Source organism: Paractinoplanes aksuensis (assembly GCF_024137025.1).
Lineage (GTDB): Bacteria > Actinomycetota > Actinomycetes > Mycobacteriales > Micromonosporaceae > Actinoplanes > Actinoplanes aksuensis.
This window is the reverse complement of sequence record NZ_JAMYJR010000027.1, coordinates 1-57,671: the sequence shown is the minus strand read 5'-3', so window position 1 is coordinate 57,671 and position 57,671 is coordinate 1. Positions and strand designations below refer to the sequence as shown.

At 72.7% G+C, this 57,671-nt stretch carries 46 protein-coding genes and 1 pseudogene (1 of these 47 running past the window's edge); 30 read left to right on the top strand and 17 right to left on the bottom strand.

Translation table 11 applies throughout. The features are described 5' to 3' along the window. The 6 genes from M1L60_RS24030 to M1L60_RS24005 form a co-directional block, all read left to right on the top strand. On the top strand, window positions 1-2,286 hold the 3' portion of the coding sequence (locus M1L60_RS24030) for a ThuA domain-containing protein (protein ID WP_253239748.1). The gene continues 1,587 nt to the left of window position 1, outside the view; only the last 2,286 of its 3,873 coding nucleotides appear in the window; its start codon lies beyond the left edge, outside the window; the stop codon is at window positions 2,284-2,286. A gap of 145 nt (window positions 2,287-2,431) precedes the next feature. Further along, window positions 2,432-3,046: a hypothetical protein gene (locus M1L60_RS24025; RefSeq protein WP_253239747.1), complete on the top strand. Its 615-nt coding sequence runs from the start codon at window positions 2,432-2,434 to the stop codon at window positions 3,044-3,046. Between the two features lie 623 nt (window positions 3,047-3,669). Beyond that, on the top strand, window positions 3,670-4,848 hold the full coding sequence (locus tag M1L60_RS24020; RefSeq protein WP_253239746.1) for a sensor histidine kinase: 1,179 nt from the start codon (window positions 3,670-3,672) through the stop codon (window positions 4,846-4,848). After that, window positions 4,845-5,486, top strand: a complete 642-nt coding sequence (locus M1L60_RS24015) for a response regulator transcription factor (protein WP_253239745.1) — start codon at window positions 4,845-4,847, stop codon at window positions 5,484-5,486. The genes M1L60_RS24020 and M1L60_RS24015 overlap by 4 nt, the downstream gene beginning before the upstream one ends. 72 nt (window positions 5,487-5,558) lie before the next feature. Continuing rightward, the gene (locus M1L60_RS24010) at window positions 5,559-5,969 is read left to right on the top strand and encodes a peptidase inhibitor family I36 protein (RefSeq protein ID WP_253239744.1); all 411 of its coding nucleotides are present in this window, start codon (window positions 5,559-5,561) and stop codon (window positions 5,967-5,969) included. A 111-nt stretch (window positions 5,970-6,080) separates the two neighbouring features. Beyond that, on the top strand, window positions 6,081-6,575 hold the full coding sequence (locus tag M1L60_RS24005) for a dihydrofolate reductase family protein (protein WP_253239743.1): 495 nt from the start codon (window positions 6,081-6,083) through the stop codon (window positions 6,573-6,575). Window positions 6,576-6,589: 14 nt separating this feature from the next. On the opposite strand, the gene M1L60_RS24000 is transcribed toward M1L60_RS24005, so the two are convergent. Continuing rightward, a complete protein-coding gene (locus M1L60_RS24000; protein WP_253239742.1) occupies window positions 6,590-7,354 on the bottom strand; it encodes an SDR family NAD(P)-dependent oxidoreductase in 765 nt (254 codons plus the stop codon). After that, window positions 7,354-8,145 (bottom strand): alpha/beta hydrolase, encoded by a 792-nt coding sequence (locus M1L60_RS23995; protein WP_253239741.1) that lies wholly within the window; start codon window positions 8,143-8,145, stop codon window positions 7,354-7,356. Before M1L60_RS23995 ends, M1L60_RS24000 begins: the two co-directional genes overlap by 1 nt. Before the next feature lie 101 nt (window positions 8,146-8,246). Between M1L60_RS23995 and M1L60_RS23990 the strand changes: the two genes are divergently transcribed. Both M1L60_RS23990 and M1L60_RS23985 read left to right on the top strand, forming a co-directional pair. Next, window positions 8,247-11,000 carry an ATP-binding protein gene (locus M1L60_RS23990; RefSeq protein ID WP_253239740.1) on the top strand — a complete coding sequence of 918 codons (2,754 nt, stop codon included), beginning with the start codon at window positions 8,247-8,249 and terminating at the stop codon, window positions 10,998-11,000. 77 nt (window positions 11,001-11,077) lie between these two features. After that, window positions 11,078-13,774: an ATP-binding protein gene (locus M1L60_RS23985; protein ID WP_253239739.1), complete on the top strand. Its 2,697-nt coding sequence runs from the start codon at window positions 11,078-11,080 to the stop codon at window positions 13,772-13,774. Here the strand turns inward: M1L60_RS23985 and M1L60_RS23980 are convergent. Next, the gene (locus M1L60_RS23980; RefSeq protein ID WP_253239738.1) at window positions 13,716-14,465 is read right to left on the bottom strand and encodes an FtsX-like permease family protein; all 750 of its coding nucleotides are present in this window, start codon (window positions 14,463-14,465) and stop codon (window positions 13,716-13,718) included. The genes M1L60_RS23985 and M1L60_RS23980 overlap by 59 nt on opposite strands. Between M1L60_RS23980 and M1L60_RS23975 the strand changes: the two genes are divergently transcribed. After that, the gene (locus M1L60_RS23975; protein ID WP_253239737.1) at window positions 14,421-14,975 is read left to right on the top strand and encodes a response regulator transcription factor; all 555 of its coding nucleotides are present in this window, start codon (window positions 14,421-14,423) and stop codon (window positions 14,973-14,975) included. The genes M1L60_RS23980 and M1L60_RS23975 overlap by 45 nt on opposite strands. Here M1L60_RS23975 and M1L60_RS23970 read toward each other — a convergent pair. From M1L60_RS23970 to M1L60_RS23955, 4 genes are all read right to left on the bottom strand, one after another. Then, a complete protein-coding gene (locus M1L60_RS23970; protein WP_253239736.1) occupies window positions 14,972-17,320 on the bottom strand; it encodes a glycoside hydrolase family 65 protein in 2,349 nt (782 codons plus the stop codon). The genes M1L60_RS23975 and M1L60_RS23970 overlap by 4 nt on opposite strands. 30 nt (window positions 17,321-17,350) lie before the next feature. Further along, complete coding sequence (locus M1L60_RS23965; protein ID WP_253239735.1) at window positions 17,351-20,008, bottom strand: AAA family ATPase; 2,658 nt, start codon at window positions 20,006-20,008, stop codon at window positions 17,351-17,353. Between the two features lie 10 nt (window positions 20,009-20,018). Continuing rightward, complete coding sequence (locus M1L60_RS23960) at window positions 20,019-21,038, bottom strand: medium chain dehydrogenase/reductase family protein (protein ID WP_253239734.1); 1,020 nt, start codon at window positions 21,036-21,038, stop codon at window positions 20,019-20,021. Between the two features lie 75 nt (window positions 21,039-21,113). Next, window positions 21,114-22,925: a multicopper oxidase family protein gene (locus M1L60_RS23955; RefSeq protein WP_253239733.1), complete on the bottom strand. Its 1,812-nt coding sequence runs from the start codon at window positions 22,923-22,925 to the stop codon at window positions 21,114-21,116. Window positions 22,926-22,999: 74 nt separating this feature from the next. Between M1L60_RS23955 and M1L60_RS23950 the strand changes: the two genes are divergently transcribed. The 5 genes and pseudogenes from M1L60_RS23950 to M1L60_RS48315 all read left to right on the top strand — a co-directional run bounded on the left by M1L60_RS23950 (window position 23,000) and on the right by M1L60_RS48315 (window position 25,910). Continuing rightward, entirely contained in the window at window positions 23,000-23,506 is a 507-nt protein-coding gene (locus tag M1L60_RS23950) for a MarR family winged helix-turn-helix transcriptional regulator (protein ID WP_253239732.1), read from the top strand. Window positions 23,507-23,694: 188 nt separating this feature from the next. Then, window positions 23,695-24,627, top strand: coding sequence for an NADP-dependent oxidoreductase (locus M1L60_RS23945; protein ID WP_253239731.1), 933 nt, complete (start codon window positions 23,695-23,697; stop codon window positions 24,625-24,627). 28 nt (window positions 24,628-24,655) lie between these two features. Next, window positions 24,656-24,865: pseudogene (locus tag M1L60_RS48320) on the top strand (oxidoreductase); the annotation flags it as partial. 91 nt (window positions 24,866-24,956) lie between these two features. Then, entirely contained in the window at window positions 24,957-25,100 is a 144-nt protein-coding gene (locus M1L60_RS23940; protein ID WP_253239730.1) for a hypothetical protein, read from the top strand. Window positions 25,101-25,223: 123 nt separating this feature from the next. Continuing rightward, window positions 25,224-25,910 carry an FAD-binding protein gene (locus M1L60_RS48315; protein WP_369077252.1) on the top strand — a complete coding sequence of 229 codons (687 nt, stop codon included), beginning with the start codon at window positions 25,224-25,226 and terminating at the stop codon, window positions 25,908-25,910. On the opposite strand, the gene M1L60_RS23935 is transcribed toward M1L60_RS48315, so the two are convergent. Continuing rightward, entirely contained in the window at window positions 25,826-26,905 is a 1,080-nt protein-coding gene (locus M1L60_RS23935) for an AF_0692 family protein (RefSeq protein WP_253239729.1), read from the bottom strand. The two genes, M1L60_RS48315 and M1L60_RS23935, sit on opposite strands and share 85 nt — an antisense overlap. Before the next feature lie 222 nt (window positions 26,906-27,127). Then, window positions 27,128-28,873: a DUF6055 domain-containing protein gene (locus tag M1L60_RS23930; protein WP_253239728.1), complete on the bottom strand. Its 1,746-nt coding sequence runs from the start codon at window positions 28,871-28,873 to the stop codon at window positions 27,128-27,130. 296 nt (window positions 28,874-29,169) lie between these two features. Here M1L60_RS23930 and M1L60_RS23925 point away from each other — a divergent pair, with 296 nt between their 5' ends. The 3 genes from M1L60_RS23925 (at window position 29,170) to M1L60_RS23915 (ending at window position 36,736) form a co-directional block, all read left to right on the top strand. Beyond that, window positions 29,170-31,953, top strand: a complete 2,784-nt coding sequence (locus M1L60_RS23925; RefSeq protein ID WP_253239727.1) for an AfsR/SARP family transcriptional regulator — start codon at window positions 29,170-29,172, stop codon at window positions 31,951-31,953. 81 nt (window positions 31,954-32,034) lie between these two features. Continuing rightward, window positions 32,035-33,237, top strand: a complete 1,203-nt coding sequence (locus tag M1L60_RS23920; RefSeq protein WP_253239726.1) for an MFS transporter — start codon at window positions 32,035-32,037, stop codon at window positions 33,235-33,237. 493 nt (window positions 33,238-33,730) lie between these two features. After that, the gene (locus M1L60_RS23915) at window positions 33,731-36,736 is read left to right on the top strand and encodes an AfsR/SARP family transcriptional regulator (protein ID WP_253239725.1); all 3,006 of its coding nucleotides are present in this window, start codon (window positions 33,731-33,733) and stop codon (window positions 36,734-36,736) included. Between the two features lie 151 nt (window positions 36,737-36,887). Here M1L60_RS23915 and M1L60_RS23910 read toward each other — a convergent pair whose 3' ends face one another. Both M1L60_RS23910 and M1L60_RS23905 read right to left on the bottom strand, forming a co-directional pair. Further along, window positions 36,888-38,327, bottom strand: a complete 1,440-nt coding sequence (locus tag M1L60_RS23910) for a glycoside hydrolase family 76 protein (RefSeq protein ID WP_253239724.1) — start codon at window positions 38,325-38,327, stop codon at window positions 36,888-36,890. Between the two features lie 59 nt (window positions 38,328-38,386). After that, complete coding sequence (locus tag M1L60_RS23905) at window positions 38,387-38,578, bottom strand: alpha/beta fold hydrolase (protein ID WP_253239723.1); 192 nt, start codon at window positions 38,576-38,578, stop codon at window positions 38,387-38,389. Between the two features lie 162 nt (window positions 38,579-38,740). Between M1L60_RS23905 and M1L60_RS23900 the strand changes: the two genes are divergently transcribed. From M1L60_RS23900 to M1L60_RS23875, 6 genes are read left to right on the top strand one after another with little or no spacing between them, the layout of a single operon-like run. Further along, on the top strand, window positions 38,741-40,108 hold the full coding sequence (locus M1L60_RS23900) for an ABC transporter substrate-binding protein (protein WP_253239722.1): 1,368 nt from the start codon (window positions 38,741-38,743) through the stop codon (window positions 40,106-40,108). Beyond that, window positions 40,105-40,989 carry a carbohydrate ABC transporter permease gene (locus tag M1L60_RS23895; protein ID WP_253239721.1) on the top strand — a complete coding sequence of 295 codons (885 nt, stop codon included), beginning with the start codon at window positions 40,105-40,107 and terminating at the stop codon, window positions 40,987-40,989. The genes M1L60_RS23900 and M1L60_RS23895 overlap by 4 nt, the downstream gene beginning before the upstream one ends. 3 nt (window positions 40,990-40,992) lie before the next feature. Beyond that, window positions 40,993-41,874: a carbohydrate ABC transporter permease gene (locus M1L60_RS23890; protein ID WP_253239720.1), complete on the top strand. Its 882-nt coding sequence runs from the start codon at window positions 40,993-40,995 to the stop codon at window positions 41,872-41,874. Window positions 41,875-41,876: 2 nt separating this feature from the next. Then, window positions 41,877-43,031 (top strand): mandelate racemase/muconate lactonizing enzyme family protein, encoded by a 1,155-nt coding sequence (locus M1L60_RS23885; RefSeq protein WP_253239719.1) that lies wholly within the window; start codon window positions 41,877-41,879, stop codon window positions 43,029-43,031. After that, on the top strand, window positions 43,028-43,846 hold the full coding sequence (locus M1L60_RS23880; RefSeq protein WP_253239718.1) for an amidohydrolase family protein: 819 nt from the start codon (window positions 43,028-43,030) through the stop codon (window positions 43,844-43,846). Before M1L60_RS23885 ends, M1L60_RS23880 begins: the two co-directional genes overlap by 4 nt. A gap of 8 nt (window positions 43,847-43,854) precedes the next feature. Further along, window positions 43,855-44,835: an aldo/keto reductase gene (locus M1L60_RS23875; RefSeq protein WP_253239717.1), complete on the top strand. Its 981-nt coding sequence runs from the start codon at window positions 43,855-43,857 to the stop codon at window positions 44,833-44,835. On the opposite strand, the gene M1L60_RS23870 is transcribed toward M1L60_RS23875, so the two are convergent. The 3 genes from M1L60_RS23870 to M1L60_RS23860 are packed head-to-tail and all read right to left on the bottom strand — an operon-like array spanning window position 44,825 to window position 49,096. Continuing rightward, complete coding sequence (locus tag M1L60_RS23870; protein WP_253239716.1) at window positions 44,825-45,571, bottom strand: FadR/GntR family transcriptional regulator; 747 nt, start codon at window positions 45,569-45,571, stop codon at window positions 44,825-44,827. The two genes, M1L60_RS23875 and M1L60_RS23870, sit on opposite strands and share 11 nt — an antisense overlap. Window positions 45,572-45,596: 25 nt before the next feature. Further along, on the bottom strand, window positions 45,597-46,355 hold the full coding sequence (locus M1L60_RS23865; protein WP_253239715.1) for a FadR/GntR family transcriptional regulator: 759 nt from the start codon (window positions 46,353-46,355) through the stop codon (window positions 45,597-45,599). Window positions 46,356-46,396: 41 nt separating this feature from the next. Further along, window positions 46,397-49,096, bottom strand: a complete 2,700-nt coding sequence (locus tag M1L60_RS23860) for a hypothetical protein (protein WP_253239714.1) — start codon at window positions 49,094-49,096, stop codon at window positions 46,397-46,399. A 181-nt stretch (window positions 49,097-49,277) separates the two neighbouring features. On the opposite strand from M1L60_RS23860, the gene M1L60_RS23855 reads away from it, so the two are divergent. From M1L60_RS23855 to M1L60_RS23825, 7 genes are all read left to right on the top strand, one after another. Then, window positions 49,278-50,270, top strand: a complete 993-nt coding sequence (locus M1L60_RS23855) for a LacI family DNA-binding transcriptional regulator (RefSeq protein ID WP_253239713.1) — start codon at window positions 49,278-49,280, stop codon at window positions 50,268-50,270. Window positions 50,271-50,397: 127 nt separating this feature from the next. Continuing rightward, window positions 50,398-51,339, top strand: coding sequence for an alpha/beta hydrolase (locus M1L60_RS23850; protein ID WP_253239712.1), 942 nt, complete (start codon window positions 50,398-50,400; stop codon window positions 51,337-51,339). 32 nt (window positions 51,340-51,371) lie between these two features. After that, a complete protein-coding gene (locus M1L60_RS23845) occupies window positions 51,372-52,727 on the top strand; it encodes an ABC transporter substrate-binding protein (RefSeq protein ID WP_253239711.1) in 1,356 nt (451 codons plus the stop codon). Then, complete coding sequence (locus M1L60_RS23840) at window positions 52,727-53,638, top strand: carbohydrate ABC transporter permease (protein WP_253239710.1); 912 nt, start codon at window positions 52,727-52,729, stop codon at window positions 53,636-53,638. Before M1L60_RS23845 ends, M1L60_RS23840 begins: the two co-directional genes overlap by 1 nt. Then, window positions 53,635-54,459 carry a carbohydrate ABC transporter permease gene (locus M1L60_RS23835; RefSeq protein ID WP_253239709.1) on the top strand — a complete coding sequence of 275 codons (825 nt, stop codon included), beginning with the start codon at window positions 53,635-53,637 and terminating at the stop codon, window positions 54,457-54,459. The genes M1L60_RS23840 and M1L60_RS23835 overlap by 4 nt, the downstream gene beginning before the upstream one ends. Next, on the top strand, window positions 54,459-55,304 hold the full coding sequence (locus tag M1L60_RS23830) for an SGNH/GDSL hydrolase family protein (RefSeq protein ID WP_253239708.1): 846 nt from the start codon (window positions 54,459-54,461) through the stop codon (window positions 55,302-55,304). Before M1L60_RS23835 ends, M1L60_RS23830 begins: the two co-directional genes overlap by 1 nt. A gap of 44 nt (window positions 55,305-55,348) precedes the next feature. Further along, the gene (locus tag M1L60_RS23825; protein WP_253239707.1) at window positions 55,349-56,749 is read left to right on the top strand and encodes an alpha/beta hydrolase family protein; all 1,401 of its coding nucleotides are present in this window, start codon (window positions 55,349-55,351) and stop codon (window positions 56,747-56,749) included. Here the strand turns inward: M1L60_RS23825 and M1L60_RS47125 are convergent. From M1L60_RS47125 to M1L60_RS23815, 3 genes are all read right to left on the bottom strand, one after another. Continuing rightward, complete coding sequence (locus tag M1L60_RS47125) at window positions 56,733-56,861, bottom strand: hypothetical protein (RefSeq protein ID WP_256517000.1); 129 nt, start codon at window positions 56,859-56,861, stop codon at window positions 56,733-56,735. The genes M1L60_RS23825 and M1L60_RS47125 overlap by 17 nt on opposite strands. A gap of 31 nt (window positions 56,862-56,892) precedes the next feature. Beyond that, window positions 56,893-57,261 (bottom strand): hypothetical protein, encoded by a 369-nt coding sequence (locus M1L60_RS23820; protein ID WP_253239706.1) that lies wholly within the window; start codon window positions 57,259-57,261, stop codon window positions 56,893-56,895. Further along, window positions 57,261-57,671, bottom strand: a 411-nt coding sequence (locus M1L60_RS23815) for a hypothetical protein (protein WP_253239705.1), incomplete at its 5' end; no start/stop codon positions are given. The genes M1L60_RS23815 and M1L60_RS23820, both read right to left, overlap by 1 nt.

Genomic DNA, 57,671 nt, shown 5'->3' with positions numbered 1-57,671 from the left:
ATCACCCGTCCGGGCTTCTTCGGCTGGCCGTACTGCTCGAACTACAACACCCCCTACCAGGAGTACGCGTTCCCGACCGGGCCGTCGTCCGGTGCTTACAACTGTGCCGGTGGGCCGACGAACAACTCGCGCAACAACACCGGTGTCACGGCGCTGCCGGCGTCGCAGGCGGCGTGGCTGCCCTACGGCGGGCAGGGTCCCTGGCGGCCCGAACTGGGCGGGGGCGGGCCCATGGGCGGCCCGGTCTACAACTTCAACCCGTCGCTGGCCTCCGATGTGAAGTTCCCGGCGTCGTACGACAAAAAGGTCTTGCTCGGGGAATTCACGAGTCGCTGGATCAAGGCGGTCACCCTGAACGGCGACGGCACGGCCGGCGCGATCGAGCCGATCCCGTGGACCGGGACGGCGATCATGGACATGGAGTTCGGGCCGGACGGTGCCCTGTACGTGCTCGACTACGGCACGACCTGGTTCGGCGGGGACGAGAACTCGGCGCTCTATCGGATCGAGTACAACAGTGGCGGCAACCGGGCCCCGATCGCCCAGGCCAGTGCGACCCCGTCCTCGGGCGCGGCGCCGCTGACCGTGCAGTTCAGCTCGGCCGGCAGCAACGACCCGGACGGCGACCCGATCACGTACGCCTGGGACTTCACCAGCAACGGCAGCACCGACTCGACGGCGGCCAACCCGACGTTCACCTACCCGGCGAACGGCGAATACACCGCGACGCTGACCGTCCGGGATTCCGGCGGCAAGACCTCGACGGCCAGCACGGTCGTCGGAGTCGGGCGGCCCTCCATCCAGCTGATCGCACCGCCCGACGGATCGGTGTTCCAGTTCGGCGACCTGGTGCCGTACGAGATCAGAGTCACCGACCCGAACGCGAGCACCATCGACTGCAACCGGGTCGTGCTCAACTACGTGCTCGGCCACGACAGCCACGGTCACCCGATCACCAGCAAGAACGGGTGCAGCGGCTCGATCCAGACCACCGTGGACGGTGAGCACGACGCGAGCGCGAACATCTTCGGGGTGCTCGCCGCGGAGTACACCCCCGTCACCGGGGTCGCCGTCCAGGCTCAGCACCTGCTGCAACCGCGAACCCGGCAGGCCGAGCACTTCGGCACCATGAACGGTGTCCAGGTCGCGGCCAAGGCCAACGCGCACGGCGGCAACGCCGTCGGGTACATCGAGAACGGCGACTGGATCTCGTTCCCCCGGTACAACCTGGCCGGCGTCACCGGCATCAAGGCGCGGGTCGCCTCGGCCGGCGTCGGTGGCACGCTGACCGTACGCACCGGTTCGCCGACCGGACCGGTGGCCGGCACGGTGCCGGTCGCCCCGACCGGGGGCTGGGAGACGTGGGCCGACGTCACCGGGACGATCAGCCCACCGACCGGCACGCAGCAGTTGTACCTGGTGTTCACCGGCGGCGCGGGATCGCTGTTCGACATCGACGACTTCACGTTCACCTCCGGCGGCCCCACCCCGCCGCAGTCGGGCAACCTGGCGTTGAACAAGCCGGTGACGGCGTCGAGCACGGAGTCCGTCGCCTACCCGGCGTCGGCCGCGGTGGACGGTTCGCTGACCACCCGATGGGCGAGCACGTTCAGCGATCCGCAGTGGATCCAGGTCGACCTCGGCCAGTCGACCGCCATCGACCGGGTCAAACTGACCTGGGAATCGGCCTACGGCTCCGGCTACCAGATCCAGACGTCGGCCGACGGGACGACCTGGACCACAGCCCGGACGATCACCGGCGGCGACGGTGGGGTGGACGACAACACGGCGCTGGGCGCCACGGGTCGCTACGTGCGGATCAACGGCACGGCCCGCGGCACCGCCTGGGGCTACTCGCTGTTCGAGTTCGAGGTGTACGGCGGCGCTGTCGTGCCGCCCGCGGGCAACCTGGCCTTGAACAAGCCGGCGACGGCGTCCAGCACCGAGGCGGCCGCCTACCCGGCCTCCGCGGCGGTGGACGGTTCACCGACCAGCCGGTGGGCGAGCGCCTTCGCCGACCCGCAGTGGATCCAGGTCGACCTCGGCCAGTCCTACCCCGTCAACCGGGTCAAGTTGACCTGGGAGGGGGCGTACGGGTCCGGTTACCAGATCCAGACGTCGGCCAACGGGACGACCTGGACCACGGTACGGACGATCGCCGGCGCCGACGGTGGGATCGACGATCACACCGCGCTGGCCGCCACCGGCCGGTACGTGCGGATCAACGGCACGGCCCGGGCCACCGCCTGGGGCTACTCACTGTTCGAGTTCGAGGTCTACAGCTGATCGGACAGACCGCGTACGACAGGGTGCGGGGGCCTTCGAGGGTCCCCGCACCCTGCTGGAGCTCGGGAAGGGTCTTCCCTGACGTCCCGGGAATCCGGTGCGACAGGTTGAGGCCCTCGATTCCTTGAGCGCCGGAGGTCGCGCGATGTCCATCTCCCCTTATCGGACGGCCGGGGTGGCCGCACTGGTCGCCGCGGCGGCCTATCTTGTTCAGCCGGTGCTGGTGGCGCTGGGGGCCGGCGAGGAGTCCCGGATGGGCACCGCCGCCTATCTGGCCGAGCGGACCTGGCAGGGCGCACTGGGCGGGGTCGTCTTCGCCGCGGTGGGCATCGCCCTGGCCGTCACGGTCCGCGCGGTCGCGGCGGCCACCGGGTACGACGGCATCGGCTCCTGGCTGGGCCGGCTCTCGGCCGGCGCGTGGGTGGCGGTCGGCGGGCTCTCCCTCGCCCCGTACAGCTCGGTCGGTGTCGGTATCGACGAGCTGACCACTGATCCGACTCTGCAGCGGGTGGTCGCGCACACCGTCGATGTGGTGAACACCGGCTTCATCGCGGTGGCCGCGATCGGTTTCGCCGGGTGGGTGGCTCTGCTGGGGGCCGGGAAAGTGCTGAGCCGGGTGGGGGTGGTGGCCGCGCTCGTCGTGGTCGTGCCGATCCTGGTCTGGTCGCAGCCCTGGGGTGTCCTGGTGATGATCCCGTACCTGCTGGTTCTCGGCGTGGTCTGCCTGCGTCGGGCGCGGCGGCCGGTCGAGGTGCGATGATCCGGTGGTCATGACCGGAGGAGCGCTCGTCACCGGCAGCCAGGTCGCATGGCAGGTCGCGGCATGGCCGGTCATCGTGCTGCTGATCGGGTCGGCGGTGCGCCGCCGGGTGCCGCCGGTGCCGGCGCTGGCCGTCGCGCTGCTCACCGCGGGCCTCGCGGCGAGCGCGCTGTGGCCGGACTCGGCGATTCCGGACACCGCCTGGTTCGTGACGTTCCCACTGCTCTGCGCCACGTACCCGGACGGCCGGTTCACCCCACCCTGGTTGCTCGGGCCGGTGCTGCTGCTGATCGCCGTCTCGGTCGCCGACCCGATCCTGGGCGGGTCGCTCTCCGCCGGCGCGTGGTGGCTGGTCGTGCCGGCCGCCCAGCTCGCGCTGCTCGGCGCCCAGGTGTATCGCTATCGTCGCCGGGCGACCACCGCGGAGCGGGAACGGGTGCGCTGGGCCCTGCTCGGCTCGCTGGTGTGCGTGGAACTGTTCGCGGTGCTGTTCGTCGCCGAGGGGCGGCACGATCGGGTCGGACGGCCCGTGGTCGGTCGCCGCCGCGAACCTGGCCGGCCTGCCCGCGGCGGCCGGGTTCGCGATCGGTCTGCTCCGGCCGGGGCTGGCGGCGGTGGACGTGATGTTGCGGGCGGTTCTGCGGGTCACGTTCGCGGTGCTGGTTCTCGCGCCCGTGTTCGGTGTGGTCACCGGGCTCGCCGCCCGGGCCGGCGCGGGCCCGGGCGCGGCCTGGTGGGGAGCCGCGGGGCTCGGCGCGATCACCGTCCCGGCGGTGCGGCTGTCCGGTTCGCTGGCCGACTGGGTCGTCTATCGCGGCCGCGCCGATCCGGCGCTCGCTGTCGTCCGGCTCGGCGCGGCTCTCGACGCGCAACCGGACGCCGCGGCGGTGCCGGCCACCGTGCTCCAGGTGATCGTGGACGCCACCTATCTCGATTCGGCGGAACTGCGCGGCGGGGCGCACCTGTCCGCCGTGGTCGGCCGGCCCGGCCCGGACGCTGTCGTCTTCCCGGTCGTCTATCAGGGCGAGGAGCTGGCCACCCTGAGCGTTGCTCCGCGCCGCGGTGAATCCGATCTGACCGCCCGCGACCGCACGGTTATCACCCAGCTGGCCGTGCACGCCGCGCCCGCGCTGCACGGCGCTCGCGCCCGGGCCGACCTCACCGAGGCGCACGCCCGGCTCGTCCATTCCCGGGAGGAGGAACGTCGCCGCCTGCGCCGGGACCTGCACGACGACCTCTCGCCCAGCCTGGCCGGGCTGGCCCTGTCGGCAGCGGCGGTGGCCCGGCGAGCTGCCGGTGTGGACGAGGGCCTGGTCAGGCTGGCCGATGACCTGTACCGCGACATCAAGGCCGCGGTGTCGCAGACCCGCGAGATCGCGTACGGCCTGCGGCCGCCGATCCTTGACGACCGAGGGTTGGTGGCGGCGATCCGGCATCGCACGGCCGGCGTCCAGGCCGACCGGCTGGAGGTGTCCGTCCGGGCACCGGAGCACCGGCTCGTCCTGCCGGCCGCAGTCGACCTGGCCGCGCTGCGGATCGTGCAGGAGGCGGTCACCAACGTTCGCCGTCACGCCGGGGCCCGGGCCTGCGTGATCAGCCTGGCCCTGGCGGCCGACCATCTGGAGGTCATCGTGGGTGACGACGGACAGGGCTTTCCGGAGCGACTCGCACCGGGCCTGGGCCTGGCCTCGATCCGGGAACGAGCGGCCGAGCTCGGCGGCACGGTCCGGTTCGGCCGGGCGCCGCAGGGCGGGGGCGAGGTCGCCGTCCGGCTCCCGTTGCCGCCGGGGGCGCCCGCATGATCCGCGTGGTGGTGGTCGACGACCATCCCGTGTTCCGCAAGGGCCTGGTCGCCCTGTTGCGGGCCAGTGAGATCGAGGTGGTGGCCGAGGCGGCCTCCGGCCGGGAGGCGATCGAGGTGGTCGGCCGCGAGCGCCCGGATGTGGTGCTCATGGATCTGGGCCTGCCGGAGCTGGGCGGGGTGGCGGCCACCGAGCACATCGTCGCGGCGTACGGCCCGATTTCCGTCGTCGCCATCACCATGTACGACGACGAGCAGTCGGTGGCGGCCGCGCTGGCGGCCGGCGCCTCCGGATACGTGGTCAAGGACTCCGAGCCGGACCAGATCGTCGCGGCCATCCGGGCGACGTTGTCCGGCGCCCTGTGGCTGGGCGCCGGCGTTCCCCGCCCCGGGTTCGCCCCGGCGTCGGAAGCCGTCCGAGCCCTCGGCGGCGGGCCCTGGCGGTTCACACCCCGTGAGGACGCGATCGCCCGGCTGCTCGCCAAGGGGCTGGCCAACCCGGTGATCGCGGAGCGGCTGGGACTGTCGGCGAAAACCGTCGCCAACTACGTCTCCGGCATCATCACCAAGGTCGGCGCAGCCGACCGGGCCGAGGCGACTCGCCTGATCCGCGACCCGCCCGGCCCTGAACCTGTGTGAAAGCGCGGTCAAGAGTTCTTCCACAGGTGGTCATTAGCGTCGGTGGCGAACCTACTTGCAGGGAGAACTCGAGTGAAGAAGCGCACTGCGATCACGGGTGCCGTGGTGACGGCACTGACGGTTGGCACCTCGATGGCGGTTCTGCCGTCGGCGGCGCAGGCCGCGTACGCCTGCCGGGCGTCGGAGGTGTGCCTCTACCAGGACTGGGGGCTGAAGGGCTCGACCAGGGTGTTCCGGGATCTGGCGCCGGGCAACGGGATCGCCGACTTCCGGTTCTACACGTACACCAACGGCGCCAACCTCAACGACTCGGTGTCGTCGATCTACAACCGGGCTCCGTACCCGGTTTATGTGTACGAGGACGGGGGCTTCAGCACGGGGCGGAAGCTGATGAAGATCAATGCTGGGCAGATCGTGGACTTCAACATCCACACCGCGCTGCCGAACGATGTGGCGAGCTCGATGGGCATGGTCTCCCGCTGATCCTGCCCCCTGTGCCGAGCGGGCATAGGGGGCATGACCAGGCAGTACGTTCCATGGCGGCGGCGATCCGGGCAGAGTGAGGGCCGACGCGAAACGGAAGGAAGCCATCCCATGCGCAAGGTCATCGCCACCATGTACGTGTCGCTAGACGGAGTTCAGGAGAACCCGGAGAAATGGTCGCTGCCGTACTTCGACGATGCGGCCGCGAAATACCGGACCGCGTTGCTCGCCGGCAGTGACCTGCTGCTGCAGGGGCGCGCGACCTACGACGGGTTCGCGCCGTTCTGGAACGAGCCGTCCGAGGACGCCTACAACAACCGCATGTACGAGATCGAGAAGATTCTGGTCTCGCGGTCGGGCGCGCCGGGGGAGTGGCACAACACGGTGTCGGTGACCGCTGACCCGGTGGCCACGGTGCGCGAGCAGGCGCGCAGGATGGCCGCCGTGTGCGGGCCGGCGGCCGACCAGGCGTGCCCGAGCCGCAGCGGCCGGCCCTGGGGCCGTTCGTACCAGATAGCTGTGGGCCACGCCGCGGGGTCCGTGGGCGGCCTGGCCGGGCACGAGGACTTTGACCTGGCCGCCCAGGAACCAGGAAGGCAGATCTGACACGAGAGAACCCCCTAGATGGTGCTGACGAGGCCGCCGTCGATGGCGAAGTTCGAGCCGGTGATGTTCGCGGCCTTGTCGCCGGCCAGGTAGACGACGAGGTCGGCGACCTCCTCGGGGCGGGTGAAGCGGCCGGTCACCGACTGGCTCGCGGCTTGGGCGGCGACAGCCTTCGGGTCGGCGCCCGTGGCCTTCGCGACCGAGTCGGCGACCCCGCCCCCGCCCAGCCACAACGCCGTGGCGACCGGGCCCGGGCTGACCGTGTTGACCCGGATGCCCGACGGCCCGTACTCCTTGGACAGTGACTTGCACAGGCTGGCCAGCGCCGCCTTGGCCGCGCTGTAGTCGATCACCAGCGGGTCCGGCAGGACGGCGTTGACCGAGCCGACGGTGACGATGCTGCCCGCGCCGCGCTCGACCATCCGGGGCAGCACGGCCCGGGTCATGCGGACGGTGGTCAGCAGGTTGATGTCGAGTGTCGCCGCCCAGTCGGCGTCGGTCACCGACAGGAACCCGCCGGTGCGCGGCCGCACCGCGCCGACGTTGTTGACCAGCACGTCCACCTGGTCCAGGGCGGCGAGGATCTCGTCGGGGGCCTGCGGATCGGTGAGGTCGGCCAGCACCGGGAGCACCCGGCCGGTGTCCTCGAGGGCCTTCAGCTCGGGTGATCCGCCCTTCGACACCGCCGTCACCGTGAAACCGTCGGCGGCCAGGGCAGCCGTGACAGCGAGCCCGATACCGCGGCTGGCGCCTGTGACGATCGCCGTGCGGGACGCCATCAGAGGCCCTGCTGCCGCAGCCAGGTCAGCGCGGTGCCGGCGACCTCGCGCCAGCCGCTGTCGATGGTCAGCGAGTGGCCGCGGTCGGGGAACTCGGTGATGTCGGTGACGGCCTCGGAGTGCCGGTACTGCTTGAGCGTGGCCCGGGTGACCGACTCCGGCACCGTGTGGTCCTTGCCCCCGGTCATCAGCAGCAGCGGGCCGCGGGACTGGTTGGCCGTGTCGACCTTGGCCGGGGAGTGCGGGTCGAAGTTGGCCGCGGCCGCCTCGAACAGCGGCTTGCCGGGGGCCGGGATCGTCCACTGCTCGAACAGCGCGTCCGACTCGGCCTGGGGGATCGCGTTGCCGAACGCGAACCGGAACTGCTCGGCGGTCAGCGACACCGCGCGGTGCTTGTTGGCCGGGTTCTTGAACACCGGCAGGGTGGCCCGCAGCGCGGACAGCGGCAGCGGCAGCACGCCCTTGATCTGGGCGGCGTCGATGGCGACGGCGGCCCGGGCCAGGTCCTGCCCGAGCAGCTTCTGGGCGATCATGCCGCCGAACGAGTGGCCGATGAGGATCGGGGCCTCGTCCAGGGTGCGGATGATCTTCGCGAAGTGCTCGACCACGTCGTCGATGCCGTGGTCGGCGATGCTCTCGGGGGTCTCGCGGGCCTCGGCCACCGTGTCGGGGTCGCCGGGCCAGCCGGGGGCGATCGGTGCGTACCCCTCGGCCCGGAACAACTCGATCCAGGGTTCCCAGGAGGTGGCGTGCAGCCACAGACCGTGGATGAAGACAACCGGTGTAGTCATGGGGGCAGAACACCAGCCGTACGGGCAGATCGCATCAGGGAAAGACCACAGTCTGGGAGCGCTCCTTGCGCCGGTGAACCGGGGGTTCCTAAGGTCGACCGGTGACCAGCGGGGAGGCCACGCCGCTGTTCGTCGGCCGCGCGGGCGAGGCGGAGCGCCTGCGGGCCTGCGCCGACGAGGTGCGGGCCGGCGGCTCCCGGTTGGCTGTCGTCGAGGGTGAGGCCGGCATCGGCAAGAGCGCCCTGTTACGCCATTTTTCGGCGTCGCTCGACGATTTCACCATCCTGTGGGCGACGGCCGACGCGTCCGAGACCGATTTCCCGTACGGCGTGATCGGCCAACTGACCCGGCGGGCCGACCCGTCCGTACTGGCCCGCTTCCCGCTGCTGGCCGAACCCGCGGCCGCCTCGACCCCGCACGTCATCGGCGGCCAGCTGCTGCTCCTGCTGGGCGAGCTGCAACCGGCCGGGCGCCCGGTGGCCGTGGTCGTGGACGATCTGCAGTGGGCCGACCGGCAGTCGACGCAGGCGCTGAGCTTCGTCCTGCGCCGCCTGTGGTCCGACCACGTCCTGACCGTCCTGGCCACCCGCCCCGCCGGCGGATCGGCCGACGAGTCGCTGGACCGGCTGCTGCGCTCCTCGGACCGCACGACCCGCATCGACCTGAACGGACTGGCCGGCGACGAGGTGGCCCGGTTGACCCGGGCCATGATCGAGGGGCCGCTGACCCCGGGGCTGAGCGACCGGCTGCACGACTACACCGGCGGCCACCCGCTGCACCTGCGCACGGTGCTGACCGAAGTGCCGGCCGAGATGCTGCGCGACGACGGCCTGCGGCGCTGGCCGGTGCCGCGCTCGCTGCTGGTGGCCATCAACGCCCAGCTCGACCGGCTGCCGGCCGAGTCCCGCGAACTGCTCGACGCGCTGGCCGTGCTGGACGCCCGCACACCGCTGGTCACGGCCGGTCGCCTGGCCGGGGTGCCCGACCCGGCCCACGCGCTCGGGCCGGCGCTGAGCGGTGGTCTCGCCGTGTGGTGGCCGAACGAGCCGCAGAGCCCGGTCGCCCTGGTCCACGCCCTGCAACGGGATGCCATCTACGACGCGCTCAGCCCGGAGCGGCGGCGCGCCCTGCACGCCGGCGCGGCCGACCTGGTCGGCACGGCCGTGAGCTGGAGCCACCGGGTCGCGGCCGCGACCACCACCGACGAGACCCTGGCGGCCGAACTCGAGCAGTCCGGCCTGCAGGAGGCCGCGGCCGGGCGCAACGCCATCGCCGCCACCCGGCTGGGCTGGGCCTCGGCCCTGTCGCCCGGCCGCGACGACCGGGAACGGCGGCTGCTCACCTCGTGCGCGCAGTCGTTGCTGACCTTGCGGGCCGACCGCACGCTGCCGCTGCGGCCACAGGTCGAGGACTGCGCGCCGGGGCCGTTGCGCAGCTGTGTCCTGGGGATCATGGACATGATGACGGGCCGGATCCCCACCGCCGAGGAGCACCTGAACGAGGCCTGGCGCGAGGCCGGCGCGGGCTGGGTCGCCGCCCTGGCCGGCCTGTTCCTGGCCCAGATCACCATCGCGAGCGGCCGGGGCGCCGACACGGTCGAGATCGCCGGCCGGACCCTGGCCCTCGGCGACCTCGACCCGGCCACCACCGACCTGGCCCGGGCCCTGGTCGCCACCGGGCGGATGTGGGACCAGGGTCCGCGCGCGGCGCTGGCCGATCTGGCCCACCTGCCCGTGGCCGGCGTCGACGTCCGTGACGACAGCCTCGACACGCTGGCCACCCGCGGGGTGATGCGGCTGTTCCTGGGCCGGCTGCCCGAGGCCCGGGCCGACCTGCGGACCGTTGCCGTGCGCGACCAGCAGGGCGCGAGCTCCCGGCTCGGCCCGGCCACGCTGGCCCTGCAATCGGTCGTGCACTACCTGGCCGGCGAGTGGGACGAGAGCGAGTCCGCGGCCGACCGGGCCCGGGCCGTCGCCGCTTCCCAGGACCAGCTGGCCTTCGACGCGGCGGGCCGGTTCGCCGCGGTCTGCGTCGACGCCGGCCGGGGCGAGTGGCAGCGGGCCGAGGGCCGCCTCGACGAGCTGTCGGACATCGTGCAGACCTTCGGGTCCCCGCCCGACATCGTCTATTCGTCGCTGGCCGCGGCCACGGTGGCCCAGGCCCGGGCCGACTTCGCCGGCCTGCACCGCTCGCTGCAGCCGCTGCTCGACGGGACCACCCTGCGGTTCAAGCCGTTCCGGCTGTGGCAGCAGTCGTTGCTGGTCGAGGCGCTGACCGGTCAGGGGCGGCTCGACGACGCCGAGGTCGTGCTGACCGACCTGCGGGCCGAGCACGACCCCGGCGGTTACCTGCGCGACGTCGTCGCCCGGCTCACCGGCCAGCTGGCCGAGGCGCGCCACCGCCCCCTCGACGCGGTGGAGGTCTACCGGCAGGCCCTGACCGTCGAGGTCGACGCCGACACCGCGCCCCTCTACCGGGCCATGCTCGAGCACGCGCACGGGAAACTGCTGCTGGCCACCGGGTCGGCCTCCCGCCGCGACGCCGCGACCTGGCTCACCCGGGCCCACCGCCGCTTCAGCCCGCTGCGGGCCGTCCCGTTTCAGCAGCGCTGCGAGCAAGACCTGGCCACCGCCGGGCTGACCGCGGCCGAGAGCGAGCCCGGCCGGCCCCTGACGCTGACCGAGCGTGAACTGTCGGTGGCCCACGTCATCGCCAACGGGCGCACCAACCAGGAGGCCGCGGCCGAGCTCTACGTCAGCCAGAAGACCGTGGAATACCACCTGTCGCGCATCTACGCCAAGCTCGGCATCTCCTCGCGCCGGCTGCTCGCCGACGCCCTGCGCGGGCAACCCTAGGACCCCGGCTTAGGGTCGTTCCCTGGCGTGCCCGGGTGGTGCCGGGTGGTCCCCTGGAGGCCGGGGGTGGTGCCGCGATGGGGTTTGTCGGCCGTCACCAGGAACAGCAGGTATTGGCGGAACTTCTGGCCGGAGTCCGGGACGGGCGCAGCGGCACCGTGGTCGTCGTGGGCGAGCCCGGCACCGGCAAGACCAGCCTGCTCGACCGGGTGGCCGCGAGCTGCCCGGACGTGCGGGTCGTCCCGGTGGCCGGGGTCGAGCCGGAGATGTGCCTCGGGTACGCGGCCCTGCACCGGCTGCTGCGGCCCTGGCTGCCCGGCGTCGACGGGCTTCCCGGTCCACAGCGCGAGGCATTGCGTACGGCGTTCGGCCACACTGCCGGCGGCGGAGCCGACCGCTACCTGGTCGGCATGGCCACGCTCACCCTGCTGGCCGGGGCGTCCACCCTCGAACCGCTGCTGTGCGTGATCGACGACGCGCAATGGCTGGACCGGGAGTCGGCCGACGCCCTGGCCTTCGTCGCCCGCCGGCTGCACGCCGAGCCCATCGGGCTGCTGTTCGCCACCCGCCACGACGGCCCGGCCCTGGTCGGCGGGCTGCCCACGCTGGCCCTGCCCGGACTGCCCGACGACGACGCCCGGCACCTGCTGGCGGCCACCGTGACCGGCCGCCTCGACGGCGCGGTGGCCGCGACCATCGTGGCCGGCACCGGCGGCAACCCGCTGGCCCTGACCGAGCTCGCCCGCACGCTCACCCCCGGCCAGCTCGCCGGCATGGTGCCGCTGCCCACGCCGCTGCCGGTGGGCGTACGGCTGGAAACGCACTTCCGGCAGCGGATCCGGCCGCTCCCGGCGGAAACCCGGTCGCTGCTGCTGCTCGTCGCGGCCGCGCCCCCGGGGAATCCGTCGCTGCTGTGGCGGGCCGCCGGGCATCTCGGCATCGCGCCCGACCACGCCGACCGGGCGCTGGCCGAGGGGCTGCTGACCCCGGCGCTCGACTTCCGGCACCCGCTGATCCGGTCGGCCGTCTATCGCGGCGCCGACGCGGCCGGCCGGCGGGCCGCCCACGCCGCGCTGGCCGCCGCGTACGACCCGGTGCTCGACCCCGACCGGCATGCCTGGCACCGTGCGCAGGCCACGATCGGGCTCGACGAACAGGTCGCCGCGCAGCTGGAGCAGGCGTCCGAACGGGCCCGGGCCCGCGGCGGTCACGCCGAGCAGGCCGCGTTCCTGTCCCGGGCGGCCGAGCTCTCACCCGATCCCCGCGCGCAGGCTGCCCGCCTGGTCGCGGCGGCCCGGGCCCATCTCGTGCTGGGCGACCCGGACGCCGCGGGCCGGATGCTCGACCGGGCCGAGCCCGGCCTCGACCGGCCCGTGCCGCGGGCGCTGGCCCGGCGGGCCCGGGCGACGGCCGAGACGTACGCGGGCCGCTACGCCGCCGCGCCCGCGATCCTGTCGGAGGCGGCCGCGTCGATCGCCGGCGAGGAGCCCGAGCTGGCCCGGCGGATGATGTTCGAGGCGATGCAGGCCGTCCTGATCACCGACGATCACGCGACCATGCTCGCGCTGGCCCGCTCCGCACGGGGCGCGGCGCCGGGCCGGGCCACGTACGCGGACCTGTTCCTGACCGGCTGTGCCACCCGCATGACCGGCGACTACACGGGCGCGGTGCCGCTGCTGCGGGCCGCGCTGGACGCTCTGGCCGGCGATGACGACTTGGCCGAGGACGGCCCGCCGCTCGCGGTCATCAGTGTGCTCGCGGCCGACGACCTGTGGGACGAACAGGCCGGTCGGCGGGTGTGGCGGCGGCTCGAGGAGTACGACCGCCGCAGCGGCGCCCTGGGCACCCTGCGGACCACGCTGGCCGTCGGGGTCGCCTGGGAGCTGCGCGCGGGCCGGTTCGACGCGGCCGAGGCGCTGCAGGACGAGTCGGCCGACCTGTCGCGGGTGGTCGGGCCGCCGGTGCTCGGCGGCGTCGAGCGGATCGAGTTGCTGGCCTGGCGCGGCCGGGCGGACGAGGTGCGGGCCCTGGCCGCCGGGGCCACCGCACTCGACGGCCTGGTCCGCAACTCGGTGGCCGTCCTCGAGATCAGCCTGGGCCGCTACCCGGAGGCGCTGGCCGTCCTGCGGCCCTCGCTGGAGCATGACAAGCCGGGCGCGGCCACCCGCTCGCTGCACGAGATCGTCGAGGCCGGCCTGCGCGGCGGTGACCACCAGGCGGCCAAGGCGGCCCTGGTCCGGCTGGAGGAGCGGGCCCCGGTCAGCGGCACCCCGTGGGGGCTGGGCCTGCTGGCCCGGTGCCGCGCCCTGATGGCCGACGACGACCAGGCCGAGCCGCTCTACCGCGAGTCGATCGAGCTGCTCGACCGGACCCGGATCCGCACCGAACTGGCCCGCAGCCACCTTTTGTACGGCGAGTGGCTGCGTCGGCGCCGCCGCCGGGCCGACGCCCGGGCCGAACTGCGCACCGCCCACGACATGTTCACCCGCATGGGCGCGGCCGCCTTCGCCGACCGCGCCCGAGTCGAACTGCTGGCCACCGGCGAGCGGCCCCGGGCCCGGGACGACCGCGCCGACCGCGACCTGACCCCGCAGGAACGGCAGGTGGCCGGGCTCGCCGCGGGCGGCGCGACCAACAGCGAGATCGCCGCCCGCCTGTTCCTCAGCACCTCCACCGTGGAGTACCACCTGACGAGGGTCTTCCGGAAGCTGGGCATCACGTCCCGCCGCAAGCTGGCCGCCGCCCTGTCCTCGGACGCCTTCTCAGCGCGCTGACCGTCGTCGCCCCGGCCGTCAGGGCGGCGATCACGGCGCAGGCCAGGGAGGTGCCGGCGAGGACCGGCCACGGCACGACGACGACGGCCGGCGCCGACAGGGCGGCCAGGGCGGCCCAGAGACCGAGCAGGTTCAGCAGGGTCACCAGCAACCCGAGGATCGCGCCGGCGGCCACGACGGCCAGCGTCTCGGCCACCACGAACAGCACCACCTGCCGTCGCGTGGCACCGACCAGCCGGAGCACGGCCGTCTCGCCGACGCGGTCCGAGGTCGCCATCACCATCGTGGTGGCGACGGCGATGCCGGTGTAGATCAGGGCGATGCCCAGCACCACCAGGTAGCCGGCCAGGGTCTGGCGGCTGCCGGTGGGCCGTTGATCGGCGATCCAGTCGTCGCCCGTCCGCACCCGGGCGCCGGACGGAGCCAGGGCCGCCCGCACGGCCGCCTCGGCGGCAGCGGTGTCCGTGCCGGGCCGCCACGACAGTTCCAGGTGGTCGGTCGGGGCCCCGCCGGCGTTGCGCCCGGTCACATGGACGCCGTTGCTGCCGGTGCCGGTGGCCAGCACCGCGACCACCCGCAGGGAGCGCCGGGTCCCGTCGCCGAGCCAGACCTCGACCGACCGGCCGGCGGCGCGCTGAGCGTCGAGGTGTCCGGCGACGGCGCCGGCCTGCGCACGGCGGTCGCCGACCACGAGCCGGACGTGGTGGTGACCGATGTGCGGATGCCGCCGGACTTCCAGGACGAGGGTCTGCGGGCGGCGCTGGAGCTGCGCCGGACGCGTCCGCGCCGGCCGGTCGTCGTGCTGAGCCAGTACGTCGAGACCCGGTACGCGACCGAGTTGCTGAACGCCGGCGACGGCACCCACCTCGGCTATCTGCTCAAGGACAGGATCGGCCACGTCGGCGAATTCGTCGACGCCGTGCACCGGGTGGTGGACGGGGGCACCGTCGTCGACCCCGAGGTCGTCCGGCAGATGCTGCGGCGGCGCCCGGACCCGCTCGACGCGCTGACCGCCCGCGAACGGGAGGTGCTGGCACTCGTCGCCGAGGGACGGTCGAACCTGGCCATCGCCGCCGGGCTGACCGTCACCGAAGCCTCGGTGGCCAAGCACATCCGCAGCATCTTCAGCAAGCTCGGGCTGCCCCCGGCCGAGGACACCCACCGCCGCGTCCGGGCCGTCCTTGCCTACTTGAGGGTCTAGGCGCGCTCGGGGGCGTAACCGGGCGGCTGCTGTGGCTGGGGAAGCAACGGCTTGAACGCCACGACGGGGCGTTGCACGGGTTCGCCGGCCGCGGCCTCGACCGGTTCGTCGTACAGGCGGAACGGGAAACGACCGCCGGAGTCGTCGCGCAGGGTGACCCGTACGGTGTCGTGGTCGGCCTCGACGAGCAGGCGCCGGCCGCTGTGGCGCAGGCGGAAGCGCAATCCGGTGATGCCCTCGGGCAGGCGCGGGGCCAGCGTGAGCACCGCGCCCCGCTCCCGCAGGCCGCCGAAACCTTCGACGATCGACGACCAGGCGCCGGCCAGCGAGGCCAGGTGCAGGCCGTGCTGGGCGTTGTCGTGCAGGTCGCGCAGGTCGACCAGGGCCGCCTCGGAGGCGTAGTCGTGGGCCAGTTCGAGGTGGCCGACCTCGGCGCACAGCACGGACTGGGTGCAGGCCGACAACGACGAGTCCCGGACGGTGATCCGCTCGTAGTAGTCGACGTTGCGGGCCTTCTGCTCGGCCGTGAACTCGTCGGAGCACCAGTGCATCGCCAGCACCACGTCGGCTTGCTTGATCACCTGGCGGCGGTAGAGCTGGAAGTACGGCGCGTGCAGCATCAACGGCTCGCCCGGGTGCTCGGCCGCGAAGTCCCACGGGGCGTACCGGGTGAAGCCGGCCGACTGCTCGTGCACGCCGAGCCGCTCGTTGACCGGCACGTGCACCGCCTCGGCCGCGGCCAGCCAGGCGTCGGTCTCGTCCGGCCCGACCCCGAGCCGGTCGGCCGCCTCGGGCCGGCGGGCGCAGGCAGCCACGGCCGCGCGCAGGTTCCGGGCCGCCATCAGATTGGTGAACAGGTTGTCGTCGGCGACCGCGCTGTACTCGTCGGGGCCGGTGACCCCGTCGACGTGCCACACCCCGTCGGCGTCGTGGTGACCGTGCGACACCCACAGGCGGGCCGTCTCGACCAGCATGTCCAGGCCGCAGTCCTGCTCCAGCGACTCGTCGCCGGTGACCTCGCGGTAGCGGTCGACGGCCCGGGCGATCACGGCGTTCAGGTGCAGGGCAGCCGTGCCCGCGGGCCAGTAGGCCGAGCACTCCTCGCCCCGGATCGTGCGCCACGGGAAGGCCGCGCCGGCCAGGCCGAGCGTGCGGGCGCGGTGCCGGGCCTGCTCGAGGATGCTGTGCCGCCAGCGCAGCGCGTCGGCCGCGGCGTGCGGGGCGATGTAGGTCAGCAGCGGCAGCACGAAACCCTCGGTGTCCCAGAAGGCGTGCCCGTCGTAGCCGGGGCCGGTGAGCCCCTTGGCCCCGATGGCCCGGCGCTCGGCCCGGGCCCCGGCCTGCAGCACGTGGAACAGGCTGAACCGGACCGCCTGCTGCAGCACCGGGTCACCGTCGATCTCGACGTCGGCCGAGTCCCAGAACTCGTCGAGGTAGGCCCGCTGCTCGGCGGCCAGGCCGTCCCAGCCGGCGTAGCCCGCGCCGGTCAACGCGCCCGCCACCTGGTCGCGCACGGCCTCGGGGGAGCGCGACGAACTCCACGCGTACCCCAGGAACTTGGTGATCCGCAGCCGCTGGCCGGGCTGCAGCACGGTGACGAAGGTGGTGCGGGCCCAGTCCTCGCGGACGTCGGTCTCCTCGTCGTAGTCGCCGGGCGCGTCGACGACGTGGTCCATGCCCGCGCCCATCAGCAGCTTGCTGGCCCGGGTGCGGTGCAGCAGCACTGCGCCGTGCTGCTCGGTGTCCTGACCGACGGCCGCGAGGGGGCGGTCCAGGGCGGCGGCGACCCGGGGGTCGGACGACGGCTGCGGCTGTTTCTCGTTGGCCACCAGGCTGGACTGCACCGTGATCCGGACCTCGTGGTCGAGCGCCTCGACCTCGTAGTCGATCGCGGCCACGGCCCGCTGGGTGAACGACACCAGCCGCGTACTGCGGATGCGGACCCGCCGCCCGGCCGGCGACTCCCAGTCGACCGAGCGGCGCAGCACGCCGTCACGCAGGTCGAGGACGCGGTCGTGGGCGTGGAGCCGGCCGTGGGCCACGTGGAACGGCTCGTCGTCGACCATGAGCCGGATGAGCTTGCCGTCGGTGACGTTGACGACGGTCTGACCCTGCTCCGGGTAGCCGTAGCCGCCCTCCGGGTAGGGCAGCGGGCGCTGTTCGTAGAACCCGTTGAGATAGGTGCCGGCGATGACGTGCGGCTCGCCCTCGTCGAGGTTGGCCCGCAGCCCGATGTGCCCGTTGCCGAGCGCGAGCACCGACTCGGACTGCCCCAGCCGGTCCATCTCGAGGGCGGGCTCCCGCACCTGCCAGGGCTCGACCGGGTACACAGCGTCATTGACCATCCCGTACCCCTACCCGGGCCGCGGTGCTGGTCAAACGGCCAGGTCGGGGTGGTCCCGCAACTGCCGACGCGACGTGAGGCCGAGCTTGCGGAAGATGCTGCGCAGGTGGGCGTCGACCGTGCGTTTACTGACGTAGAGCTGACCGGCGACCTCGTTCGAGGTGGCGCCCGCGCCGACCAGGCGGGCCACGGCCACCTCCTGCATGGTCAGCTTCTCGTACGGGTGCTCGGAGCGCGACCGCACCCGTTCGCCGGTGGCCCGCAGCTCGTCGGCGGCCCGCCGGGCGAAGCCGTCCTGGCCGGCCCGGGCGAGCAGGTCGTGGGCGGTGCGCAGATGCTGCCGGCAGTCGCGACGCCGGCCCTGGCGGCGCAGCCATTCGCCGTACAGCAGATGGGCGCGACCCAGATAGGGCGTCAGGCGGCTCTCGGCGAGCAGCTCGACCGCCTGCAGGTAGTGTTCCTCGGCCCCGGTCACGAGCCCGCGCGCATAGGCGGCCACGCCCAGCCCGGTGGTGGTTCCACTTGCTTGCGTACGCTCGGTCAGCGTCACCAGCGCGGCCGTGGCCACCGCCGATTCGTCGCAGCGGACGGCCGCCTCGATCAGCTCGGGCAGCGCCGGCCCGGTGAGGAAGATGTCGTCGTGCTCGGTGGCCCGCCGCGCCGCGGCCAGCGCCGCCGGGTAGTCGGCCAGCCCGTTGTGCAGGGTGGCCGCCGTCGCGTGCCGGTTGGTGACCCACCCGGCCTGGTCCGGTTCGGCCGCGACGGCCGCGGCCAACTCGAGGAACTCGTCGCGCCGGCCCCGCTGGGCGGCCAGGTGCAGCCGGTGGTAGAGCAGCGGGGCGGCGTCGGTGGCGTCGGCGATGGCGGCCTCCTCGGCCGTGGCCGCGAGGGCCTGGGCCGGGTCACCGGTCAGCACGATCGCCTCGACGGCCTTCTGGGCCAGGCCGAGCCGCAGCCGCAGCGGCGAGCCGGTCGCCCGGCCCGTCTTCACCAGCCAGTCGGAGATGACGGTGTGCAGATCCGGGTCGAACAACTCGACGGCGACCATCGTGGCCAGCGCGGGCCGCCGCGCCCACTCGGCCTCGTCGTCGACGGCCCGGCGCAGCAACGGCGCCGCGGCCGGGTAGCCGTGCGTCTCCAGCACGACCAGCGCGTCCAGCAGGTCGGGGGCGGTCGAGGCGGGGGCCGAGGTCCGGGCCGCGGCGACCACCGGGCCGATCACACCGCCGGCCCGGCCGACGACCAGGCTCATCTCGAGGGCGTCCAGGAAGCTGTGCCGGGACTGCTCGGGGTCCACGCCGGACAGTCGCTCGGCCGCTCGCACCATCAGCCGTGGGCCGGTGCCGTCGTGGTGCCGGGCGAACGCGGCCCGTCCCCGCAACAGGTCGGACTGCGCGAGCTGCGGCGGGCCTAGCGTGGCCTCGTCGAGCGTGTTGAGCAACGTGACCGTGTTGTCGCTGGCGCCCGCGTCGAAGGCGGCCTGCGCGGCGGCCAGGGTCCGGGTGATCCGGCGCTCCGGGTCGAGCGAGAGCGCCACCGAGCGTTCGAGGAACGCGGCCGCCGCGGCCACGCCACCACGGGCCTGGGCGCGGGCCGCGCACCGGTCGAGCTCGTCGGCGACCTGGTCGTCGGGGCCGGCGCCGGCCTGGGCCCGGTGCCAGGCCCGCCGGTCGGGCGCGGTGTCCGGGTCGGTGGCCGCGGCCAGCGCGCGGTGGGCGGTGCGGCGCTCGCCGTCGGTGGCGGCCCGGTAGACCGCGGACCGGGCCAGCGGGTGGCAGAAGCCGACACGCGGGCCGAACGCGGCCAGCCCGGTGCCGGCCGCCTCGGCGCTGGTCCGGCTCAGGTCGAGATCGAGGTGGTGGGCGGCGCTCCAGAGCAGGCCGGGATCGCCGGTCGGGTCGGCGGCGGCCACGATCAGCAGCAGCCGGGCCTCGTCGGACAGGCCGGTCAGTCGCTCCCGGTAGACGTGCTCGATCCCGGTCGGCACCCCGTCGGGTGGCGCGAACCCGCCGGCCCGGGGCAGTTCGAGCAGGGCCAGCGGGCTGCCCCGGGCCTCGGCCACCAGCCGGTCGCGTACCTGGTCGTCCAGCGGGAACGGGCTGCGCTCGGCCAGCAGGGCCCGGGCCTGGTCGTCGGCCAGACCGCCGACGTGCACGTCGGGCAGCTCGGCGAACTCGTCGGCCTGCTCGGCGTACCGGACGGCGAAGAACAGGGCGATCGGGTCGGTCGCCACCCGGCGGGCCAGGAACCGCAGCACCCGGGCCGAGGCGTCGTCCAGCCACTGCGCGTCGTCGATCCGGCACAGCAGCGGGCGCTCGCGGGCCGCGGCCGACATCAGCCCGAGCGCGGACAGGCCGATCCGGAGTTCACCCGGCGCGCCCTCGGCCAGGCCGAAAGCCACCCGCAAGGCGTCGCGCTGGTGGGCCGGCAGGTCGTCCAGGTGCCCGAGCATCGGCAGGCAGAGCTGGTGCAGGCCGGAGTACGGCAGCTCCTGCTCGAACTCCGACCCGGACGCCTCGACCACCCGGAACGACGGCGCCCCGTGGACGGCGTGGTCGAGCAGCGCGCTCTTGCCGATGCCGGCCTCGCCCCGCAGCACCAGCGCCCCGCCCCGGCCGTCGGCGGCCGCGGCGGTCAGCGCCTCGATGCGGCGCTTCTCGTCGTGCCGGCCGATCAGCGGCGAAGTCATGGTGACAAGCCTAGGTCGGTTCCCCGGTCAGGATCACCTTGCCCGCCACCGTGCGCGACTCGGCCAGGGCGAGCGCCTCGGCCGCCTGGCTCAGCGGGAACCGGGCCGCGACCTGCGGGGTGAGCACGCCCTCGGTCAGCAGCTTGAACACCGCTGCCAGGTCCTCGTTGTGCCGCTTCTTGAAAGCGGCGGCCCAGAAGTTGTAGAAGCGGGCGCTGCGGTTGTTGGGCGACAGGTGCCACATCCACAGCTGCGAGAACAGGTTCAGGAAGGTCATCTGGGGTGAGCCCGGGCTGTCCTTGTCGGCCGCCGTCCCGTACGAGACCAGCGTCCCGCCCTTGCGCACGAGGTGCCACGACTGCTTGAGCCCGTCCCCGCCGACGTGGTCGAACACCGCGTCCACGCCGCCCGGGGCCAGGCCGAGGATCCGCACGTACAGGTCGGGGTCGCGGTAGTCGACCGGGGTCGCCCCGAGCCGCTCGACCAGCGCGTGGTGCCGGGCCGAGGCCGTGCCGACGACCGTGATGCCGGCGTGCCGGGCCAGCTGCACGAGCGTCGACCCCACACCCCCGTTGGCGCCCAGCACCACGATCGTCTGCCCGGCCCGCACCTTGGCCACCCGGAACAACATCTGGTACGCGGTGACCCCGTTGACCACCACCGTCTCGGCGTCGGCCGGGTCGAGGCCGTCCGGCACCGCGACCAGCGCCGCCGCGTCGGCGACCAGGTGGCTGGCCCAGGCGCCGACCTTGGTCACCACCGCGAACCGCCGCCCGGCGAGCCCGGCCTCGACACCCGGCCCGGTGGCGGTCACCGTGCCGACCGCGTCGTAGCCGGGCACGAACGGGAACGGCGGTTGGTTGTAATAGCGGCCCAGGCGCATCTGCTGCTCGGCGAACGAGACACCGGTGGCCTCGACGCGCAGCACGACCTGGCCCGGCCCCGGCGCCGGCAGCTCACGGGTGCGTACTTGCAGGCCGCTCGGCTCGACGACGCCGGGCAGGACGATTTCGGTGGCGGTAACAGTCACGCGCCGAGTCTGTTCGGCGGCCGATGCCCGCGGCGTCGGCGAGAGTTGCCTAATCGCCGCTCGGTGACAGCTCGGCTACTCGGGTGCGTGCTCCGATGAATACGCAGTGCTGACTCCTGTGTACGCGAGGTGCATGATCATGCCGTTGGCGCCGTGCTGGAAGTTGTGGCAGTGGTCCATCCAGATGCCCGGGTTGTCGGCCCGGAACTCGATCTCGTAGACCTCGCCGCGGCCGATGTTGAGGGTGTCGGTCCACCACGGGCTGCCCGACACCGGGTCGCCGTTGCGGGCCAGCACGCGTACGCGGTGGCCGTGCAGGTGGAACGGGTGGTTGACGGTGCTGCGGCTGGCGATCCGCATCCGCACCCGGTCGCCGCGCTCCACCTCGAGGGCGGGCACCGCGGGATACAGGCGGCCGTTGATCAGGCTGCTCACGTACGACAATCGACCCTGGCTGAAGCCGAAACCGTCGTCCAGGCGCAGGTCGAACGTACGGTCGTGGCCGCCCAGGCCGGGTTCCGAGCCCGAGCCGTACGCCAAGGGGTCGAACTGCCCGCCGCCGGTCGCGGACACCCGGCCGGCGGCGCCACCGGGGCTGAACGTGAGGGCCGCGTCCGGGTTCGCGCCGAGCGACAGGGTGACCGCGCCCGCCGGCATCGTGAAGGCGAGGTCGTAGCGTCCGCCCGCGGCGAGCTGCAGCTCGGTGCCCGGTTCGAGCGCGGTGGCCCCCGGCACGGCGTTGCCGTCGATCGCCGCGACCTGGAAGGGGGCGCCGGCCAGCCGTACGGTCTGCGGCTCCTCGGAGCTGTTGACCGTACGCAGCAGTACTTTCCGCCCGGCCGGGGCGTCCTGACCGGCGGGCTGGTCGGCGCGGTCGAGGGCGGTCACATCTCGGCCTGATCCGGGCCAGGCGTGGGTGAAGACCGTGCGGTCGAGGCCGTCGAACGCGACCGGCTCCTCGACGATCAGCGCGCCGAACAGGCCCCGCTTGACGTTGAGCAGGCCGTCGCGGTGGGTGTGGTACCAGAACGTGCCCGCCCGGTCGGGGGTGAACCGGTAGACGTGCCGGCCGCCCGGCATGACGGCGTCCTGGGTCACGCCGGGCACGCCGTCCTCCGCGTTGGGCACGTCGACGCCGTGCCAGTGCACGGTGACGCCCTCCTCGACGTTCTGGTTGACCAGCGTCACCTCGAGCAGCCGGCCGCGCTCGACCCGGATCTCGGGCCCCGGCGCGGAACCGTTGAAGGTCAGGGCGTCCACCGTGGCCCCGGACGTCAGCCGCACCTCGGTCCGGGCGGCCACAAGCGTTTTGCGTACGGCGGGAGTCTGGTCTTTCGGGCCGGTGAGCTGCTCGACCGAGAGCGCGGCCGAACCGCCGTGCTGATGCCCGTCGGCCGACGCGTCGGCCTGGCCGGCCAGCACCAGCGTGGTCGCCGGGACGAGCAACAGCGCGGCGGCCGTCCAGGGCAGGCGGGCCAGGCGCGACGACTCCCGCCGCCGTCCGGTAGCCGTCGAGAGCCAGAAGACGAGTCCCAGCGCGGCGGCCGACCCGGCCAGCACGAGCACCGTGTCCTGCGGGGCGAACGGCGCAAGCAGCCACCAGACCGACAGCACCGCCCCGGCCGCGCTGAGGTGAGCGGTCGTCCGGCCCGGCCGCCACGCAGCCCAGGCTGCGGGCAGCAACGCCAGCGGCACCTGCACACTGAGCCGGGAGTCGGCCAGCAACAGCCCGCCGGTCAGCAGAAGCAGCGCTAGGACGAGGCGTCCCGCGGCCAGGGCGGCGAGAACGATGAGCCAGCGGCGGGACGCTTTGACGCCGGCGACGGGCGCGGCGATCAGCGTCAGGACGGCCAGCGTGAGATCGAGGAGGATGAGGATTCCGTACACCGCATCACGGTGCGCGGCGCACCCACCGGTTCGCGTCGGCAAGACCTGCCTAACCGGCCCGTAGTATCGCCGGGGTGAGTGATCCGACGCCCGGCCTGACCCCGGAGCAACTCGGCGCGTATTTCGCCCTCATGGAGGTCAGCAGCCTGCTGCAGTACGCGGTCGACGAGCACCTGCGGGCCGACGGCGACCTGAGCTGGGTGCAGTTCCAGATCCTGGCCCGGCTGACCGACGCGCCCGGCGGCAAGCTGCGGATGACCGACCTGGCCGACGGGGTCGTCTACAGCCGCAGCGGGCTCACGTACCAGGCCGGGCTGCTGGACAAGCGCGGGCTGATCACGCGGTCACCCTCGCCGGACGACGAGCGCAGCGTCCTCGTGACGGTCACCGACGCCGGCCGGGACCTGGTCGCCCAGGTCATGCCCGGGCACGTCGAGAGCGTACGGCGGTTGCTGTTCGAGCCGATGGCCGGCCGCGACCTGGCGACGCTGGGGGCGGTGCTGGGCCGGGTCCGCGAGCACATGCGGGCCAACCCGCCGCGGTCGGCCAAGCCGCGCGCCGGGCGCGCCCGGAACGCCTGACGGACCGGGCCGTGCCGATCAGCCAGGGCCGGCTTGTCCCTGGATAAGTTCACCCCTTTTTCCGCGTTCCTGAGCCCGCCATGATCGACCTCACACGTCGAAGGCATTGCTTCGAATCCGAAGCATGTTACGGTTCGGAAGTGCTTCGAAAACGAAGCAAACAGGTTCGGAAGAATTGAAGGTTCGCCATGAAGGCAGTGCGTTTCCACGAGTACGGCGACCCGGCTGTCCTGCGGTTCGAGGACGTCGAGCAGCCCGTGGCCGGGGCCGGTCAGGTGCTGGTGCGGGTCGCGGGGACGTCGTTCAACGGGATCGACGGCAACATCCGGGCCGGCTACATGCAGGGCCCCATCCCGATCGCCCTGCCACACACCCCCGGCGTCGACGTCGCGGGCACGGTCGCCGCGCTGGGCGAGGGCGTGACCGGCTTCGAGGCCGGCGACCGGGTGACCGCGTTCCTCACTTTGGCGGCCGTGGGCGCGTCCGCCGAATACGTGGTGGTCCCGGCCGAGTTCCTGGCCGCGGCGCCCCGGAGCATCGATCTGGCCGACGCGGCCTCCCTGCCCACCGTCGGCCTCACCGCTTGGCAGGCCCTGTTCGAGCACGCCCAGGTCACCGCCGGCCGGCGGGTGCTGGTCAACGGGGCCGGTGGCGCCGTCGGCGGGTACGCCGTGCAGCTGGCCAAGCGGGCCGGCGCCCACGTCATCGCCGTCGCCGGCCCGTCCCACGCCGACCGGCTCAAGACCCTCGGCGCCGACGAGATCATCGACCACACCACCACCGACGTGACGACGGCCGTGACCGCGGTCGACGTGGCGCTCAACCTGGCCCCCGTCGAGCCGGCCCAGCTGGCCGCCCTGGTCACCCTGCTCCGCGACGGCGGCGTGCTGGTCAACACCACGGTGTGGATGCCCGCCCCGAGCGACGAGCAGCGTGGCGTACGCGGCATCAACCTCTTCGTCCACCCCGACGCGGCCCAGCTGACGCAGCTGGGCGAACTGATCGACGCGGGCGAGCTGCGCATCGACGTGGCCCGCCGGGTGCCCCTGGCCGACCTGGCCACCGTCCACACCGAGGCCGCCGCGGGCACCCTGCCCGGCAAGGTCGTCATCGTCGCATGACCTCCGGACCCAGCCGGCCGCGGCGACCCTCGCGGCCGGCTCCGACGGGGTCGAGATCCACGACGCGGGCGGCTGTCCCGTCCACGAGCGCCGGTCGAGCAAAGCCGACGAGCGCACCGACCGATGCGGCGGCTCGATCGGCCATCGGATCCGCTTCCGGGCCAAGGCGGCCGTGGTCGCCGAGATCGGCGCCGACCGCACCGGCCCGCGTCCGCGCAGCCGCGGCCGACGGCGCTGATCGTCAACCGGGCCAGCCCTTACTTGGCGGCCCGGGCGCGCCTCAACGAGGCCGAACCAGCCACCCTCTGTGGCAACCCGGCCCTCGCGCCATGATCGCTCCCTTCAGTCGGCCCGGGACCCCCGAGTATGTCGAGGCGACCACGTCCTTCCAGCTGGCGGCCACCGTCGACCCGGCCACCATCTGCGGCTGCGACCACCTCGGGTGCACCGACTGCCCGGCCCTCGCGTCATGAACGCCCCGTTCAGCCCGCCCGGGACGGCCGGGTAGGCCGACGCGGTCGCGTCTTTCCAACTGGCGGCCAAGGTCGACCCGGTCGGGGCGGTCACCGCGCGCTCGGTCGACGAGGTCGTGCTGGCTGTGGCCGGCGCGCCGGGCGGGTCTGCCGCTGCGAGTGACCACCACTGGCCGCACTGTTGCTTTGACCGGGTCGCTGTTGCTGCGTCCGGTGATCGACTTGCCCGTGCGTTTCGGTCCTGCCGCCCGCACGGCCCGAGTGCCGGCCGGCAAGACGTGGGGCGACGTTCTGCCCTTGGTGACGCCGCACGGCCTGACCGCCCGGCACGGGTCGTCGTCGGACGTCGGGGTGATCGGCTATCTGTCGAGCGGCGGTGTCAGCTTCCATGGGCGCCGCTACGGTCTGGCTGCCAACTCTGTGTGGTCGCTGACCGTCGTCCTGGCTGACGGTGAGGTCGTCGAGGCGAGCGTGGGCGACCGGCCCGACCTGTTCCGGGCGGGCGGCGGAGGCTTCGGCGTTGTTGTCGAGGCGCAGATCGGCCTGGTGCCCATGCATCGGGTGGTGACCGGCCTGGCGGCCCTGGCCCGCACCGGGTTCACCGCGCCCGTCTTCGTCAGCATTACGAGGGGCTGCGACGGACGCTCGGCGACGACACCCGCTTCCGGTCGAGCGGGTCCGCCACGGGGTAGATCCGACCGGCTTCTTCGCCGGCGACATCGACGTCACCCGCGATCGGGGGTGAGGCCCTTCTTGTGCAGTTTCCATAGGCCGAACGCCACGGCCAAAGCGCCGAGGCTGAGGTCGTAGCGACCACCCAGCCCGACCGCGATATCGAGGACGAGGAAGAAGGCGAGGACGCCGGTGACGATCCACAGCCCTTCCGTGCCCGTCGCCAGTCGGCGGATCAGAAGCGCGGCCACCGCGACCGGCGCCAGCGCGGCAGCCGTGCCGAGCGGCCAGGCGAGCCCGGTCGTGGCGACGGTGTAGACGAGCACGAAGTGGACCGCCGTGCCGGCAAACGCGATGAAGCCCAGCAATCGCGGCCGGTCCGGTCGGCGCAGGCGAGTTCTGCCCGCGGACGGTTCCGGCTGTTCGGACAGGCCCGCGTCGAGCTTCCATTCGGGTGGATCGGTTGTGGCGGCGTGCGGTGCCGGACGGTCGGCGGTGTGCGTGCGCGGGGGAGTCTCAGTGTCGGCTCGGTGGTGGGGGCGGGCGCGTACGAAAGCGCACCCGATGAGCAGGGCGCACAGGGCGGTCGCGGCGAGCAGTTGGGCGGCCGGGACGCGGATGAAATCGGCGTAGGTCAAGGGGAGCGCGGCGAACAGGGCGCATCCGGCGATGATCAGGCCGCGGCGGGTCACCCACGGTCGGTGGCGGGAGGCCGGGAACAGGCGCTCGACGATCAGGACCGACGCGCAGATGCTGACTGCGGTGTGGAAGGCGGTCAGGTGGGTCGCGATCAGCAGGTTCGTGTCCCAGACCTCGCTGTAGGCGCCGATCCCTACGTCGTCCCAGTAGCGCGGGTCGAACCAGAAGCGGTCGACCAGTGCCTCCTCGTAGACGGCGTAGGCGGCGCCCAGCAGGCACAGGCCGGGCAGGCCGAGGCCGAAGCGCTGGGTGATCTCGCGACAGAGGAGGGCGCCGCAGCCGTAGAGCGCCACCATCAGCGGTAGGCGCCACGGCAGGATCAGGTCGAGCGGCGGGGTCGCGGTCGACAGTGTCTCCCCGAAGAAGGGGGCGACGAGCAGAACGGCCAAGGCGGGACTGCGCAGGATCCGGCCGCCGGCGTCCGGGAGTTTCATGGCTCCAGCAGACCAGCGCCGCCCGGCCTCACATCACCATCTTTGGTCTACAGCTCCCGCCGGAAGTCGCGGTGCCGCCCGGTCAATAGTCGGCACCGCAACCCGCCGGCGCTGACCTCAGCTGACGGCAAGTCGCCAGCCGCGGCTCGCGCTTGGTGGTCAGGTCAGCGCCGGTCTTTGACCAGAGGAAAGAGCGGCGCTGACCTCGATCGGTGGGTGGGATCAGCTGAGGGCCAGGTCGGTGCTGGGGAAGTTCGTGAAGGACGGGTTGATGTCGGTTTCGCCGGCGGCGCCGTCGCAGCGGCGGTTGGGATTGAAGGCCAGGTAGGTGCCGGAGCTGCAGGCGGTGGCGAATTCGGCGTCGCCGCCTACGACCACGGTGCCGGAGAGGTTGGCGCCGGACTGGATCAGGGCGTTGTCCTTGACGATCGCGTTGCCGCCTACTGTGCCGCCGTTCACCCAGCCCAGGCCCTCGATGCGGGCGTTGCCGGTTACTGTGCCGGACATGACGGCGGCTTTCGGGCCTACGTAGGCGGTGGAAGCGACGGACGCGTTGGCGGCCACCCAGCCGCCGCCGTTGGGGTGCCAGCGGCCTCCGTTGGTGGGGGACGGTTTGACGTACCCGGGCTCGAAGCCGGACGGGGTGGCGCCGGACAGCCGGAACTCGTACGGGAAACGCCTTGCCTTGTTGTATCCGTCGAGGAAGGCGTAGTGGGGGACGGCCGTGGGAGTGGCCGTGACGACCAGCCAGACGTCGCGCTCGCCGGACTGCAGCTGGAACGAGATCTGGCTGTCGGTGCCCGTCGACAGCGGGGAGTAGCGGGGTGTGCCGTTGCGGACGGCGACCAGGCCGTACGTCCAGCCGGTGGCACCGGTCTCGGCGTGGCCCTTCAGACGGATCTTGACCAGGCCGCCGTCGGTCGCTGGGACCAGCTTGATCTTGTTGAAGCCGTAGTCGGACGGGGCGACCCGGGGGTTGATCCGGTAGTGGCCGAGGGACTGGGCCACCGCTTCGACGTTGCCGCCGTTGTAGGCGTTGTTGAGGAAGCCGGCGCCGTACACGTTGTTGATGAACGGCATCAGCGTCGAGCGGTTGCCGAAGTCGTACGTGGTGGTGCGGGTCGCGTATTCGCCGACGCGGCGGTTGAGTTCGGCCTGGGTGATGCCGGTGATGCGGCGGTACGTCTCGAGCGGGTGCTCGGTGTTGCGGGCCTCGTTCCAGATGCGGTTGACCATGGCCAGGCCGTCGCGGTCCTTGATGTACTGCAGCAGCATCCAGTTGCCGTAGTGGTGGCGGCTCGAGCTGTAGTACAGGTTCTCGGAGCGCAGCCACCGGCTCAGGTCACCGGCGGCCGTCGTGGGCAGCGCCTGCATGGCCATGAATTCGGCGGTCGTCTCCCAGAACGTGCCGGCGCTGGCGTCGGTGAAGCCGTATCCGGAGCGGCCGAGGAACGTGTAGTTCTGGAAGACGTGCCCGAGCTCGTGGGCGAGCCCCCACGATCCGGGCAGGGCGGCCCGGGGATCGATGTTGATGACGCCGACCCGGCCGTCGACCGAGCCGCCGGTGGCCCAGGCGTTGAGCTCGGTGCGGTTCCAGGTGTTGGTGACGATCACAATGATCTTGTGCTGGGCCAGCAGTCCCTGCTCGGGCGTGAACTGCATGGTGTTGATGTAGAACGAGTACAAATTCTCCAGCTGGCCCAGGATGTCGGCCGGATCGAATTTGTACGGTGAGGGCGCCGCGACCGGGTCCGTGCCGGACTTCTCGCCCCACAGCAGAATGAAGTTGTTCGACTCGCGGGTGCGGTTGCCCGCCCACGGCACCTCGCCGGTCTGCGTCCACCGGGCGGGAATGTAGACGGTCTTGACCGCCGCCGCGGCCGGTCGGATCGGCAGGGCGAACAGCGTGGCGGCGAGCACGACCAGCGTGATCACCAGCGCGCGCGGCCTGCGGAGGGATGCGCTCATGGCGGTCACGCTAATCACCGAAAACGGTTTCGGCAATTGGCGTTCATCAATGCTTAAGGAAATCTTGGGAGCGCTCCCGGCTATTCCGGCGGAGGCAGGGCCCGCCGGATCGTCGGAGCGAGCGGGAGGTCGGAAGCGCTGAGAGCGGCGACGATCCGGTCGGCCGCATTCGTCAGTTCCCGCAGAGCCGCGGGCTGAGCTCGGTCCGGGTTGAGGCCGGTCCGGGTTGAGGCCGATCCGAGCCGAGCCGGCTCGGGGCAGAGTCCGGTGCGGGCGTGTGACATCGTTGGGGATGGATGTCTTTTCTCGCCGCCGGGAGAGCTGTGCTCGAGGTGCGTCTGCTGGGACCGGTCGAACTCTGGGCCGGCCCACGACAGCTGCCGGTCGGGGAACCGCGTCAGCGCGCGGTGCTGGCCGCGCTCGCCTGTGAGGCAGGCCGGGTGGTCACCGCTGAGGCGCTGATCGACCGAGTCTGGGGCGAGGCCGCGCCGGCCCGGGCCCGGCACACGCTGCAGTCCCACCTGACCCGGGTGCGCGGTGCTCTGCGCAACGGCGGCGGCGATCCGTTGATCCGCCGGTCCGGTGGCTACCTGCTCGACCTGCCCGCGGATCAGGTCGACCTGCTCCGGTTCCGGGCTCTGGCCGCCCGGGCCCACGGCGATGTCGGGCTGCTGCGGGAGGCCGTCCGTTTGTGGCGCGGCGAGCCGCTGGCCGGACTGGCCGGCGACTGGGCCTCCGCGATGCGCGTCGCCTGGGACCGCGAACGCCTCCTGGCCGTCGTGGAGTGGGCCGAGGCCGAGCTGGCGACGGGCGACCCGGCCGCCGTGATCGGGCCGCTCGGCGCTGTCGTGCTGGAGCAGCCGCTGGTCGAGCCGGTCGCCGTCGCGCTGATGCGGGCGCTGCACGCGATCGGCCGTACCGCCGACGCGCTCGGCCAGTACGACGCGCTGCGCCGGCGGCTCGCCGAGGAACTGGGCGCCGACCCCGCCCCGGCGACCCGGGCCGCGCACGCCGCCATTCTGACCAGCAGTGCCACGGTCTCGATCGAGCCGGCGCCGGCCCAACTGCCGGCCGACGTGGCCTACTTCGCGGGCCGGGCCGACGCGCTCGCCTTCCTCGACAAAGTTCCGTCGCTCGCGGTGATCGGTGGCTCGGCCGGTGTGGGCAAGACCGCCCTCGCCATCCACTGGGCGCACCGAGCATCGGCTCGCTTCCCGGACGGTCAGCTCTACGTCAACCTGCGCGGCTTCGGCCCCGCGAGCGCCGCAAGGAAAAGCGGCAGCGCGGCGAGGAGCAGCGGCCGCGCGGCGGAGGGGAGTGGCGTCGCGGCGGACGGCAGCCAGGGCGCGGAGCAGGAGGGAAATGGTGCGGGCATTGACCCGGGGGAGGCCGTTCGCGGTTTCCTGGGGGCGCTCGGGGTTCCGGCGCCGCGCATCCCGGCCGAGCTGGATGCGCAGTCGGCGTTGTTGCGTAGTCGGCTGGCGGGTAAGCGCGTCCTCCTGGTGCTCGACAACGCCCGCGACAGCGACCAGGTCCGCCCCCTGCTGCCCGGCGCCGGCTCCTGCGTGACGGTGGTGACCAGCCGTAACCAGCTCACCGGTCTGGTCGCCGCCGACGGGGCCAGGCCACTGCAGCTGGATGTGCTCAGCCCCGGCGAGGCCCAGGAACTGCTCGACCGCCGCCTGGGCCGGGAGCGCACCGCCGCCGAGCCCGCGGCCGGTCAGGCCATCATCGACTTGTGCGCCCGGCTTCCGCTGGCCCTCACCCTGGCCGCCGCCCATGCCGTGATGCAGCCCGGGACCGGCCTGTCCGCGCTGGCCCAAGGCCTGCTCGACTCGCGTGGCCGCTGGTCCACCCTGGCCGGTGACACCCCGGACACCGACGTACGAGCCGTCTTCTCCTGGTCCTACGCCGCGCTGACCCCGGCCGCGGCCGACCTGTTCCGCCTGCTCGGCGCCCACCCCGGCCCCGATTTCACCGCCGCCGCCCTGAACAACGCCCCGCACCTGCCCGAACTGGTCCGCTCGAGCCTGGTCACCGAGCACATCCCCGGCCGCTACTCGATGCACGACCTCATGCGGGCGTACGCCGAAGGTCTGGGCACCGACCCGGCCGCCCGCGACCACCTGCTGGCCCACTACCTCGGCACCGCCTACGCCGCCGCCAAGCTGCTCGCCCCGGCCCGCCCCGAACCGGTCCTGCCCATCGCCGCGGCTCCGGAACCGGACGACCCGATGCGCTGGTTCTCGGCCGAGAAGTCCGTGCTGCTGGCCTGGGCCGCCCGCACCGGCGGGGACCGTCCGTGGCAGCTGGCCTGGACGCTCGACACGTTCCTGTACCGCCAAGGTCCCTGGCACGACCTGGTCACCGTGTGGGAGGCGGCGCTGGCCACAGTCGGCCACGACCGGGCGCGGGCCTACGCGTACGCCCGTCTGGCCCGGGCCTGGACCCTGCTCGACCGCCCGGACGAGGCCGATCGCGACTACCAGCTCGCGCTCGACCACTACGAGCAGGCCGATGACATCGCCGGTCAGTCCAGCACCCACCATGAGCTGGCGATCCTGCGTGAACGTCAGGGCCGGCTCCCGGACGCGCTGGCCCACGCCGAACGGGCGCTGGAGATCTCCGGCCACGCCACCGCCAACACGCTCAACACGATCGGCTTCTACCGCGCCCAGCTCGGCGACTTCGCCGGCGCCCTGGAAGCCTGCGAGCGCGCGCTGGCGCTGTTCGAGCACGAGGGGGACGACGACTCCCGGGCCGCCGTCTGGGACAGCCTCGGCTTCATCCGGCACGGGCTGGGCGAGTTCGACGCGGCGATCGAGTGCTACGAGACCGCGCTGCGCCTGTACCGGCAGGTCGGCGACCTCTATTGGGTGGCCTACACGCTGGTCCACCTGGGCGACCTCCACCGCGACTGCGGGCGCGGCGCGCGAGCGGTCGCCGCCTGGCGTGAGGCGCTCGGCCTCTACGAGGAGCTGGGCCACTCGAACGCGGCCGACGTCGTCCGCAGGATTTCCACAGGGGCGGTGGACGATCGTCGATCCCGACCCGACGTCAGTGGAGGGAGGCCGTCATGAAGCGCAAGGGTGCGACCTGGGGTTAGGACCGAGGCGCCGCCCGGGGACGTCCGGGCGGCGCCGCCCCTGGCCGGAGGTGTGATGCCGACCTATCGTGAGCTCTTCACCCACCGCGAGTTCCGTTTTCTGTACGCCGGTCAGGTGCTGTCCTACCTGGGCGATCAGGTGGCCGCGGTGGCCGTGGCCGTGCTCGTCTACGACCGTACGCAATCGGCCCTGTTGTCCGCGGTGGCCTACGCCAGCGCCTGGCTGCCCGGGGTCCTCGGCGGTCCGATCCTTTCCACGTACGCCGACCGGCTGCCCCGACGCGCCGTGCTGATCGGGTGCGATGTCGCCCGCGCGTTGCTCATCGCCCTGGTCGCCGTGCCCGGCCTGCCGCTGTGGGCGGCGATCGCGCTGCTCTACCTGGCCCACCTGTTCTCGCCGCCGTTCGTGGCCGCCCGCGCCGCGATCATGCCCGAGGTGCTACCCGGCGAGGCTTACATCACCGGCAACGGGCTCAGCAACATCACCCACCAGCTCAGCCAGCTGCTCGGCTTCGTGGCCGGCGGCGTCGTGGTGGCCGTGATCGGGCCGGTGTGGTCGCTGCTCGGCAACGCGGCGACGTTCGCGCTGTCGGCGGCCCTGATCACGATCGGGGTCGTGCGCCGCCCGGCCGCGCTGACCGGCGACGGGCCGCAGGGTTTGCTGGCCCAGTCCCGCGAGGGCATCCGCTACATCGTGGCCGACCCCTGGTTGCGTACGTGTCTGGCCCTGGTCTGGGTGGCCAGCGGCTTCTCGTTCGCGCCGGAGGCGATCGCCTACCCCTATGCGGCGTCCCTCGGCGGTGGCCCGGCCCAGGCCGGTCTGCTGCTGGCCGCGCCCTCGGCCGGGTTCATGGTGGGCGCGATCCTGCTGACCCGCGTGGTCACCCCCGAGCGCCGTGACCGGCTGCTGCGCCCGGCGGCCGTGCTCTCCACGCTGGCCCTGGTGCCCGCCCTCGCCGGTCCCGGGCTGACCGTGCTGCTGGTCCTGCTCGTGCTGGCCGGCGCGGGGGCCTCGTTCCTGGTGCCGCTCAACGCCGTTTTCGTACGCCGGGTGGCCCCCGAGTTCCGCGGCCGGGCGATGGGCGTGGCCGCCTCGGGCCTGCTGGTCGTCCAGGGGCTCGGTTTCCTGGCCGCGGGCGCCGCGGTGCAGGCCGGCCTGTCCCCGTCCACGGTGGTCGGGCTGAGCGGCCTGCTCGGCACCGCGGCCGTCCTGGGCACGCGGTTCGCCCGGGACCGGGTGGAGGCTCCGACCGGTTGACGAGCGAGGGTGCAGGGCGAGCAACAAGTGGTCGATCCGGTCGACGATCGCGCCGACCTGGTCGTCGTCGAGACGCCCGACCGCCGTGGGCCGCACCGCGCCGGTGAAAGCCGGATCCCGCCCGGCCGCCCGGGCGGCCTGATGGAGCTGCTCGATCTGCCCGCGCAGGCGGATCTGGTCGTTCGGGCAGTGCTGCCGCCCGAGCAGGACGGCGGCGACCGCAGCCGCGCCGAGCAGCTGCAGGCCGAGCCAGACGAGCGGCGAGACCGGCCTGCCGGTGGCCACGAAAAGGGGTACGAGCAGGTAGAACAGGACGCCGACGGCCGCGGCCAGGCCGAGCGCGGCGAACTGCCGGATCGAACGCCGCATGCGAGCCTCCCTGCTGGTTCGAAGGACCTCACCGTGCGGCCGGCCCGGCACCGGCTGAGCACCGGCCGGGCACCGACCGGGCACGGGGTGGGCACGGCCCGGGGGCGGCCGGGACAATGCATCCGTGACAGACAGTGCGCCGGTGCGGTTCGGCATCCTGGGCCCGGCTCTGGCGCGGGCGGCCGACGGCTCCGCGCTGCCGATCGGGGGCCCGCGCCTGCGCGCGCTGTTCGCCCTGCTGCTGGCCCACGCCGGCCAGGCCGTCACCGTGGAGCGGCTGATCGACGGCGTGTACGGCGACCAGCCGCCCGAGGGGGCCGTCAACGCGCTGCGCTCGCAGATCGCCCGCCTCCGCGCGGTCCTCGGCGACGCCGTGTCGTCCGACCCGGTCGGCTACCGCTTCGGCGGCGACCCCGACGAGGTCGACGTGCACAGGTTCGAGCGGCTGGCCCGGGCCGGCCGCACCGCCCTGGGCCACGGCGACGGGGCCCGGGCCGCGGCCGTGCTGCGCGAAGCCCTGAGCCTGTGGCGCGGTCCCGCGCTGGCCGACGTGCGGGCGGCGCCGTTCGCCGGGTCACTCACCGTCCGCCTCGAGGAGTTGCGGGTCACCGCGCTCGAGGACCGCATCGAGGCCGATCGGCAGCGCGGCGCGGTCGCCGATCTGGTGCCCGAGCTGCGCGAACTGGTGGCCGCCCACCCTCTCCGGGAAAGGCTGCGGGCCCAGCTCGTGAGCGCGCTGGCGGCGGCCGGGCGACCGGCCGAGGCGCTGGCCGCCTACGCCGACGCCCGCCGGGTGCTGGCCGACGAGCTCGGCGCCGACCCGTCCCCCGCCCTGACCGCTGTCTATCTGGACGTCCTGCGGGGACAGCCCGGGGATAAGCCGAGCGGCGTCCAGCCCGCGGAGAAGGCGAGCGGCGTCCCGCGCACCCTGCCCGCCACGGTCGCCGACTTCACCGGCCGCGGCGCCGACCTGACCGCGATCCGGCAGGCGCTGGGCGCGGCGGCCGGCGGCGGGCGGCTGGCCGTGCCCATCGTGGCCATCGCCGGGCGGGCCGGGATGGGCAAGACCACCCTGGCCGTGCACGCCGCGCACGGGCTGGCCGACCGGTTCCCCGACGGTCAGCTCTTCGCCGGTCTGCACGCCGGTGGCCCGCATCCGGTCGACGCGGCGGCGATCCTGGAACGGTTCCTGCGGATGCTCGGGGTGCACGGCGGCGACATCCCGGCCGGGGTCGACGAGCGGGCCGGGCTGTTCCGCAGCCTGCTGGCCGACCGGCGGGTGCTGATCGTGCTGGACGACGTGGGCGACGAGCAGGACGTTCTGCCGCTGCTGCCGGGCAGCACGTCGTGCGCGGTGCTGGTCACCAGCCGGCGGCGGCTGGCCGGGCTGGCCGCGGCCACCGTGGTGGAGCTGGGACAGTTCTCGCCCGAGCACTCGCTCGAGCTGCTGGGCCGGGTGGTCGGCGGCGACCGGGTCGGCCAGGAGGCCACGTTCGCCCGCACGCTGGCCGAACAGTGCGGCTACCTGCCCCTGGCCCTGCGCATCGCGGGGGCCCGGCTGGCCCTGCGTCCGCACTGGACCGTACGGCAGATGGCCGTTCGCCTGGTCGACGAGGAACGCCGGCTGGACGAGCTCGTGCACGGCGGCATGGCGATCCGGGCCAGCCTCAGCCTCAACCACGACGCGCTCAGCGACCCCGCCCGCCGCCTGTTCCGGCTGCTGGCCATCCCTGACGCGCACGTCTTCTCGGGCTGGACCGCGGCGGCGCTGGCCGGCGCCCCGGTCGACACGGCTCAGGAGGCGCTCGACGAGCTGGTCGACGCGCAGCTCGTGCAGCCGATCCTGCCCGGGCACGGCCTGCTCACCCAGTACCGCTTCCACGACCTGGTGCGCGGGTTCGCCCGGCAGCGGCTGGCCGCCGACGAGCCACCGGTCGAGGCCGCGACCGCGCTCGGGCGCATGCTCGACGCCGTGCTGGCGCTGACCCGGGCCGCGACCGGACCGCAGATGGCGGCCGAGGTGTTGTCCGACCACAGCCGTACGCCGGCCTGGTCGCCACCGCCGATGCTGGTGGACGCGGTGACCGAGGACCCGCCGGCCTGGCTGGAGCAGGAGCGGCCGAGCATCGTCGCCGCGGTGCACCAGGCGTCGCGGGCCGACCTGTCCGAGGTGGGCCACGCCCTGGCCGAGGCCGTCCACCCGTTCCTGAGCCTGCGCGCCTATCGGGACGACGCCCAGGCCGTGCTGACCGCCGCCCTCGACGCTGCCCGGCGCGTCGGTGACCGGCGCGGCGAGGCCGTCATGCTGTTCACCCTGCGGATGGATGTGCCCGACGTGCACGACCAGGAGGGCGCGCTGCGCGACCTGGCCCGCACCGAGGCCCTCTTCCGGCAGCTCGGCGACCGCCACGGGACGTCATTGTCGATGCGGGCCCAAGCCTTCGTCGCGTACCGGTACGGCCGGACCACCACCGCCCTCCAGCTGTTCACGTCGGCCCGGCCCGAGGGCCGGGACGCCGAGGTGGCGTACATCCTGCAGATAGAGGCCGCGATCCACCTGCTGCACGGCGAGCCCGCCGCCGCCCTGACCTCGTTGGCCGAGGCCCTCGACATCGCGCGGACCAGCCAGAAGCCCCGGGTGCTGGCCCAGGTGCTGTACCGGACCGGTCAGGCCCACCTGGCCGCCGGCGACCACGAATCGGCGGCCGGCCCGCTGCGGGACGCCCTCGCCGTCGCCGGCCAGATCGGCGACACCTCGGGCGAGGCCCACGTACTGGTCGAACAGGCCCGGGTCGAGCTGCGGCGGGGAAACCCGGAGGCCGCGCACGCCCTGCTCGAGGCGGCGCGGGAACGGGCCGCGGGCGCCCACGACCGGCTCGCCGAGGGCCAGGTGCTGACGGCCGTGGCCGAACTCGACCGGACGCGGGCCGCCGACTCGCTGCGGCAGGCCGCCGACCGCTTCCGGTCCGTCGGCAGTCTGGTGTACGAGGCCCAGGCGCTGGTCGCACTGGCCGAGGCCCAGCGGACCAGTGGCGACGAGGCGGCCGCCGACGCCACCCGGACCCGGGCCGCACAGCTCGTCGACCGGATGGAACCGGCCCTCGCCGCACGCCTGCGGGAGCGCCTCTGATGCGCGACGACCTGGCCGGACGGCTGCGGCAGCTGCGTGACCGGACCGGGCGCAGCCTGCGCGACCTGGCCCGACCCGCGCCCGCTGCGACCGTCAAGGAAAGGGGCCGAGGCCGCCCCGCGGGCCACACCGGCTCCCGCCGCCTGACGGCTCAGGAGGCGGCGTTGAGCAGGTCGAGGGCGGCGTGCTGGCAGGCGTGGGCGCTCGGCACGAACGGGCCGGCCCAGTGGATGCCGTACTCGTCGAGGGCGTTGCGGTTGGTCGTGTAGGCACTGGTGGCCTGGCGTTGCAGGTAGGCGTTGTAGGCGCCGCCGGTGGCCCGGTTGAGCACGCCGAGGCCGCGTGCGTACGCGCCCTTCCAGGACGGCTGGTCGCCCTGGCAGCTGTCGCCCTCGCCCGGCTCACGCAGGATGCCACCCGAGTTCAGGGCGGAGTGCGTGGTCGACGCGTCGCCGACGCGCCGGGCCACGGTCAGCGCGCCGGCGTCGCCGGTGGCCCGGTTCAGCTGCACCAGGGCGTTCATCAGGACCCCGGAGTTGTAGGTGAGCGGGCCGCTGGTGGCGCGGCACGTGTCCGGGCTGATCCGGTCGATCACGATATTGGCCGAGGTGAGCATGCCCGTGCCCGCGAACCAGGACCAGCCGGCCCGCGCCCGGTCGCGATAGACCGTCGTACCGGTCAAGCGCTGGGCCAGTTCGGCGTTGAGCTGGATGTAGAGGCTGTTGGCGATGGCCACCTTGGAGCTGCGGTCGGTCTTCCACCAGACGCCGCCGCCGCACGTGCCGTCCCAGTACGCGTGCATGTGATCGGCGTCGGCCCGCGCTGTGTCGAGGTAGCGGCTGTCGCCGGTCAGGTCGTAGGCGGCGATCCAGGCCAGGCCCCACCAGCCCGTGTCGTCGATGTACTCGTTGCGGAACTGCCCCTGGCGGCTGTTCACCTGCTTGTCGTACGTGGTGGCGATCGCGTACCGGTAGCTGTCCATCCCGGACACCCGGATGTTCTCGATCAGCGCGCTCATCGCGTTGGCGCTGGTCCACCAGGCGTTGCCGTCGAACAGGCCGGTGTTCTGGTCGTAGCGCATCATCATCGCGGTGGCGGCGGCCCGGCTGCGACCGGCCGCGTTCCACGTGCTGCGGGCCCACGCCGTGCAGGCGACCTCGGGCCGGTCACCGGCCTTGCCGCACGCCCGCAGCGCGCCCACGCCCCGGTTCGCCCAGTCGTCGACGTTGTACATCGGGCTGCGGCCACTGGTCGCCCCGGCCGGCACGACAGTGTTGCCCAGGCGGCTGTTGCCGGCCCAGGTGCGGCCGCCGTCGAACGAGCGGTCGAGCCAGGTCTCGTCGCCCGCCTTCCCGCCCTCGATCGTGGCCCAGCCCATCGAGTTGGCGTCGTCGACGTGCAGCGTGAAGGTCCGGCCGTACAGCGTGCTGCGCACCGGCGTGCGGTCGCCACCGGCCTGGGCGGCGTCGCGCCCGTCGCAGAAGCGGTTGCAGACAGTGGCCGCGGCGGCCGGGCTCGGAGCCACCAGCACCCCGGCCGCGACGGCCACCACCGTTCCGGCCGCCAGGATCCTGCCCCTGAATACCGACATGCCGGGGATTGTGCATCGCCGCGGGGCACTCGGGGGAGAGCCCAATGCATTTATTTACATCAATCTGTAAACAACCTGAGCAGCTCCGCCGTCACCTCGGCCGGGCGTTCGATGTGCGGCGAGTGGCCGCAGTCGGCGTAGACGACCTCGCGAAAGCTGCCGCCGGCGGCCGCGTACCGCTCGAACACCGCGCGGGTCTGGCCGATCATCGGCTGCGGCGGGCAGTCCTCGGCCCCGGGCCAGCCCGGCACCGCGCCCAGCGAACCGCGTCCACCGTCAGCGTCCGCAGCCCGCCGCTGCCCTCGTACGCCATCGCTTCACGTCATACCCCTTGCAAACATCATACGTATGCTCTTATATTTCGGGTCGATGAACGAGGCGTCAATAAGGAAGATCAAAAAAAGGACACCGACATGGCCCGTTTCAGGCGTGCTTCATACGTCCGTTCCCTACTGACCATCACCGGCAGCGTGGGGGTCCTCGCCCTCGCGCTGGCGGGCTGCGGGGGTGGCAGCGACGACAGCGCCACCACGGGCTCGTACGGATTCCCTCAGGCCACTCAGGACGACAAGGCCACGATCACGGTGTGGGTGGACGCCGACCGCACCAAGGCCGCCGATGCCTTCAAGAAGGCCAACCCCGACGTGCCGATCGAGGTCGTGACCTACGACGGGTCGGCCAACGGTTCCAACTCGTTCCGCACCAAGATGCAGCTGTTCGACCGGGCCGGCAGCGGCTGGCCGGACGTCGTGTTCTCGTCGCAGAACAACGACGCGGCCTGGGCCAGCCAGAAGAGCAACGGCAAGCAGGCGTTCGCCGCCGTGCTCAGTGACGGACTGGTCGCCCAGGACACTCTCGACCAGTTCACCAAGGGCGCGCTCAACCCGTGCACCGTCGAGGGCAAGGTCTACTGCCTGCGCAACGACCTGGCCCAGGTGGTGCTCTTCTACAACAAGGCTTTGCTCGACAAGTTCGGCTACCAGGTGCCGAAGACGTGGCAGGAGTACCAGGCGCTCGGCGAGAAGGTCGCGCAGGAGCACCCCGGCTACATCATCGGCACGGTCGGCGACGCCTTCGCCCCGGAGATCTACTTCTGGAGCAGCAAGTGCCAGGCCAACGACGTCACCGGCCCCAAGGCGGTCACGGTCAACACCGGCAGCCCGGAGTGCCAGCGCGTCGCGAGCATGCTCGACGTGCTCGTCAAGAACGGCACCACGCCGAACATCAGCGTCTTCACCCCGGAGTTCGTGAAGAAGTACTCGGGCATGGTGCTGATGGCGCCCGGTCCGGCCTGGTACTCGGGCGCCATCTTCAACAACCCGGAGTCGCTCAAGGTTCCGGCGGGCCAACTCGGGGTGGCTGCGCCGTTGGCCTGGGCGGGTGAGGAGGCCGTGACCGGCAACGTCGGCGGCGGCACCTGGTTCGTCAGCAGCCACTCGAAGAACCTCAAGGCGGCCGAGTCCTTCGTCCGCTTCGCCACCACGGCGGACGAGTACCAGGTGGAGGTCGCGCCCGGCTACCCGGCCTACGCGCCGGCCGGCGCGAAGTGGGTCAAGAAGCAGGAGGAGAGCAAGTACTACGCCACCGACCTGCAGGCCGTGGTCGAGGCGGGCACGGCGATCTGGAGCGGCTGGGGCTCGGGCATCTTCAGCCAGGAGGCCATCTGGGCCAAGACGATGACGCCGGGGATCGCGAGCGGCAAGAGCTTGGTCTCGCTGCTGCCGGAGTGGCAGACCGCCATCAAGAACCAAGCCCAGGTGGACGGATACACCGTTAAATGACCATGGTCGACCGGACTGCCCGCCAACGCGGCGCGATGAGCTACGGCTTCGTCTCGCTCTACGCCGTGCTGACGCTGGCCTTCGGGATTCTGCCCGCCCTCTACGCTCTGTACCTCGCGTTCACCGACGCCGAGGGCGGGTTCGCCGGGCTGGCCAACTTCAGCAAAGTGGTCGGCGACTTCCGGTTCTGGCCGGCGGTCACCCACGTCGCGCTGTATCTGCTGATCTGGCTGGGCGCTCTGGTCGTCCTGGTGACCGTGCTGGCCGTGATCGTGCACGCGATCCGGGTCCGGTGGCTCAGCCGGACGCTGCGGTTCGTCTTCTATCTGCCCGGCGCGCTGGCCGGCGCGTCCAGCGTCATGCTGTGGCTGTTCGTGCTCGACCCGACGGCCAGCCCGGTCTCGGGCCTGCTGGGGCTGTTCGGCTTCGAGAGCTTCGTCCAGGTCATCGTGCCCGGGAACCTGCCGGTCATCTTCGCCATCATCGCGTTCTGGACCGGCGCCGGCGGGTGGATCGTGATCATGTACGGCGCTCTCAACAACATCAGCGCCGAGGTGATCGAGGCGGCCCGGGTCGACGGGGCCGGTGCCGTGCAGATCGCCTGGCGCATCCAGATCCCGATGCTGCGCAAGTGGATCGCGTACATGGGCATCATGTCGCTCGCCGCGGGCACCCAGCTCTTCGTCGAGCCGCAGCTGCTCTCCCAGGCCAGCAACGCGATCGTGCCCAACGACTATTCGCTCAACCAGCTCGCCTACCAGTACGCGTTCCAGCAGAACGACTTCAACGGCGCCGCCGCGATCTCGTTGCTGCTTCTCGTCATCGCCCTCGCGCTGTCGGCCGTCTTCGTGACGCGCGGCGGCCTGTTCGAGCGGGATTAAGCCATGACTTCTGCCGGGCTCCGAGGCTGGAGCGGTCGCACCATCGTCACCGTGATGGTGGCCGTATTCGTCCTGTTCTTCGCCATCCCTCTCGTCTGGTTGCTGCTGGCCACCACGAAATCCGCGCGCGGCCTGATCGTCGGCAACCCGTTCGCGCCGGGGAGCCTGGACGGGCTGAGCACCAACTGGAGTCAGCTGTTCGCGTTCCAGGACGGCGCGGTCACCACGTGGATGGGCAACTCGGCCCTCTACGCCCTGGGCGCGCTGATCATCACCCTGGTCGCCGGCATCCCGGCCGGCTACGCGCTGGCCCTGACCGAGTTCCGGTTCCGGCGGCTGCTGCTGGTGCTGACCCTGGTCGTCATGCTGATCCCGAACACCGCGCTGGTGCTGCCGATCTTCCTCGAGCTCAACGCCGTGGGCCTGATCGGCAGCCCGCTGTCGGTGATCCTGCCGATGTCGTTCTTCCCGTTCGGGGTCTACCTGACCTACATCTACTTCTCCACCAGCATCCCGCGCGACCTGCTGGCCGCGGCCCGGATCGACGGCTGCCGCGAGTTCGAGGTGTTCACGAAGATCGCCCTGCCGCTGGCCGCGCCCATCGTGGCGCTGGTGGCGTTCTTCAGCTTCGTGCAGAACTGGAACAACTTCTTCCTGCCGTTCGTGATGCTGCCCTCCAGCGACGGTTATCCGGTCCAGGTCGGACTGACCTCGCTGCTCGCCTCGACCCCGGCCTTCAATCCCAGCTCGGCCGGCGCCCAGTCGGTCCAGCTGCCCACGCTGGCCCTGGCCACCGTGGTCTCGGTGCTGCCGGTGCTGATCGTCTTTCTCGTGTCCCAGCGTTTCCTGGTCGCCGGCATGACGGCCGGCGGGACCAAGGAGTAACCATGAAAGTAACCGGCTACCGCAGCCTGCAGACCCGGCACGACTGGGGCCGGCTGACCGGCGACGCCAACGGGGTGATGCCCGGGCCGAGCACGGATGTGCACGTGCTGATCCTCGAGACGGACGAGGGGCTGGAAGGCGTCGGGGTCGGCGCCCACGGCGACATCGACCGGGTCTTCGGCGCCGTCGAGGGCGAGGACCCGCGCGCGGTCACCGCCCTGTACGACCGGATGCTGAGCTGGGTGTTCAAGACCGGTCACGCGGGAGCGGCGTTCGGCGCGATCGGCGCGATCGACATGGCCCTGTGGGACCTCAAGGCCAAGATGGCCGGCGAACCGCTCTGGCGCGCCCTGGGCGCCCGGGACCGGTTCGTGGCGGGCTACGGCTCGGGTCTCGACATCGCCCTCGACGACGACGCGCTCGTCCGCGTCTACGAGGACTACGCCGACCGGGGGTTCACCTCGGCCAAGCTCAAGGGCGGGCACGACGTCCGGCACGACCGGCGCCGGCTGCTCGCGGTCCGCGACGTGCTCGGCCGCAACTCGGCCGACCCGGCGCTCATGCTCGACGCCAACGAGTCGTGGAACCGTACGCAGGCGGTCCGGTTCGTCACCGAGCTCGAGCGCCACGTCGACCTGGCCTGGATCGAGGAACCGGTGCGCCGGTGGGACGCGGCCGGCCTCGCCTCGGTCCGCCAGCACTTGCGCACCGCCGTCGCGACCGGGGAGAACCTGACCGGTCTGGAGCAGTACCGGCCGCTGCTCGACGCCGACGCCGTCGACATCGTCCAGGTCGGCAACGTCTGGGGCATCACCCACTTCCTGCGGGTCGCGGCCGTCGCGCACTGCCATGATCTTCCGGTGAGCGCGGTGACCTATCACGCCAACCCGCTGGCCCACGCGGCGGCGGCTGTGCCCAACCATCTGGCCTTCGAGGTCCAGCACCTCACGGCGCCCGTCGGTCTCGAGATCGACCAGCAGATCATGGACGGCGGCATCGTGCTCGGCGACGAGCCGGGCCTGGGGATCCGGGTCGACGAGGAGCACATCAACGCCGTACGGGCAGCGAACCCGGTGGCCGGCGCGTCCGGGCCGCACGTCCGTCCCCGCCGGGCCGGACTGCGCCTCGTGCCCGACCGGCCGGGCTCGCCGTCATGACCGTCGACGCGCACGTCCACCTGTGGAACCGGGCCACCGACCCTCAGCCGTGGATCGACCCCCGGACGATGGCGGCCATCGACCGTGACTTCAGCTACGCCGACCTGGTGCGCATGCTCGACGAGACCGGAACCTCCTCGGCCGTGGTCGTCCAGGCCGGTAACCGGATGGCCGAGACCGTACGGCTGCTGGACGACCCCGGTCGTCGCATAGCCGGTGTGGTGGGCTGGATCGATCTCACCGCCGACGTCGACGCCCAGCTCGGGATGCTGGCCGCCGGCGCCCGCCAGTCGCTGGTCGGCCTCCGGCACCTGGTACACGTCGACCCCGATCCGGATTGGCTGGCCCGGCCCGACGTCGGGGCCGCCCTCGACGAACTGGGGCGTCGCGGCCTCTGCTTCGACCTGGTCCTGCGCTCCTGGCAGTTGCCGCTGGCGGCGAAGGTGGCCGAGGCCCGCCCCGGCACGCGGTTTGTCCTCGACCACCTCGGTGGCATCGCCGAGACCACCGACGACGACGCCTGGGCGACCGGTCTGCGGGTCCTCGCGGCGCATCCGCACGTCTACGCCAAGGTCTCGGGTCTGGCCGGTCTCGTGAACGACCCGGAGCGGTTGCGCCGGATCATCGGTGTCGCCGTCGAAGCGTTCGGCCCGGACCGGCTCATGTACGGCTCGGACTGGCCGATGGCCCGGCTCGGTGCCGGGCCGGTCCCCTGGAGGGAGGCCGTGGACGAGATGATCGCCGGCCTCAGCGCGGGGGAGCGGCACGCGATCACCTCGCGCACCGCCCGGACCTGCTACCGGCTCAGTTCATGAACCCGGTCGTGGCGAAGCTGTTCGACCGGGCCCGGTCGCCGCACGGCGTCCTCGGCCTGGGCGGCGCCCCGTTCGGCAACTTCGGCGTCGCGATGGACGACGAGCAGGCCGGCCGGACCCTGCGCCGCGCCTGGGACGGCGGAGTCCGGTACTTCGACACGGCGCCGCACTACGGGCTGGGGCTCTCCGAGCGCCGGATCGGGGCCGAACTGCGCCGCCGGCCGCGGGCCGACTTCGTGGTATCGACCAAGGTCGGCCGGCTGATAGTGCCCCGAAGGCCCCCACTCGACCGTGACGACGACGGTTTCCTGGTGCCCGGAGACCTGGGCCGGCGCTGGGACTTCACGGCGGCCGGGGTCGAGCGCTCGCTGGAGCAGAGCCTGGACCGGCTGGGACTCGACTTGGTCGACATCCTGTTCGCCCACGACCCGGATCAGGCCTGGCCCGGCGCGGCCCGGGAGGCGCTGGCCGCGCTGGCCCGGCTCAAGGCGGCCGGCCTGGTCGCCGCCGTCGGCATCGGCACCAATGCGACGGCCGGCCTGGCCGGCCTGATCCGTGCGGGCGTGGTCGACGTGATCATGCTGGCCAACCGGTACTCGCTGCTCGACCAGGACGCGCTCGAATCCGTTCTCACCCCGGCCGCCGAGCACGGTGTCGCGGTCGTCGCCGCCGGTGTCTTCGCCACCGGTCTGCTGTCGACGGCCCAGCCTGATCCCCGCGCCACCTACGAGTACCGCCCGGCCGGCGCCGCCGTGGTGGGCCGGGCCCGGCGGATCGCGGCGATCTGCGCCGACCACGGCGTCGCGCTGCCCGCCGCCGCCTTGGCCTTCCCGCTGCTGCATCCCGCGGTGGCCGCGGTGGCGGTCGGGATGCGCTCGGAACAAGAGGTCGACGAGGACCTGCGGCAGTTCGCCGCGGACCTTCCGGCCGGACTGTGGCCGGATCTGGTGGCGGCCGGGCTCATCCCCGCCGCCGCCGTCACGCCTTAGGCGGCGGCGACCCCAACCGGCGGCGTTGCCAGGAACCGAGAATGTGTTCCCGCATCGCGTTCTCGGCCGTGACGACGTCGCCGCGGGTCATCGCGTCGAGGACCCGCTCGTGGTCGTCGAGAGTGGACTCGAACGCGTTCTCGTAGCCCATGCCGTGGAACCGGTTGCTCTCGAGCGCCCGCAGATAGAGGCGCTTGGCGATGTTCTCGGCCAGACGGTTCCCCGACAACTCCATGATCGTGAGGTGGAAGACGACGTCGGCCTGCCGCGAGGCGTCGCTCTCCTGCCGGTGCTCGCGCATGACCTCGAGCGCGTGCGCGATGCGGGTCAGGCCCTCGTCGGTGTGCTCCGCGGCCACCGCGCCGGCCATGGCCGACTCGAGGTTGGCCCGCACGACGGTCAGCTCGTCGAGGACGCCCAGGGACTCGTCGTTGTCGATCAGCGTGGAGAGCACGACCGGATCGAGCATGTTCCACGAGCCGGACCGGGCGACCTGGGTGCCGCGGCCCTGGGTGACGATCAGCAGGCCCTTCTCCTCGAGCCGCTTGACCGACTCGCGGATGACGGTGCGGCTGACGCCGAAGTGCTCGCTCAGCGGTCCCTCGGGCGGCAGCAGGTCGCCCTCGGGGATCTGGCCGGTGACGATGAGCTCGACCAGCTCGAGCACCACGGCCACGCTCAACCGGTCGGCCCGCCGGCGCAGCGGGGTGGCGAACGCGTCGGGTGGGGCCGTCATGATTGCACCCTACCGGTCCGGACGGTCAGCGCTGGAGGCGTACGGGCGCGTCCGGCCCACCTCGGCGGACCAGCCACGCCTCGGTGATGTGGTCGAACATCGCGACGCCGGCGCCCTCGGGGTCGTGGGCCGCGATGCGCTCGTGGATCCGCCGGTGGCCCTGGTTGGACGCCACGCACAACGCCCGGTCGGCCCGGCCCAGGTAGCGCGCGGTGTTGACGACCTGGCTCTCCAGGGCCCGAACGACCCCGCGGGCCAGGCGGTTGCCGCCGGTCCGCATGATCGTGTCGTGGAAGGCGTGGTCGACCTCGGCGTACGCCAGCGGGTCGTCCACGAGTTCGTCCATGCGCTCCACCAGTTCGCGCAGCGTCGCCAGGGCCTCGTCGCCCGCGACCCGGGCCGCGACGTGCGCCATGTCCGACTCCAGCACCCGGCGCGTGGCGACCAGATCGTCGAGGATGGCCAGGCTCTCGTCGGTGGCGATGGTGGCCCGCAGCACCACCTCGTCCAGCATGTCCCACATGACCGGCGCGGTGACGATGGTGCCGGCCCCCTGCCGGACCTGGACCAGGCCCTTCTCCTGCAGGATCTTCACCGCCTCGCGGATCACGGTCCGGCTCACGCCGAAGGCCTCGCCCAGCGCCGGTTCCGGCGGCAGCGGCGTGCCCGGCGGGTGCACGCCGAGCACGATGCGTTCCACGAGCTCCGCCGTGATGGCCCGCGCCAGGGTGGCCGGGCGCCGGGCCCGGGCCGGCGTGGGCAAGCCGTTCGCCGATGCCGTCACGAAACGAGACCCTACCGCACATAAGGTCATACGTAATATGACTAACGCGACGCGGCGTCCGTCACGCTCCCGGTCACCGAGCCCATGTCCTCCAGTGCGCGCCCCGATCCGGACAGCGCGAGCCGGATCCGCTCCACCGGCTCGGGCGCCTGGTCGGCGATGGTCGGCACGGACATTTCGGTGCTCAGCCGGTCCGGCGTGATCACCGCGAAGAGGCTGAGGAAGTCCAGCTCCGACAGCGGGCGGCTCGGTTCCGCCTCGTACCCGCCGGTGTCCATCAGCCAGGCCGGGTCGACGTCGGTGGTGGACAGCTCGGGATCGGCGCCCGGCGGCCGGACGGCGCCGCTCACGAAGACCGGACCCTCGATGCCGGCCGAGAAGGTGACCCGCCACCGCAGCGTGCCGCCCTCCACCACCGAGCCCGCCACCGGGTCGACGGTGACCTCGGGCGCGGGGTCGTCGTCGCGCACCTCGACCCGGCTGATCCAGCCGCCGACCTGGACGCCGCGCACCGCCTTGACCCTGAGCCGCAGCATCTCGTCCGAGCCGTAGAGCCGGTCGCCGGTCACCGGGAACGGCGCCGGGATGCGCACCTGGCCGGGCCGGACGGTGGCCGGCCAGGTGCGCGTGAGCCCGGTCGACCAGTCCTCGAGGAACAACCGCACCTGACCGTCGCCACGCCCGGAGACCCGGACCGGGATCTGAGCCGTGCGCTCGCCGTCGTCGCCCTCGGAGATCGTGAGGTCACCGGCGTCGACGCGGGGCAGTGCCACCGGCCGGGGCGCGGGCAGGCCCGGCCGCCAGTCCCAGGCGTCGATCAGCCAGGCCGATCCGCTGTCGCTGCGCGGCACGAGCCGCAGTTCGGCGATCGACGTCAGGCCGCGCAGCGGCAACCTCACCTCTTGCGCCCAGTACCGCCGCAGGGTAGGGGACAGGGGCAGGCCGTCCAGGGCCACGGTGCCCAGGTCGACGGCGCAGCCCCGGGTGTCGGTGGCGACGACGCCGACCCGGGTGCCCGTGCTGCCCGGCGGCACGATGAGCCGCAGGGCCAGCTCGCCGCCGCCGCCGACCGGCCGGGACCGGGCGGGCCGCAGGGTGGTCGCCGCGCCCGGCCGCGACCAGCTCATCGCCACCGCCCGCCGGCCCGGCTCGTCGGCGGTCAGGTCGAGACCGATGAAGTGGGGCGACAGGCCCCAGAACGAGTCGTCGGCGGGCGGCAGGCAGGCGTGTTCCGGATCCGGGTCGACCTGGTCGCACAGCCGGCCCGAACCGGTGACGGTCAGCGGCTCGTCCGGCAGCACCACGGGCGACCGGCCGGCGCCCACGGCGTGGCTCAGCACCCGGGCCGGATCGGCCGAGGGGGCCCGGACACCGGTGCCGTCGAGCAGGGGCCGGGCCCGGTCGTCGCCGGCCACGAACACCCGCGCCGCCGTCGCGACATAGGTGGCGCCGGCCCGCTGTTGCTGGGCCGCGGTCAGCCGGGTCGCCGTGCCCGGGCTGCAGACCGGGTCGTCCCCGTCCGGCGGGAAGTCGTCGCCGGCCGGGGCGGCGGCCTGGCCCGGGGTCCACTCGGTGTTGAAGAAGTTGTGGTTGGCGCCGACCATGAGCAGCGCGCTGTGCAGCGCCCGCCCGCTGCTGACCCCACGTGTCGCGTCGACGTACATCTGCCCCGACAGGTCGGCGACGTCGTTGTCGCAGCCGGGCAGCAACACCGCGGCCGGCACGTCCGGCGCCGGATTCTGCCCGAACGTCGTCGGGCCGATCAGCATCAGGCCGCGCACTGTCCATCGGGTCGGGCCGGGTGCGCCGTCCTGGCCGCGCGGTGGCGGGGCGAGGCTGTCGACGGCGGCCCGGTTGACTCCCTCGCCGCCGCGGGAGTGCCCGACCAGCAGCACCCTTTGCAGCTCGGCGGGCGGGGCGGCCCGCACGGCGGCCGGGGCGCTCGCGCGGTCGCGGCCGGCCCAGTCCGCCCATCGCGCCAGGTGGGCCCGGACCAGCGAGGACCTTTCCTGGGCGCCGCCGTCGCTGTCCGACTCGTCCTGCCCGTTGATGCCGTTGGCCGAGATCGAGACCGTGACGTAGCCCTGGGACGCCAGCAGCTGCTGCGCCTGCTGGTAGCCGCGATAGCTGGGCACGGGCCGGCTGCCGGCCGGGCAGGGCCAGACGTACGGGGCGCTGTCCGCCTCGCCGTAGCAACTGGCGTGCCGGCCGTGCAGGAACACCACCAGCGGGCGCGGACCGGCGGCGCCGCGGGGCGCGGTCACCAGCGCCCGCATCTCGACCGGGGCCGGATAGCCGGGCAACGGCAGCGCGGGCAGCGAGTACTCACCGGTCCGGGTGCCGTACGGGCCGGGCCGTCCGGGGTCGACCGGATTCGCCGGGTGCTGCGGGCCCGGTGCGACCGGCCGGGGTGCGGCGGACCGGTTCGGTACGGGCGCCTGGTCCAGCCGGCGGCCACCGGCCCGGGCCGACAGTCCGGTGACCGGGCCGGGCCAGGGCAGCGCGAAGGTGTGCGAGTCGAGCCGCCGGGCCGCTCCCAGGCGCCGGTCGCCGGCCCAGAACTCGATCGCCGCGTCCCCGACGGGGACGGCGTCCGGCGACCGCCAGATCACCGTGTTCCCATCGGTCCGCCAGCCCACCGCCGCCGTCGTCGCGGAAGGAGCGGCGGCGGCCGGCCCCGCCGCGGCGAGGCTCCCGCCGGTCAGTCCCAGGGCCAGGGCTACTGCCAGGATCGAGCGCATGGATGCCACTTCCGCCGAGGGCCGGATCTTCCCGTCGGTGATTCACCGTATTCGATGCCATTGAGGCGGGCCAGACCTCCCGGCCGAGGCTGGGGGCCGAACCGCACAGCCGACCCACCCGTACGGCGTAGAGTGCTTCGAACAAAACACTTCACAAACGGGGATCGGGGCGGGACGGGCGTTGGCGGCGAATGATCGGGTCACCATCTACGAGGTCGCCGAGCGGGCCCGGGTCAGCATCTCGACGGTGTCCAACGTGCTCAACAAGCCGGACCGGGTGAGCCCCGCGACCCGGGCCCGGGTGCTCGCGGCGGCCGACGAGCTCGGATTCGTGCCCAAGATGCAGGCGGTGTCCTTCGCCCGCCGGGCGGCCGGGCGGATCGGGGTGATGGCCCCGTTCACCGCGTACGGCTCGTATCTGCGCCGGTTGTCCGGTGTGCTGGCCGGCGCGGCCCAGATGGAGATCGACGTCGTGGTCTTCGATCACGAGTCGGCCGCCCTGGCCTCGTCGCCGGTGCTGGCCAGCATGCCCATCCACGGCCGGCTGGACGGGTTGATCGTGATGGGGCTGCCGATCGAGGACGCGATCGCGGAACGGCTGCGGGAGCGCAATCTGCCGACCGTGGCCGTCGACGCGGACAGTCTGCTGTTCAGCCGGGTCGTGATCGATGACAGCGACGGCGGCCGTCTGGCCGCCGCTCATCTGCGCGACCGCGGCCACCGCCATGTCGGCTATCTGCTCGAACGGCAGGTCTCCGACTACGAGTCCCAGGCGATCCGCCGGTTGTCCGGCTTCCAGCAGGTCATCGAGGCGGCCGGGGGCGAGGTGGTCGTGGCGACCAGCGACAACTCCGTCGGCGCGGCCCGACAGGCGGCGGCGGCGCTGCTCGACCGGCCCGACCGGCCCGGCGCCGTGATGGCCCATCACGACGCGCTCGCCATCGGCGTCCTGCTGGCCGCGCGCGACCGGGGGCTGCGCGTGCCCGAGGACCTCGCCGTCATGGGCTTCGACGACGGCGAGTCGGCGGTCGCGGCCGATCTGACGACCGTCCGCCAGCCGTTCGAGGAGTCGGGCCGCACCGCGCTGAACGTGTTGCTGGGCCACATCGAAGGCTCTGATCTGCGGTCCACGACCCTGCTCGACGTGCGTCTGGTCCAACGCTCGACCACCTGAGAAGTCCTTACCCGGGGGTTGCTGCGGACTCACCGCGGCGGCAAATAAAAGTGCTTTTATGGAAACGCTTGACACGCTGGTCGGCCGTGATGTTTCGTGCTCGTAACACGGGTGCGGGAGGCGAGCGATGCAACTGGACGAGGCGGTACGAACCTTTTTGTCCACTAAACCGGATTCCGGGGACCCGGATGCCCCGATCGCCGATCGCCGGGTCGCCATCCACGCCGGCACCGACTCGCTGTTCACCCTGTTCGGCGCCCCGGTGGCCCCGGTCCACAGCGAGCACGACGTCGAGATAGCGGCCGGTCCGGGCCGGATCCGCGTCCGCGTCTACCGTCCGAGCGCCGCGAGTGGCCGGCCGATCCACGTCTTCCTGCACGGCGGCGGTTTCTGGCTGGGCTCCATCGACGAGCGGGTCAACGACGCGACCTGCCGCACCCGGTGCGCGGGGGCCGGCTGCGTCGTCGTCGCCGTGGAATACCGGCTGGCCCCGGAGCACCCGTTCCCGGCCCCGGTCGAGGACTGTTACGCGGGCCTGTGCTGGGCAGTCGAGCACGCCGCCGAGATCGGGGGCGACGCGGCCAACGTGTCGATCGGGGGAGTGTCGGCCGGGGCCACCCTGGCCGCGGCCGTGGCCCTGATGGCCCGGGACCGGCAGGGCCCCGCGCTGCGCCTGCAACTGCTCGAGGTGCCGCCGCTCGACCTGACCCTCGACAGCATGCGGGCGTCCGGCGTCGGCGACGGTTTCGGCATCACGCTCGACGAGATGGCGCTCTGCCGCGACCTCTACCTGGCCGAGCCGGGCGACGCCCGGGATCCGCTCGCCTCACCGCTGCTGGCGCCCGATCTCGCCGGGTTGCCGGCCGCGCGCATCATGACCGCCCAGTTCGACCCCCTGCGACGCGACGGCGAGCAGTACGCCCGCCGGCTGCGCTCGGCCGGGGTCGCCGTCTCGCACGACTGCTACCCCGGTGCCGTACACGGCTCACTGGCCCTCACCGGCACCTGGCCCGGCGCGCAGACCTGGCAGGACGACCTCCTGCGCAGCCTGCGTGCGGCCCACCTCTGAAATTCCTTCCCTCCCGATCCTGGAGGCCTGTCATGGCTCATAGACTCGTTCGCCGACCACTTCGCACCGCCTTGGCCGTCTCCGCGGTCCTCGCCGCCGCGGCCTGCAGCGCGCCCGGCAGCAACTCGGAGACCACCGGGGCCGGGGCCAGCGCCGCCCCGGTCGCCAACGCCACCTGCGGCACCGATCCGATCACCCTCAAGGGCTATTTCGAGACCGGCTTCCCGCTGCCGAAGGACCTCTCGACCGAGTTCTCGAAGCAGTTCCCGAACGTCAAGTGGGACATCCGCGAGGACCAGTTCGCGGTCATCACCCAGAACGCGCCCCGGGTGCTGGCCGACGACCCGCCGGACCTGATGCGCCTGCCGCAGGTCTCCGAGCTGGTCAAGGACGACCTGTTGAAGAATCTGGACGGCTACGCCACGGCGTTCGGCTGGGACAAGTGGCCGGCCTCGCAGCTGCAGCAGATGCGGGTCGGCCCGACCGGCGAGCGGGGCGACGGCCCGCTGTACGCCATGGGCCTCAACTTCAGCATGACCGGCGTCTTCTACAACAAGAAGCTGGCCGCGCAGGTCGGCATGACCAAGCCGCCGGAGACGCTGGCCGAGTTCGACTCCGTGCTGCAGAAGGCCAAGGACGCCGGGCTGACCCCGATCAACCAGTTCAACGGCGGCGCCACCGGCGGCCTGGCCTTCCCGCTGCAGAACCTGATGGCGGCGTACGGCGAACCGGGCGCGATCAACGACTGGATCTTCCAGAAGTCCGGCGCGACCATCGACACGCCGGCCAACCTGCAGGCGGCCGAGCACCTGGCGAAGTGGATCAAGGCAGGCTACTTCGCCCCGGACATCAACTCGCAGGACTACGCGGCGATGATGAGCCGCTTCATCGGCGGCAAGAACCTGTTCATCTTCGACGGCGACTGGGAGTCGGGCAACCTCGACAAGCAGATGGCCGGCAACGCGGGCTTCTTCCTGATGCCGTCGGCCCAGGCCGGCGGCAAGCAGGCGGCCATGTCGGCCCCGCTGACCTTCGGGATCGGCAGCAAGGCCAAGAACGCCGACTGCGCCGCCTTCTTCCTGAACTGGGTGGCCACCAACCAGCAGGCCCGCGACATCGCGGTCAAGGTCGGCGGCTCGCACCCGATGGGCCCGGCCGACGCCTACATGCCGCCGGTTCAAGAGGGCACGGTCACGGCGAGCACCCTGGCCGCGGGCGCGACCATCGGTGAGGACAACGGCGCCATGGACTTCATCGCCAACGCGACCGGCGCCATCTACGCCAAGGGCTGGACGCCGAACCTGCAGAAGATGGTGGCCGGTCAGCAGACCCCGGACGGGCTGCTGAAGGCGGTCCAGAAGGACTACGAGAGCCAGGTCAAGAAGTAATGTCGGTTCCCGCTACGGGGCGGCGCGGGCCACGCGCGCGCCGCCCCCGGCGCGCCTGGCTCGGCTGGCTGTTCGCCCTCCCGGCCGTCGTCATGTACGCCACCTTCGTGCTGCGCCCCCTGCTGCTGACCGTGCAGTACTCGTTCTACGAGTGGAACGGCATCGGGGCGTCGACGTGGGTCGGGCTGGACAACTACGGCCGCCTGTTCACCGACTCCGAACTGTTCGCCTCGATCCTGCACGCGTTCGAGCTGATCCTGTTCTTCAGCCTCGTCCCGGTGCTGCTGGGCCTGTTCGTGGCGGCCACGATCCGGGGCATCGCGCAGAGCCGGCTGGCCACGGTCGCCCGCACCGTGCTGTTCCTGCCCCAGGTCATCCCGCTGGTGGCCGCGGGCATCATGTGGAGCTGGCTGCTGTCCACGACCGGGCTGGCCAACGAGTTGCTGTCGGCCGTCGGGCTGGACAGCGTCACCCGGGCCTGGCTCGGCGACTTCGACACGGCCCTGCCCGCGGTCGGCATCATCGGCGCCTGGGTCCTCGTCGGCCTGTGCACCCTGTTGCTGCTGGCCGGGATGAGCAAGATCGACCCGGCCCTGTACGAGGCGGCCCGGCTCGACGGCGCCGGCCCGGTCCGCGAGTTCTTCTCGATCACGCTGCCCAGCCTGCGCCAGGAGATCGGCGTGTGCGTCACGGTGACCGTGATCGCCGCGCTGGCCAGCTTCGACATCGTCTACATCGCCACTCAGGGCGGGCCCGGCAACAGCACCATGGTGCCCGGTCTGGAGATCTACTACCTCGCGTTCTCCGAGCGGGAGGTCGGCATGGCCTCGGCCCTGGCCGTGGCCCTGGTGGTCCTCGTGCTGCTGGTCGTCCTTCCGTTGCAGCGACTCACCAGGGACGGCTCTCGATGATCGTCAACCGCCGCGAGACGTGGATCGGGCGGATCCTGCTCGTCCTGCTGATGGTGGTCACCGTCGTGCCCTTCCTCAGCCTGTTCGTCACCGCCCTGCACCCGGCCGGCACGTACCCGTCCGGGCTGTCCTGGCCGGACAGCCCGCAGTGGGGCAACTTCGTCGACGCGTTCCGCGCCGCGAACATGGGCCGGCTGCTGTGGTCCAGCACCCTGATCGTGCTCGGGGTGGTGCCGGTCTCGTTGTTGCTGGGCACGATGGCCGGCTTCGCGTTCGGCCACCTCAAGGTGCCGGGTCACCGGATCGGCTTCGTCGTCTTCCTGCTGGGCCTCACGCTGCCGTTCGAGGGCATCATCACGCCGCTGTACTACCAGATCCGCGACATGGGTCTGCTCAACACCCGCTGGGCGATCATCCTGCCGCTGATCGGCTTGTTCATGCCGTTCTCGGTGGTCTGGATGCGCGCCCACTTCGTCACCATGCCCGAGGACCTGTCCGAGGCGGCCCGGATCGACGGCGCCGGCACCTGGCAGCTGTTCTGGCGGGTGCACGTGCCGCTGGCCATGCCCGCGCTCTCCTCGCTGGCCATCCTGCTCTTCCTCTGGACCTGGAACCAGTTCCTGCTGGCCATCGTGCTGGTCGACGACCCCGCGAAACGAACGATGGCCGGGGCTCTGGGCGCCTTCCAGGGACAGTGGGGCACCGACATCCCGCTGCTGTGCGCCGGGGCGTTGCTGATCCTGGTGCCCACGCTCGCGGTCTTCCTCGTCTTCCAGCGTCGCTTCGTGGCCGCGCTCCTGCAGGGCTCGATCAAGGGCTGATGATGGACGCTCCACTCACTTCCGCCTACACCGACGCGGAACGACGACACTTCCTGCGGTACACGCGCACCCGGTCGTGGCCGATGCTGCAACGCTTCCCGGTCGGCGACGAGCTGCACACGGAGTTGCTCGCGCAGATGCTGGCCAGCTCGGCCGAGACGATCCGGGCCCTGGAGAGCTCGCTGGCCGAGGAGGCCGGCGCCGTCGCGGCCCGGCTGCTGACCGATCCGGAGCACCGGGCGGCCGTCGCGCGCCTGCCGTTCCGGCCGGACGACCGGATCGTCGCGGTCGGCGACTCGATCACCGCCGACCGCCTCGGCTGGTTCGACCTGCTCGCCCACTCCGTCGGGTCCGGACCCGTCCTGGTCAATCTGGGTGTCAGCGGGAACACCACCGCGGACGTGCTGGAACGGTTCGACGTCGTGGAAGCGGCCCGGCCCACCCGCGTGCTGCTGATGCTGGGCACGAACGACGTCCGGGTGCACGGCCGGACCGGCGGTCACCGGATGACCACGGCGCCCGAGACGGAACGCAACCTGCGGGCGCTGGTCGACCTCGTCACCCGTGATCTGGGCGCGACCGTCACCGTCATCACGCCCCCGGCCGTCGATCAGCGCCGCATCGACGAGTTCTTCCGGGACGGCCCGGTGCGCTGGCGGGCGGACGAGGTGGCCGAGGTGGCCGAGGTCGTCCGCAAGGTCGCCCCGGACGCCGTCGACCTGCACACGGCCACCGCCGATCAGCGACCGGACCACCTGCTCGAACCGGACGGTGTCCACCCCAGCCGGACCGGTCAGCGATTCATCCTGAGCCGGATCGTGGCGGAGCTCGGCGCCAGGTCTTGACGGCAGTCGATGTCAGGCATGGAATGTTACCCGGAGGTAACGCCATGATCTGGAGTCGTGCCGCCGCCGGCCTCGGCCTGCTGATCGCGCTGGCCGTCGCGCCCGCGCCCGCGCTGGCCGCCGCGCCCGCCTGTGCCGCGCCCGCGCCCAGCGCCACCCAGCCCGGCTATCTGGTCGCCGACCCCGCGTGCGGGCTCGACGGCACGCCGTTCACGGCGCTGCCCGGCGCGCGGGTGCACACCGGCATCGTGGCCGGCGCGGCCTACCGGATCGAGGTGCCCGGCGCGTGGAACGGCGGGCTCGTCGTCTACGCCCACGGGTACCGCGGCACCGGCACGACCGTGTACGTCGACGACCCCGCGCTGCGGTCGCACTACATCGCCCGCGGCTATGCCTGGGCCGCCTCCAGCTATGCCACCAACGGCTACGACGTGGGCCAGGGGGTCCGCGACTCGGTGGCCCTGCCCGAGGTGTTCCGCCGGGTCACCGGCGTACGCCCGAAGTCGGTGATCATGTCCGGGGCGTCGATGGGCGGGCACGTCACCGCGGTGGCGATCGAGGAGCGCCCGCGGATGTTCGCCGGGGCCATGCCCTACTGCGGGGTGCTGGGCGACACCGCCCTCTACGACTACTTCCTCGACGCCAACGTGACGGCGGCCGCGCTGACCGGCGTGCCGATCGAGTTCCTGCGGCGCCCGCCCGCCGACTACCAGGAGCGGTGGCGGGCCCAGGTCAATCGCATCGCGCCGGCGCTCGGCCTGCCCACCGGGTCCACCCCGGCCGGGCGTACGTGGTCGGCCGTGGTGGAACGACGCAGCGGGGGTGACCGGCCCGGCTTCGACAGCGCTTTCGCGTACTGGAACTCCGCGCCCTCGCTGCCGCCGCTGGCCGACCTGCCGTTCCTGTTCGGCCTCTATCCCGGCCTGCAGGGCGGCACCGCGGGCATCGCGCCCGGCAACATCGCCGGCAACCGGCACACGGTCTACCGCAGCACCGACCGGCTGTGGCCGACCGCCGCCGAGTGGCGGCTCAACCGCGACGTGCTGCGGGTCAAGCGCGACGTCCCGGCCGACCCCGGCCTGTCCGGGGTACCCCGCGTCGACGGCAAGCCGCGCGTGCCCGTCCTGTCCCTGCACACGATCGGTGACCTGTTCGTGCCGTTCTCGATGGAACAGGAGTACGCGGCCCGCGCCGCCCGCAACGGCCGGTCCAACCTGTTCGTGTCGCGCGCCATCCGCGGCGTCGGCCATTGCGACTTCACCGGCCAGGAACTGGCGCAGGGCTTCGACGACCTGACGACCTGGGTGCGTACGGGCCATCGCGCCGCCGGCGACGCCGTGCTCAACCGCCGGGCCGTGGCCGACCCGGCCTTCGGGTGCCGCTGGACGCGCGGCACCCACCGCAACTTCGTGGCCCCGGCCTGCCCGGTCAGCGCCAAGCCGTGATGGCCTTACCGGCCTCGTCGACGAACGTGCTGACCAGCTCGGGGTCGCTGCTGCTGCGTTCGTACTCGCTGTCGTGGAGCACCGTCACGATCGAGCCGAACCGCAGCACCACGACCCGGTTGGTCTGCTCGCCGCCGGTCGGGTCACCCGGCAGGTCGAGCTAAATACAGCACCCCGTTCGGCACCGAGCCCTCCGGGGCGTCCGGAGCCTGGTAGTGGCTCATCATGGCCGCGCTGGCCAGGACCCCGTCGCCGGGAGCCAGTTCGCGGTCGCACAGCTGGGGCACGGCCGTGGCGCCGTCGGCCTTCTGGCGCTCGCGCTGCATGGTGTCGGGCATCTTCAGGAACGCCGACGCCGGGATCGTCCGCGCGGGGCCCGGCGGCGCCGGCGAGTCCCCGGCCCCGGAGACGCCGCTCGGCACCGGGTTCGCCCCGCCGTCGTCACCGGACGTGCTGCATCCGGCGACGACGGTCAGGGCGACCAGCAACAGAGGAAGGGATCGGGTGGCCATCAGCGCCAGACCGTGTAGCGGACGTGCTGCGGCGCCGGATCGATGTAGTCGACCTCGTAGAGCACACGGAACTGGGTCCCACTCGGTACCCCGGTCGCGAGAACCGTACGCCGGTGCTCGGTCGGCGAGCAGGCCCGCACCGGCTCGGTGTACGTGGGATCGCGCCCGTCGGCCGAGAGCAGGGCGACCAGGAACGTCTGACACCGGTCCGACGGCCGGGCGGCGTCGCGGATGCCCGAGACCGAGATCGTGGTGCACCGGGCGCCGATCGGGGTCGAGGCGATGCGCCCGGCGGCGTAGAAGTCCGCGGTGGGCTTGACGGGCGTGCACCGTTGCGCGCTCGTCGGGGTGTGGGCGGCGGCGGGGGGGGGGGGGGCCCCCCCCCACCCCCCCCCCGCCCGGGTGGCCGA

What these genes read in the sequence shown, in the direction of transcription:
- M1L60_RS23830 (WP_253239708.1), top strand. Translation starts at nt 54,459, where the DNA reads ATGATGGACGCTCCACTCACTTCCGCCTACACCGACGCGGAACGACGA.
- M1L60_RS23880 (WP_253239718.1), top strand. Translation starts at nt 43,028, where the DNA reads ATGACCGTCGACGCGCACGTCCACCTGTGGAACCGGGCCACCGACCCT.
- M1L60_RS23850 (WP_253239712.1), top strand. Translation starts at nt 50,398, where the DNA reads ATGCAACTGGACGAGGCGGTACGAACCTTTTTGTCCACTAAACCGGAT.
- M1L60_RS23900 (WP_253239722.1), top strand. Translation starts at nt 38,741, where the DNA reads ATGGCCCGTTTCAGGCGTGCTTCATACGTCCGTTCCCTACTGACCATC.
- M1L60_RS23965 (WP_253239735.1), bottom strand. Translation starts at nt 20,008, where the DNA reads ATGACTTCGCCGCTGATCGGCCGGCACGACGAGAAGCGCCGCATCGAG.
- M1L60_RS23890 (WP_253239720.1), top strand. Translation starts at nt 40,993, where the DNA reads ATGACTTCTGCCGGGCTCCGAGGCTGGAGCGGTCGCACCATCGTCACC.
- M1L60_RS23820 (WP_253239706.1), bottom strand. Translation starts at nt 57,261, where the DNA reads ATGGCCACCCGATCCCTTCCTCTGTTGCTGGTCGCCCTGACCGTCGTC.
- M1L60_RS23825 (WP_253239707.1), top strand. Translation starts at nt 55,349, where the DNA reads ATGATCTGGAGTCGTGCCGCCGCCGGCCTCGGCCTGCTGATCGCGCTG.
- M1L60_RS23945 (WP_253239731.1), top strand. Translation starts at nt 23,695, where the DNA reads ATGAAGGCAGTGCGTTTCCACGAGTACGGCGACCCGGCTGTCCTGCGG.
- M1L60_RS23930 (WP_253239728.1), bottom strand. Translation starts at nt 28,873, where the DNA reads ATGAGCGCATCCCTCCGCAGGCCGCGCGCGCTGGTGATCACGCTGGTC.
- M1L60_RS23860 (WP_253239714.1), bottom strand. Translation starts at nt 49,096, where the DNA reads ATGCGCTCGATCCTGGCAGTAGCCCTGGCCCTGGGACTGACCGGCGGG.
- M1L60_RS23985 (WP_253239739.1), top strand. Translation starts at nt 11,078, where the DNA reads ATGGGGTTTGTCGGCCGTCACCAGGAACAGCAGGTATTGGCGGAACTT.
- M1L60_RS23935 (WP_253239729.1), bottom strand. Translation starts at nt 26,905, where the DNA reads ATGAAACTCCCGGACGCCGGCGGCCGGATCCTGCGCAGTCCCGCCTTG.
- M1L60_RS24000 (WP_253239742.1), bottom strand. Translation starts at nt 7,354, where the DNA reads ATGGCGTCCCGCACGGCGATCGTCACAGGCGCCAGCCGCGGTATCGGG.
- M1L60_RS23895 (WP_253239721.1), top strand. Translation starts at nt 40,105, where the DNA reads ATGACCATGGTCGACCGGACTGCCCGCCAACGCGGCGCGATGAGCTAC.
- M1L60_RS23870 (WP_253239716.1), bottom strand. Translation starts at nt 45,571, where the DNA reads ATGACGGCCCCACCCGACGCGTTCGCCACCCCGCTGCGCCGGCGGGCC.
- M1L60_RS24020 (WP_253239746.1), top strand. Translation starts at nt 3,670, where the DNA reads ATGTTGCGGGCGGTTCTGCGGGTCACGTTCGCGGTGCTGGTTCTCGCG.
- M1L60_RS23940 (WP_253239730.1), top strand. Translation starts at nt 24,957, where the DNA reads ATGATCGCTCCCTTCAGTCGGCCCGGGACCCCCGAGTATGTCGAGGCG.
- M1L60_RS23970 (WP_253239736.1), bottom strand. Translation starts at nt 17,320, where the DNA reads ATGGTCAATGACGCTGTGTACCCGGTCGAGCCCTGGCAGGTGCGGGAG.
- M1L60_RS23925 (WP_253239727.1), top strand. Translation starts at nt 29,170, where the DNA reads ATGTCTTTTCTCGCCGCCGGGAGAGCTGTGCTCGAGGTGCGTCTGCTG.
- M1L60_RS24025 (WP_253239747.1), top strand. Translation starts at nt 2,432, where the DNA reads ATGTCCATCTCCCCTTATCGGACGGCCGGGGTGGCCGCACTGGTCGCC.
- M1L60_RS23835 (WP_253239709.1), top strand. Translation starts at nt 53,635, where the DNA reads ATGATCGTCAACCGCCGCGAGACGTGGATCGGGCGGATCCTGCTCGTC.
- M1L60_RS23920 (WP_253239726.1), top strand. Translation starts at nt 32,035, where the DNA reads ATGCCGACCTATCGTGAGCTCTTCACCCACCGCGAGTTCCGTTTTCTG.
- M1L60_RS23845 (WP_253239711.1), top strand. Translation starts at nt 51,372, where the DNA reads ATGGCTCATAGACTCGTTCGCCGACCACTTCGCACCGCCTTGGCCGTC.
- M1L60_RS23840 (WP_253239710.1), top strand. Translation starts at nt 52,727, where the DNA reads ATGTCGGTTCCCGCTACGGGGCGGCGCGGGCCACGCGCGCGCCGCCCC.
- M1L60_RS24015 (WP_253239745.1), top strand. Translation starts at nt 4,845, where the DNA reads ATGATCCGCGTGGTGGTGGTCGACGACCATCCCGTGTTCCGCAAGGGC.
- M1L60_RS23885 (WP_253239719.1), top strand. Translation starts at nt 41,877, where the DNA reads ATGAAAGTAACCGGCTACCGCAGCCTGCAGACCCGGCACGACTGGGGC.
- M1L60_RS23910 (WP_253239724.1), bottom strand. Translation starts at nt 38,327, where the DNA reads ATGTCGGTATTCAGGGGCAGGATCCTGGCGGCCGGAACGGTGGTGGCC.
- M1L60_RS23995 (WP_253239741.1), bottom strand. Translation starts at nt 8,145, where the DNA reads ATGACTACACCGGTTGTCTTCATCCACGGTCTGTGGCTGCACGCCACC.
- M1L60_RS24005 (WP_253239743.1), top strand. Translation starts at nt 6,081, where the DNA reads ATGCGCAAGGTCATCGCCACCATGTACGTGTCGCTAGACGGAGTTCAG.